Raw genomic sequence first — 48,213 nt, forward strand, 5'->3', positions numbered from 1 at the left:
AATTCATTACGCATGATGTGACCGGTCTGCTGGTGCCGTTTCTGGACCCTGAAAAAATTGCCGAAACCACCCTGACGCTTCTGGGGGATCGTAAAATGGCGCGCCGTCTGGGGCAGGATGCCAGACGTTACGCTGAGGCCGAGCTCTGTCTGAACGATTATCTGGAGCGCTATGACAATCTGGTCAGCCGGATTATCGAAACGTATCGCTCCTGAAACGGGTTGGCCCTCACTTGAATGGGACTTTCCACAAGACCAGCAAGGAACACAGGGATGGGTAGTGAAATAATGTCAGAACTTAAAACACTGCTGGGGCAGTGGATCTGCAAGAAGGATGCCTCTACCCATCCAGGCCTCCTCACAGACTCTGATATCCACAATATTGCTGTGGCCATACAGGAAGGGATTTCCGAGACGGTTTCTGCCGACGGGCATAGGGAATGGGGAAAGCTGAGAGATCTGACCAGAGGCTGGCTGGTCCAGCAGAAGCCTGGTACGGAGCCTGGGCCATTACAGACGCATGACTTCGAACGGCTGGGATCGCTCGTTGTAACGGAGACTCCCGAGCCAACGCCGTCTCATGATGTTTCCGAAGCTCCTGCTACGGTGCCTGACACGGAAAATGTTCCTCCACTCCAGGTAGATGCCAAAAATGATGCGGCACTCTTCTTTGCCCGGGAACACCTGGAACGCTGCCTCTGAAATGCACAACGCCCCGCAGAAGACCTGCGGGGCGTTGTATGACCTGTGTAGGTAAGAGCGGGTTATTAGCCCCGGCTACCCTTGTGATCACCATCACGCATCTGGCCGGTTGGTTCCTGCACATGTGCTTCCAGGAACCAAAGATGCTTGTCGAGACCACGGGAAACCTCCGTGAAGACATCAGCCGTATCATCATCCCCGGCTTCGTCCGTCACCTTGATGGACTCACGCATGTTGTTGGCAACCGTGGCGTAGCGGTCGATCAACGCGGCAATATGATCTGCAACGCGGTAGATATTGTTGGGATACGGGGTGCAGGCACTGTTTTTGGAGACGTCCTGCACAGTTCCCAAGGCCGTACCACCAAGCTGGACAGCGCGTTCTGCAACCGTATCTGAAAAACCATCGATGCTGGAGCGGAAGCCATCGAGCATTTCATGCACGCCGATGAACTGCGGTCCCTTGAGGTTCCAGTGGGCCTGCTTGGTGATGAGCGCCAGATCGATCAGATCGGAAAGTCGGGCGTTCAGTGTCTCGATGGAAACATTCTTGGTGTTGTCTGCAGTGTTGTTCTGCGTGACGTGGCGATCGGTTCTGGAAACCATGAGGATACTCCTGATCATCGGCATGCAACCCGAAGACGGAATTCAGGTCACTGAAATGTCTTGCTGCCCGCCTGTGATGCGGGGCTGTCACTCTCCCAAACGTGTTATTCGTGCCACGGTTCCTTTCTGAACCTTCATCATTTCCGACGCGTCCATGCTCTGGTCCGGAAGGACGCATCTGGCCTCTCTGATAAAGGATCAGGACGGCAGTTGACCGCCGTTCCGGGTGGGGATGACTTAAATCTTTCATCCAGTGTCGTTCCTGTTCCGGTTGTCCTTCCATGGCAGGACGGCTAATGCACTGATGTGGTGGCTGCGGCTGCCGGATAATGCCCGTTTTTCAAGTCAGAGCTTCTCACGCATGACCCTTGCCACAGCCACGCAGACCGAAAAGGCCCGCGACAAGGCCGGTGTTTCCCCGAACGGAAGCCGCCGCAGCGGGCCTGACACCGCATTCCATCTTCTGGTAGCCGCTTCGGCGCTTCTGGTTCTGGTGGTGCTTGGCGGTCTCGTGGTCCTGATGGGCGTCGGTGGCAGTCAGGCTTTCCGCACGTTCGGACTCGGATTTGCCTTTCACGATGTATGGAACCCTGTTGCAGACCTGTACGGAGCCTGGGCGCCGCTGTTCGGGACGATCGTCAGTACGCTGATCGGCGTGGCCATTGCGCTCCCGCTGGCCTTCGGAACGGCGTTCTGGCTGACGGCGATGGCGCCCCCCCGGATCGCAGCAATCGTTGGAACGGCCGTGCAGCTTCTGGCCGCGGTGCCGTCGATCATTTTCGGAATGTGGGGCTTTTTCACAATCGTCCCCTTCATGGCGCGAACAGTTCAGCCTTTCCTCACCCATCATTTCAAACACGTCCCCGGCATCAGATTCATTATTCATGGCGCGCCGTTTGGAACGGGCCTTATGACGGCGGGGCTGGTACTCGCCGTGATGATCGCCCCTTTCATGACCGCCGTGATGCGCGACGTGTTTGCTGCCATGCCCAACATGCTGCGTGAGAGTGCCTACGGTCTTGGCGCCACGCGTTGGGACGTGATGTGGAAAGTCGTGGTGCCCTGGTCCCGCTCGGGCATGATTGGCGCGATCGTTCTCGGCATGGGGCGCGCACTGGGCGAGACCATGGCCGTGACCTTTGTGATTGGTAACGTCACTGCTGTCGGCTGGTCGCTGTTTGCGCCGCGTAGCACGGTCGCGTCCCTGATCGCCCTTCAGTTTCCTGAAAGTCCGGCCGGCTCGCTGCGTCTGTCCGCGTTGCTGGCGCTGGGCTTTATCCTGATGCTGCTGTCCTTCGCCAGCCTTGCGCTTGCGCGGATGCTGCGGGGAGACACGAAATGAGCGATACAACCGTTCCCACAACCGGCTGGAAGCCCAATCCCCGCGCTGCCCGCCGTCGGAGTGCCGATCATGTGGCGACGGCGTTTGGCATGGTCATGGCGGGCATTCTTGTGCTGGTTCTGGCCTCGATTCTGTGGACGCTGCTCTCCAGAGGGCTCGCCGGTCTGTCGGCTGCCGCGATCATGAAGCCCATGGGGCCCCCCGGTTCATCCTCGGGGCTTGCCAATGCGATTGTCGGCAGTCTGATCCAGACCTTCATCGCCCTGCTGATGGCGACGCCCCTTGGGCTGGGATGCGGCATCTATCTTTCGGAATACGGTGCGGAAACCAACAGGTTCGCGTCATGCGTCCGCTTCGTGTCTGACGTGCTGATGTCGGTCCCCTCCATTCTGGTGGGTCTGTTTGTTTATCAGGTCATGGTTGCTCCCTTTGGGCATTTTTCGGCACTGGCCGGTTCTGTTGCGCTCGCGATCCTGGCCGTGCCGATCATCGTCCGCACGACGGAGGACATGCTTCGGCTTGTCCCGACATCCATGCGCGAGGCAGGTGCGGCTCTGGGTGCGACGCGCTGGCGGGTGACGCTGTCGCTGTGTCTGCGCTCCGCCAAGACAGGCGTGCTGACGGGCATTCTGCTCGCCCTGGCGCGTGTAAGCGGTGAGACGGCACCGCTGCTGTTCACATCGCTGGGCAATCAGAACTGGTCTTTCAGTCTCAACAAGCCGATGGCGAGCCTGCCGGTGACGATCTACCAGTATGCCGGCGCGTCCTATGAAGACTGGGTGCAGCTGGCCTGGGCCGGTGCGCTGCTGGTGACGATGGGTGTGCTGGCCATCAATATTGCCGTCCGCGTCTCGGCACGACGCGGATGACCCCGGGAACAATGCAGGGGATGATACAGGATTCCATGATGACCGAGACTGATCCGCAGGTGGCGAAAAGCCCTGAAGTGGCCCTGGCTGTCCGCAACCTGAATTTCTATTACGGCGAAAACCACGCCCTGCACGACATTTCGGTGGATTTCCCGGCACGTCGGGTCACGGCCATGATCGGGCCGAGCGGCTGCGGCAAATCGACGCTGCTGCGGGTCTTTAACCGCATGTATGATCTGTATCCCGGTCAGCGCGCCACGGGCGAAGTGATCTTCGACGGACGCAATGTTCTCGATCGTGACCTAGACCTGAATATTCTGCGCGCACGCGTTGGGATGGTGTTCCAGAAGCCGACGCCGTTTCCGATGTCCATTTATGACAACATCGCCTTTGGCGTGCGTCTGCATGAAAAGATGAACAAGGCCGACATGGACGCCCGTGTTCAGGACGTGCTGACGCGCGTGGCGCTTTGGAACGAAGTCCGCGACCGTCTGAATGCTCCAGCTTCTGGTCTTTCGGGTGGCCAGCAGCAGCGTCTGTGCATCGCTCGTTCGATTGCGACGCGGCCTGAAGTCCTGCTGCTCGATGAACCAACCTCGGCGCTGGATCCGATTTCTACGGCGCGTATCGAGGAGCTTCTCGACGAGCTCAAGGAAGAGTTCACGATCGCAATCGTGACGCATAACATGCAGCAGGCTGCGCGCTGTGCGGATCAGGTCGCCTTCTTTTACATGGGGCGTCTGATCGAAGTGGACAGCGCTGACCGGATGTTCACCAATCCGAAGCAGCAGCAGACCCAGGACTACATCACCGGCAGGTTTGGATAACGCGTCATGGCTGACAGATCCCACATCGTCAAAAGCTACGAGCAGGAGCTGGGTCAGCTCCGGTCCATGATGGCGCAGATGGGCGGCATTGTGGAAAACCAGGTGGCCCTCGCGCTGTCCGCCATCGCGGACCGCAACGAGGAAGCCGCCGATGCTGCCGCGCGGCAGGACCCGGAAGTGGACCAGCTCGAGCGTGAGGTCGAAAGCCTCGCAATCCGTCTTCTGGCGCTGCGAAGCCCCATGGCGGGCGATCTGCGCGAGATCGTGGCGGCCCTGAAAATTACGGGTGATCTGGAGCGGATTGGCGATTACGCGTCTTCCATCGCGCGGCGTTCGCTGCGGATCCGGATGCCGGAAAACCAGATCTCGCTCTCGGGTCTGCGGAGCATGGGCCGTCTGGTGCAGGAGAACCTGCGTCGTTCGATCGATGCGATCACGCAGCAGGATTCCAACCGCGCCATGGAAGTCTGGCATTCGGACCGTGCGGTGGACGAGTATTACACGGCCCTGTTCCGTGAACTCGTGACCTACATGATGGAAGACGCCCGCAATATCCGCGCCTGCACGGAACTGCTCTTCATCGCCAAGAATCTTGAACGGATCGGCGATCATGCGACCAACATTGCCGAGCGCGTTTTTTATGCCGTAACGGGCGATAACCTGCCGTCCCTGCGTCCGCGCGGTGGTCCCGCCTCCGCCCTGACAGTGGCAGAGACGATGCAGGAGCCCGACGTCCGGTGAAGGGCCCTTCACCGGCGCGTGCCAAGGGGCTCGTTCTTCTGGTCGAAGACGATCCCGCCCTTCTGCTGATGACCTGCTACAATCTCGAACAGCGGGGATACCGCGTCGAGACGGCCGAAACCGGAGAGGCAGCCCTGCTGGCTCTGGAAACGTCCCGCCCGGATGCAGTGGTTCTGGACTGGATGCTTCCCGAGCTCTCCGGCCTTGATGTCTGTCGCCGCATCCGCGCCAATCCCGCGCTGCGGGATGTTCCCGTACTTCTCCTGACGGCGCGTTCAGCAGAGCAGGACGCGATCCGGGGGCTGGATACGGGGGCGGATGACTATCTGATGAAGCCCTGCAGTATCGATACACTCGATGCACGTCTGCGGGCGCTTTTGCGGCGGCACCAGTCCTCCTACGATCGTCTGTCTTTCGCCGATATCACGCTGGACCCTGAAACGCATCGCGTGGAGCGGGGCGGGCGGATGCTGTCTCTCGGTCCAACAGAATATCGCCTTCTGGACCTGCTGATCCGCAATCCGCGCAAGGTATTCTCCCGTGAGGATCTGCTGCGGCGGATCTGGGGCCAGAACATCCATGTCGAGATCCGGACGATCGACGTCCATATCCGGCGTCTGCGCAAGGCCATTAACGGGCCGGGTGAGATCGATCTGGTGCGGACCGTGCGTGCAGCCGGTTATGCACTGGATGACGGCCCGACGACGGACGGCGCCTGACAGGTGCCGCCGGGGGGACTCTCGCCTGCAGCGGACACGCTGCCATTGCAGGTGGGCATGGTCCTCGTCTGCGTGGCATTGGCCGGCTGGGTGCTGGCGGTATGGCTTCTGCTCCGCCAGCCCCGTGTTCCGACATCTCCGCCGGATGATTATCTGAAACCCGTGTCTCCGGCCGATCTGCCGGTCGATCCGCTTCCTGCCTGCGCCGTGGTGCTCGATGGGCTCGGGGCGATCGTGCAGGTCAACGAGGAGGCTGCCTCCCAGTTCGGGGAAACAGTCGGGGCAATCCTGCGTCATCCGGCAGCCCGCTCGGCACTTTCCGCGGCCTTGCGAGTCCCGGTCCCAGGAAGTCATGCGGGAAGCAGTAACCGGGGAGACCTGCCGCCAGTCTGCTCTACGACATTCACACTTGATGTGCCGGTTCCGCGCACCCTTCATCTGATGCTGCGTCGGCTTCCGGGGGGAAAGGGGCAGGACAAGCGTGTTCTGGTTGTCCTGAACGATCGCAGTGAAGCGCAGGCTGCCGACCGGATGCGCATGGATTTCGTGGCTCATGCCAGTCACGAGCTGCGCACGCCGCTGGCGTCCCTGAGCGGGTTCATCGATGCGTTGCAAGGGGCAGCCGGAGAAAGCCCCGTCATGCGACAGCAGTTCCTCGACATCATGCGACAGCAGTCCGAGCGGCTGAAACGGCTGATCGACCGGTTACTCTATCTGTCGCGTGTTCAGGCGCATGAGCACCAGCGTCCGCGTGATCTGGTAGATGTGGCAGATCTCATGGCGGTGGTGCTTGGTGAAGTGGCGCCACGTTTTGAGCAGGAAGGGCGTACTCTCAAGCTTGAGATCGAGGACGATCTGATGGTCCGGGCGGATGAGGACGAGATGGTCCAGGTTCTGCTTAACCTGATCGAAAATGCCCTTCGTTATGGTGCCCGCGAAGGTGACCCGCTGACCATTACTCTTTCTGCACGCCGCGCAGTGACCCCGGATGATCGCTGGCCTGCCGATGGGGGTGTCATTCTTGGCATCGAGGACAATGGCTGCGGGATGGAAGCGCATCATCTGCCCCGCCTGACGGAGCGTTTCTATCGTGTCGGGGCGCCCACTGATGGTGCCGGTCAGGGGACGGGCCTTGGTCTGTCTATTGTCCGGCATATTCTGGACCGGCATGGCGGTCGGTTGCGGATTGCCAGTGCGCCGGGCAGAGGAACGACCTGCCTGGTCTGGCTTCCGGCCGCCGGGGCATCTCTTGCGGTTTCGCCACTGGAATGACAGGCTTTCCCTGAAATCATCAGGGGTCTTGCTACTGTGACAGTTTTCCGGAGTTTTCGCCGTGCCGGGCTGGCGGCCCTGCTGACGGGCAGCATATTCACACCGCTCCATGCCGCCGATGTGCCCGACACCATTCCGGCATGGCTGAGCGATATCAATGGCGCGCAGGCCATGGCGTGGGTGAAGGCGCAGAATGACCGGACCCTGCGTCTTCTGGGACATGGGCCGCTTTATCAGGACCTGTATGATAAATCCCTGAAGCTGCTTCAGACGCATGACCGTCTGGCATCGCCCATCCAGATTGACGGGATGATCTATAATTTCTGGCGTGATGACCGGCATCTGCGCGGCATCCTGCGCCGGACAACGCCGGATTCCTATGCGACTGATCACCCGGAATGGACGATCGCGCTGGATCTCGATGCGCTGGCGGCCAGGGAAAAGCGCAACTGGGTCTATGAGGGCGTGGACTGTCTGCACAGCCAGCAGAATCTCTGCCTGCTTCATCTTTCTGACGGGGGCGAGGACGCCAGAACCTTGCGGGAATTCGATCTGCGGACGGGGAAATTCGTCGAAGGTGGCTTCACCTTGCCTCACGCCAAGCAGGATTCGAGCTGGCTGGACCGTGACACGCTTCTGGTCAGCTACCCCTGGACAGATGCCGATCTGACGGAATCCTCCTACCCGTATATCGTGAAACTGCTCAAGCGCGGCCAGTCGCTGGCTGAGGCGCAGACGGTCTTTACCGGCAACCGCAAGGATGTCGAGGTCGGGCCGGAAGTCCTGCATGACGGGGCGGGGCATCAGGTCGCGCTGATCCGCGAAGGGCTGGATGCGTTTTCATCGAAGCTGTTCCTGTATCGCGACGGTCAGGTGACGCCGGTTGCCATTCCTCTGAAGGCGGACGTCGCGGGGCTGTTCAATGGCCGTCTGGTCGTTCAGCTGAAGGAAGACTGGAAGGTCGGAGCGCAGACCTTCCCGCAGGGCAGCGTGGTGCTGGTCGATCCGGCCGCCGCAACCATTGCGCCCCAGCTTCTGGTTGCGCCGACAGGGCGCCAGATGATCGAGGAAGTGTCCACGAGCCACAGCCATCTGATCGTCACGCTGTACGACAATGTGCGTGGCAAGATCTCGATCTACACGCCCACGGGATCGGCCTTCACGCATCACGATCTGCCCCTGCCGGAGAACATGTCGGTGGAACTGGCCAGCAACGATGAGGAAAACCCGGTCGCCTATGCGGTCTCAACCGGCTTCCTGAGCCCGACCACATTGTGGGAAATCAACAGTGACACGGCTTCAGTCCAGAAACTTCATACGCTGCCAGCCCAGTTCGATGCCTCGAACATGGCTGTGGAACAGCAGGAGGTTCGCTCGACGGACGGGACCAGCATTCCGTATTTCATCGTGCATCGCCGCGACATGAAGCTCGATGGCGCTAACCCGACGCTGCTTTATGCGTATGGCGGGTTTGAAGTGCCGCTTTTCCCGTTCTATTCGGCCGGGATCGGCAATAACTGGCTGTCGCGTGGTGGCGTCTATGTTCTGGCGAATATCCGCGGTGGCGGCGAGTTCGGGCCGGCCTGGCACGATGCGGGGCTGAAGACGCATCGCCAACGGATCTATGACGACTTTGCTTCCGTGGCGAAGGACCTGATGGACCGCAAGGTGACGTCCCCGCAGCATCTGGCGATCCAGGGGGGCTCCAATGGCGGTCTGCTGATGGGCGTCGAGTTCACGCAGCATCCGGATTTCTGGAAGGCCGTCGATATCGAAGTGCCGCTGCTGGATATGATGAATTACGAGCATATGTCGGCTGGTGCATCGTGGGTCGGCGAGTACGGAACGGTCTCCATTCCGGAGCAGAAGGCGTTCCTGCGCGGGATTTCCCCGCTTCAGAACCTGAAGCCGGATGTGAAATACCCCGTGCCGTTCATTGAGACGACCACCAAGGATGACCGGGTTGGTCCCGTTCATGCCCGTCGTTTTGCATGGCGCATGAGCGAGTTGAAGCTGCCGTATTATTACTGGGAGCAGGTGGCAGGCGGTCATGGCTTTGGGGCGAGCCAGAAGGAAATTGCCCAGACGCAGGCGCTCAGCTATGCCTATCTGTGGTCCGAACTGGGCCGGACGCATTGAGGCTTTGCGTCATGTGGACATAAAAAAGGGCGCTTTTCGGAGCGCCCTTTTTTTGTGCTGGAAAGGTCAGGATCAGCCGTGGCGGCGACGGCGGTCCAGCAGGCACCAGCCGCCGATCAGTACGGCGCCGATCAGGGGGATGGCGCCGATCGTGATCGTACCATCCGGGTAGTCGAAGGCCATCATGACCAGCACAAAGCCCAGAAAGCCGAGGGTTGCCCACGTCGTGTAGGGCGCGCCCGGCATGTTGAAGCCCGTCGGCATGATGTCCCCGCGGTTGATCGCAGCCCGCAGACGCAACTGGCACAGCAGGATGAAGCCCCAAGTACTGATGATGCCCAGCGCCGAAAAGTTGAGGACGATTTCGAACACGCGCGATGGGATGAGATAGTTCAGCATCACGCCAACCAGATAGACGGCCAGTGTGGTGAGAATGCCGACATAGGGAACGGAGCTCTTGTTCAGCTTGCTCAGTGCGCGCGGCCCGGAGCCACCAAGCGACAGGGCACGCAGGACGCGGCCAGTCGAATACAGGCCGGAATTCAGGCTGGAGAGGGCGGCTGTCAGGACCACGATGTTCATGACCGTGCCGATGCCCGGAATGCCCAGCGCCTGAAAGAATGTTACGAACGGGCTGGTGCCGGCGTGATACTCGGTCCAGGGCAGCAGGCAGACCAGCAGGATGACCGAGCCCACATAGAACAGGGCAATCCGCCAGATCACGCTGTTGATGGCGCGGGGAAGAATTTCGCGGGCGTCCTCGCACTCACCTGCCGCCGTGCCCAGAAGTTCGATGCCGGAATAGGCAAACACCACGCCTTGAAGCAGCATGAGCGCCGAAAACAGTCCGTGCGGGAAGATGCCGCCATTTTCTGTAATCAGGTGAAAGCCGGTTGTGTGACCGGCCACCGGCATGCGTGTGCCCAGAATGAGAGCGCCTGCAATGAGGAAAAGCGCCAGCGCCACGACCTTGATAAGAGAGAACCAGAACTCCATCTCGCCAAAATAGCGTACGCCGATCATGTTCATGGTGCCGACGATCGCCAGTGCTACCAGCGCGAAAGCCCATTGCGGAACCGGCAGGAAAACCGCCCAGTAATGCATGTAGAGGGCGACGGCCGTGATATCGACAATGCCGGTCATGGCCCAGTTCAGAAAGGACAGCCAGCCGGCCATGTAGGCGGCCCGTTCGCCGAGGAACTCGCGGGCGTAGGTCACGAAGCTGCCGCTGGTCGGGCGGTACATGACCAGTTCGCCCAGTGCCCGCAGGATCAGGAATGAGAAGACGCCGCAGATTGCATAGATGATCGCAAGGGACGGGCCGGCAACCTGAAGGCGCGAGCCTGCTCCCAGAAACAGTCCTGTACCGATGGCGCCACCGATGGCGATCATCTGCACATGACGGCGTCCAAGGTCCTTGTGATAGCCTTCCTCGCTGATGGCCCCTGCATGGGTGGGGGTGTGATCGGGAGCCGGGCTTGTCGTCATCTGCGCGTCCTGGGAAGTCGTCGGGAAGAAGGGTCGATAAAGCTGAAAGGGCATGACAAGGGTAAGGCCGTTACGGGCCTACACTTCATGCGCGTCAGCTATGTGTGGCATGCATGGGAACATAGGCGAAAGTGACCACATTGCCAACGCGGATTGCTTCTGACGCCGAAACTGTTCCCTGACTGTGCCTTCAATGTCCCGGCGGCACGGCCATGCAGGCCATTCCCTGCCCGGAAAGGGTTGAGCAGGCCTGCGCTGCTCCGATGCGGCTAATCCCCGTTAGCCGAGCGCGCCAGACCGTGGCGCCATGGCTTGGCGTGGGATGTACTTCGATTCGGGCAGACTGAAGCGACGTAAAGGCCGCCTGTCGCGCCATGGTGGCCGCGAACTTTGCCTGTCCGATGCTGCCAAAGGCGCCCACCTGTACGGCCCAGGGGCCGTAGCTTCCAGGACGGCGGTATCCAACCACCATGGTGGTTGATTCCGTCGGGGCTGCGTGCAGCGTATGGGGCGTCGGGATTGAGGGCGCAGAAGGGAGTGCCTGCTCAGAGACCGGTTGCTGAAAGGTGAGCGTATCGCCAGCAGGTCGGGAAACGAGGGGAGCGGCAGGAGCCGCGAGCTGTGGTGTGCTGACTGGTTGAACAGCACAGGGCACATCCGGGTCATAGGCATCGTCAGGGTTACACGGTACAGCGCTGGGCGCCGCAATTGGCATCTGCGCGGCAGCACTCGTGACATGGCGGCTGGCCCAGACCTGTCCGACACTGCGGGATGCGGTCATCACCGGTGCCGAAGCGGTCTGGATGGGAGTCAGGCGCCCCCCGGACTGCGAGGCATTCAGCTGATCGGCGCTGGCATAGGCGGCCAGTGGTCCTGTCATGGCGACCTGCGTGCCAAGATGGGGTGTGATGCTCGCAACGTAATTGACGGTTTCGTTAGGAAGCTGCCGTCCTTCTGAAAGATAGTCCTCAAGTCGCTGGGGACCCGCGTTGTACGCCGCCAGAAACGCGGGAGCACCATATTTGCGGGCAAGGATGCTGATATAGCCGGTGCCCGCCATGATGTTGTCATGCGGTTCATAGGGATCTGCCCGCAGACCGTAGCGCGAACGCATGTCGGCATAGGTCTGGGGCATGAGCTGCATCAGGCCCATGGCACCGGAATGGGAGGTAATGGGGCGCCCATCGAGAAACTGGTGCCCCCCCGATTCCTGATGGATAACGGCACGGATCCAGTCCTGTGGAATCGAGAATCGGCTGGCGGCCTGCAGGATGTAGGGCCCCCACGGATCGCTGGCTGAACCCGGAGCGCGATACGCCCCGCTTGAGGAATAATAGCGGTTGTATGGAGAACGCTGGGACGCGCAGCCCGCAAGCGCTGCAAGGCTCAGGATGATGGTTCCCGTCTGAAGGAAGACTCGCCTTTTCCTGCTCATCATAAACCCACTGTTAATCTTTTATGCCGATGATGAGCACTGTCCGAAAGAGAAGGCAGACGAACGGTGACGACGGAGACTCCGGAAAACGAAACCCCGGTCAAGAAGGGGGGTAAGCGCAAGATCATCATCCTTGCAGTGCTGGCATGCCTGCTTCTGGCCGGCGGTGGAGCCTTTGCATGGAAGCATTTTCATCATGCGGCAACCCCGGCCACCAGGACTGCCTCTGACAAGCCAGTCAAATGGACGACGATCACCATCCCGACCATTCTCTCCAATCTCGATTCAGGTACGGATCGCACACGGTATGTCCGGATTGGTGCGCGACTTGAAGTCGAGGATGGCAAAAATGCAGAAAACATTGCCGCCCTGATGCCGCAGATCCAGGACGCCTTCCAGACTTGTCTGCACGGGATGCAACCGTCGGAGCTTTCCGGCAGTGGCATCTACAGGCTGCGGGAAACGATGCTGGCCCAGATCACCAATATCGTGGCGCCCCTTCGCGTGAAGGATCTCTTTTTCGTAGAGGTGCTGGTGCAGTGAGCGACGATCGACAGGCCGACAATGCTTTCGCGGACCCTGACGATGGGATGCCGGCCGCGGCCTTTCCACTGGCTGGAAACGGCATGAACGGGTTTGAAGCTGGCAACGCTCAGGACCACGTTCTCAGTCAGGCCGAGATCGACAGCTTCTTTGGTAACGATTCTGCCGTCGCCGGGCCTTCGAACAGTAGCGGTATCGAGCGCGTGGTCAGTACCTCGGGCGTGTCCTCTGAACGGCTGCCCATGCTCGAAGTGGTCTTTGATCGTTTCACCCGAATTCTGACGACGAGCCTGCGTAATTTTACCAGCGATAATGTTGAAGCCTCAATGGATCGCCTTGGTTCGCAGCGCTTTGGAGACTACCTCGAGAACGTGCCGGGACAGGCCATGTTCGCAGTCTTCAAGGCAGAGGAATGGGATAACTACGGCATCGTCGTGCTGAGCTCCCCTCTGATCTACAGCATTGTCGATGCCCTGCTGGGAGGGCATGTTCGCAGCGATGGCCCGACCAGCCGTGAGACAGGGCGGCATCACACAGCCATTGAGCGTGCACTGATCGAACCAATGGTCAGGATCATTCTTGATGATTTGGAAACAAGCTTCAGTCCGCTGTGTGCCGTCAATTTTCATTTCGAACGGCTGGAAATGAATTCGCGTTTCGCGATGATCTGCCGTGCCGGAAACGGCGTGGTTACGGCCCGTTTCGGCATCGATATGGAAGGCCGGGGTGGGGATGTGGATATCGTGTTGCCGCATGCCACGCTTGAGCCTGTGAGAGACATCCTGCTTCAGCAGTTCATGGGCGAAAAATTCGGTCATGACGGCATGTGGGAAACCCACCTTGCCCAGGAGCTCTGGCAAACAGACCTGACGCTGGAGGCCGTTCTGGAAGAGCAAACTGTGAATCTGAAAGATATCATGAAGCTCGCTCCGGGCGATCAGCTGATCCTGCGTCGTAATTCGGACGCGCCCGTCAGTCTGCGCTGTGGGGAACACACCCTTTTCACGGGGCGTGTCGGTCGGAGGCAGGGGCAGGTGGCCGTCAAAATTGAAGAAGTCCTCAACCAGAAAACCGGCACAGACCGTGTCACATCCTATAGCTGAGCGGAGCATATTTCATGGACAGATTTCAGCTTGGGATCGAGATCGCGCTTTCAGTGCTGCTGCTGGTGACTATTTTCTACAGTCTCTATCTGGGGCGTGCCCTATCTGTCCTGAGGCGTGACCGCGGACAGCTCGATGCACTGATCGCCAGCCTCCAATCCAGCAGTGCACAGGCCCAGTCTGGCATCGACCACTTGCGTCAGACGACAGAACTCGTTGGCCGAGCCCTGGGGAAGACCGTCGAATCAGGCAAGAGCCTCAAACGGGATCTTGCGATGCTGTGTGACCGCTCCGAGACTCTGGCCCAGCAGCTGGAATCTCTTCTGCCAGCTGGTCGGGTTGCCACAGCGGGTGCGAAGGCTGCTCCCCGAGCGGAAGAGCGACCTGAAGAAACCACATTCCGTTCTGCGCTTCGGCTCAAGCCGGATGAAGTACGAACGATGAAACCCAGCGGTAGCAAGAGCGCCGCTGAGCGGGAGCTGCTGCGTGCACTCCGTCAGAAGCAGGGATAAGGAACATGTTTTTCCGCATTCTGCATCTGGCCTGTGGTCTCATGATCGTTCTTCTTGGGGTCAAGATTTACGCGATTGCTGGTGATCTGATGGGCGATACGGATCCGACAGCTTCGTCTCTGACAACAGTCGCCATGGCCCAGCCTCAGCCCCAGCCCGATGCAGCAGCAGGTCCCGTGCCGCCGGCGCAGGCTGCTGCCCCCCCCGAAACTCTGCCGGCGGCCAAAGTGGCTGTTCCCAAGACCGATGACCTCTGTGCCCGTGGTGGCTGCAAAGGGCCAGCGCCGATAGCGTCGACCTCCCCGCTCCAGCCCACGGACCCCGCGCTTGCTGAACAGCTTGCCAGTCGTGAAAAGGAACTGGATCGCAGAAATGCAGCGCTGAATGATCGTCAACGCCTTGTTGATGCGGCCGAAGAAGAGCTGCAGCGACGGATGACTGCGCTGGAGAATTCCCGAACAGCGCTCGAGACAAGTGAACAGCATACGGATGCGCTTCGGAATGATGATGCAGATCGGCTCGTCAAAATCTATCAGGCCATGAAACCTGAAGATGCAGCGGCGATTTTCAATATTCTAGACCTGCGTGTCGGTGTGGCGCTGCTCAACAGGATGAACCCGCGCAAAGCCTCGGCGATCATGGAGGCAATGTCCCCGCAACGGGCCATTCTCGCGACGCAACTCCTCGTAAATTCCCACGCCCGGCCTGCCACCCGGATTGGTGGCAACGGATGAGACAGGCGTTTCCGGCTACGGTGCTGTGCCTGTCGTTGCTTGGAACGGCTGCTGCTTCACCGTCTGAGGGCAAAGCTTCTGCGTCAAAATCCAGGATAGAGGCAGCTCCTCCCGGCAGGGAAGTGGATGGGAAGCTGTTACCGGCTGGATGGTCTTTTCTGAACGATCCGTCTCCGCTTTTTCCACATCCTGAAAAAGCCGTGCAGGAAAGGCAGCCTTCTAACGGAAAATCTTTGCCACTCGGAGGGCGGCCCCAGATTACGGTGTCTCCACCTGCCGTAGCGCCGGTCCAAATTCCGGCAGCGACGGGATTATGGTTGCCTCTGGGGGAATTAACACCTGTGGTGGCCTTCCGGGACGGGCAGAATATCGTGGTCGTGGCTGCGGGACAGCATGTTCTCGATACGGCGGGTCTGGCCGGGATTGGGCCTTTTACGTCGGTTTCCAGTCGTTTGCTGCCAGATGTCACGGTAATTACCATTGGTTTGTCTGATGGACGCGATCCTGTTCTGCGCCCGGTTGGAGCCGGCTGGACTGTGTCAGTCGCCGCAGACGTGAAGCCGCAGGCCGACATGCTTCTGGGACAGGACGGAAATGCACTGACCTTTATGCCCCCCCTCGAAGAGGGGCTGCCGCAGGTTGTCGCGCTTGACGATCCTGCCTCAGGTCGGCGGCTTCTGTTGGGAATGACACGTTCGGGACGCATCCAGCAGCCCATGCGCCGTACGGGAACCGGTTTTTCCGTTCGAAGCAGTCTGATAGGGGTCGTGGTTGCGGCTGATTCCGACACTCTGGAATTGCGTCAGACGGCAGGAAAACTGGTTCTGGATACAACGGGTCCGGACAGCTATCCGCTTATGGCCTCCAACCGGCTTCAGCCTTATGGCTCGTCCCTGAGCGGGGTCAGCCTGGGAACGGGAAAACCAGAAGAGCTGCGGGAGGCTCTTCGACGTAGCGTAAACTCTGCAGCGCTGGCCTCATCAGGCGACCGTTTCGATGCACGTATGCGCGTTGCACAGGCGGCGGCCCGGGCCGGAAACGGGCCACTTCTTGGCGAGGTCCTGCAGGTTGCCCTGCAGGACTGGCCGGAAGGTGTTGAAAAGCCGGATGCGCGTCGGCTGCAACAGATATCGGCGGTGCTGAACGCGCGGATCGGCTCTTCGAATCTGGCGGAAGACGGAGGAAATACTCCGGAAGACCAGCTCTGGCGTGGCATGATGCGGATGCTCACACCACCTGATACCCGGGTCGGGCAGGTGGCATCAGGGTCTGCGGAAAGTGATCGTCTTCATACTGCGGATCTGATCGCAACGGGCCTGCCTGTTCTGGAGGCTTATGCAAAGCCTTTGCGGGATCGGCTGTTGCCGTCTGCCGCCCAGTGGGTTGCCCGCTACGGAGATGAGGGCGCTACGAAAGTGCTTGATCAGTTTGCAGATGGCCCACAGGTCGCGCTGGCGAAGGCGCTTCTGGCGGCCCGTCGGAATGCACCGGATGCCGAAGCAATGCTTTCCATACTATCGCATGATCCATCGCCGTTAGTCTGGCCGGTGGCGAAGGAAGCCTCTCTCCGGCTGGCATTCAAGAAGAAGACGCTTAACCCGCAAGCCGTCGCTGAACAGATAGATGGTATTTTGCCTGCTCTACGGATTGCGAAACGGGAAAGCGAAGGTCGTCTTTTACAAATTGATGCCCTGATGGAAGGTAATAACCTCGAAGGTGCCGCTGCTGCCGTTCAGGAGTGGGAACGCCTGTATCCTGACGATGCGGCGGCAGTTGAACCGCAAAGAGCAGATATTATTCATCGTATGGCCCAGTCTGCCTCTCCCACTGGGCGGCAGAACATGAATGAAGTCGCATTTCTGAAGGATGCGTTGGCCAAGGCGCCGGTTGATGCTCTGCGGCGAGATATTCTTGATGCTCTGGCTCGCCGCTACGAGGCGTTGGGCCTGCCGGATCAGGAGCGGGAAGCTTTGCGCAACCTTCTTGGCTCCCAGAATGATGCGCAAGATATGAATGTCCGCATCCGACTGGCAAAACTTGAGCTTGATATGGGCGACCTGAAGGCAGCACGACAGGATCTCGCAGGGTTTGCCGAAGGATCGCCTGATGCCGCGCAGGCTCTTCCGGGAGGTAGCAGCAGTCAATCCGTAGAAGTGGCACTTTTGAAGGCGCGTATTGCCCTTGCGGATCATCATTCGGATGAGGCAGCGGGACAACTTGCGACCATCCGCGATCCCCGAGCATGGGATCTGCGGGCTCAGATGGCTGAAAAAGCTGGGGAATGGCCGCGCGCAGTCGAGGCGCTTTTACCGCTTCTGGACGGACTGCCAGCAGGTCAGGACGCCACGAAGGCAGTACTGTCGCCAGAGCAGCAGGCACTTGTTTTCCGAATTGGAGGGGATGCCTCCCGGGCTCAGGATCAGCAGACCCTTAAAAACCTGCAAACCCGATTCGGGGCACTGATGAAGGGTACGCCTTCAGAAAGTGTTTTCCATCTGCTTGTCGGAAGCCGTGAAGAGGCATCATCGCCAGTTTCTGCTGGCGGGTGATTGTGGGTCAGTCTTGAAGGGCCGGACGATGGCCCTCAAGGAAAACCCGGATACCATACGCCATGAACTCTTCGAGTTTTTCTTTTGAACGGTTTGGTTTGCAGTGAGTGAGCTGTCCCAGCATGGGGCCGCCGAGGGTCATGCCAAAGAGCAGGTCCGAAGCTTCGGTGATGTCAGGAATATCCAGCCTGCCGGCTTCGGACTGCGTCGCCAGCCAGTGCTGGATTGGCAGCACCCGGCCCGAAAGCTGAAAAAGATCTGCGACAAGCTGCCGGACTGCAGGGTTGCGGCTGGTTTCCGTGATGACGGAGCGCAGCAGACTCAGGCGTTCGTCACAGAACATGCACGCTGCGATACAGGTCATCAGGCCCAGGAGCTGTTTTTCCATGGGATCCGTGGGGACCGGCGTATAGGTGATGGGGGCGAACAGCCGCTCGAGGATCAGGGTTTCGAAAAGAATCTGTTTGGAGTCGAAAAACTGATAGAGGGTTTTCTTGGACATTCCCGAGCATGAAGCGATGCTGTCCATGGATGCGGCGTGATAGCCGTGTGTGGTCAGGACCGAGCTTGCGGCGTCCAGAATCCGGATTCGTCTTTCCGCTTCATCGAGCTGCGCGGGACGGCCACAGCAAGGCTGTTTCCGGTCTTCGGACTGGCTGCTCGACTGACTGTTCAAGATTAACTCCGATATTATTTCACAGACTGAATTGACGTCTGTCAAAGAAACCCGCTAGTTTCCGTCCTCGCAGGAAACTAGCGGGTTTCTGTATCACAGGATAGCGGCCGTATCATGCCTTCTTTTCAGAAAATGTCTTTGAATTCTTCTGCTGCCCTGTCTCCGGTCGGTCCGTGGGGCGGGAGGGGTGCGCTTCTGGTGCCGCTTCTGGCGCTCCCGCTGCTGGTGGCGGGGTGTCAGAAAAAAGCTCCCCCTCCGCAAATGCCGCCCCAGCCTGTCGATGTGGTGACACTGAAGACGCAGCCTGTCACGCTTGAGACGTCCCTTCCGGGGCGGACGGATGCCTATGAACAGGCACAGATCCGGCCACAGGTGAATGGTGTCATTGTCTCGCGTGACTTCGAGCAGGGAGCGGACGTCAAGGTCGGGCAGCAGCTCTTCCAGATCTATATCGCGCCCTATCAGGCCGCTTACGACCAGGCAAAGGCGCAGCTTCTGAACGCCCAGGCCGCAGCGTCACGGGCAGCAGGGCAGCTGAAGCGGTATCGTCCACTTGTGGCAGCCCATGCCGTGAGTTCACAGGACTACGACAACACTCTGGCGACGTCGCGTGAAGCTGAAGCCCAGGTTGCACAGGCGAAGGCAGCTGTTGAAGCCGCGGCCGTCAACCTGAACTATACGCATGTGCGTGCACCCATCAGCGGGCGCATTGGTCGTACACTGTATACACCGGGTGCGCTGCTGACAGCGGGCCAGACCCAGCCGATCGCGGTCGTGACGCGGCTTGATCCGATTTATGTGGACGTCAATCTGGCAGCCTCTGACATGCTGCGTCTGAAGCGCGAACTGGCGAATGGTCAGGTCGAGCGTAATGGGGCGGATGCGGCGGCAGTCAGCCTGAAGCTGGAAGACAGCTCCGATTATCCGGCACGCGGCAAGCTCCAGCTTTCCGAAGTCACGGTGGACCCGTCGACCGGAACGCTCGTCATGCGGGCCGTTTTCCCCAACCCCGATCACCTGCTGCTGCCGGGCATGTTCGTGCATGCGCATATTCAGGAAGGCATTGATCCGAACGGTCTGCTGGTGCCGCAGGTCGCGGTTGCCCGGGATGCCAAGGGCAATCCTTACGTCATGATCGTGGATGGTGAGAACAAGGTCGGCCAGCGTTCCATTCAGGTCTCGCGGACGGTCGGTGAGTCCTGGCTTGTTTCTGATGGTCTGAAGGTCGGCGACAGGGTGATCGTGAACGGTCTGCAGAAAGTCCAGCCAGGTGCGAAGGTGGTGCCTCATGATGTGCCCGCCGAAGTCCCCGCGGGAAAGGCGGAGTAACCCCGCATGTCATTGTCCCGCTTCTTTATTGACCGGCCCATCTTTGCATGGGTTATCGGTCTGATCGTTATGCTCGTCGGTGCTGTTGCGATTACGCGCATGCCGATCGCGCAGTATCCGAACATCGCGCCGCCCCAGATCGCCATTTCGGTCATGTATCCGGGTGCGTCTGCCGAGACGGTGAACAACACGGTTGTTCGGCCGATCCTTCAGCAGATGTATGGTCTGGATCATCTCGAATATCTGTCAGCCTCGTCCTATGCGAGCGGACAGATGGAGATCGACCTGACGTTCGAGCAGGGCACAAACCCTGACATCGCGCAGGTTCAGGTTCAGAACAAGCTCCAGCTGGCGCAGCCGCGTCTGCCGACGGAAGTGACGGCTCAGGGTCTGAGCATCACGAAGGCCACCAAGAACTTCATGATGGTTCTGGCCTTCATTTCCGAAGACGGCAGCATGTCCGGTCAGGACATTGCGGATTACGTGGCATCCAACATTTCCGATCCGCTGTCGCGTGTGTCGGGTGTGGGCGATCACACGCTGTTCGGCTCCGAATATGCGATGCGCGTCTGGCTGGATCCGTCGAAGCTGTACAATTTCGGCCTGACGGTCGGGGATGTGCAGGCGGCGATTTCCGCACAGAATATTCAGGTCTCGTCTGGTGAACTCGGCGGTCTGCCGGCCAAGAAGGGCATTGGTTTCGATGCCACGATCATTGGTCCGACGCGTCTGAGCACACCGGACCAGTTCAAGGAAATTCTGCTGAAAGTGCAGCAGGATGGCAGCCAGGTGCGTCTGAAGGACGTGGCACGGGTTGAACTTGGCGCGCAGAGCTATGCGCTGGGATCGTCCTATAACAACCACCCTGCCGCCGCGATGGCGCTCAAGCTGGCGCCCGGTGCGAACCAGTTGACGACCGAAGCTGCGGTCCGCACACGTCTGAACGAACTGAGCCGGTATTTCCCGCAGGGCTTGAAGCTCGTCTATCCGCTGGACACCGAGCCGTTCATTACGCTTTCCATCCATGAAGTGGTTGAAACGCTGATCGAGGCCATTGTCCTCGTGTTCATCGTGATGCTGATCTTCCTGCAGAACTTCCGCGCAACGCTGATCCCGACGATTGCGGTGCCGGTGGTGCTGCTGGGAACGTTCGGGCTGATGTCCCTTCTGGGCTACAGCATCAACACGCTGACTATGCTGGCCATGGTTCTGGCCGTCGGTCTGCTGGTCGATGACGCAATTGTCGTGGTTGAGAACGTCGAACGTGTGATGACGGACAAGGGGCTGTCACCGAAGGAAGCGGCCCGCGTCTCCATGGACGAGATTTCGGGTGCGCTTGTGGGCATCGTGCTGGTGCTGACGGCTGTGTTCCTGCCGATGGCAGCGTTCGGCGGCTCGACGGGCGTGATTTACCGCCAGTTCTCCATCACGATCGTTGCGGCCATGTGGCTGTCGGTTCTGGTGGCGATGGTCATGACGCCTGCACTTTGCGCCTCCATGCTCAAGCCGACGCATAAGGGCCATGAGCGTGGTCCTGCCGCCTGGTTCAACCGGACGTTTGATCGCCTGACGAACGGCTATATCGGCGGTGTAAAGTGGCTGATCCGCGTTCCGGTCATCAGCATGATCGGATTTGTCCTGCTGACGGCGCTGGTCGGGTTCCTGTTCATGCGGGTGCCTGGCGGGTTCCTGCCGGACGAGGATCAGGGGATCATCTTCGGTCAGGTCACGATGCGCAACGGTGCAACCGAAGCGCAGACGGCGGCCGTCAACCGCAAGATTACCGACTACGTTCTCAAGACCTATGGCCAGTATGTTGAATCCGTCTTCACCATGACGGGCTTCAGCTTCGCGGGTCAGGGACAGAGTGCGGGTGCGTTCTTCATCCGTATGAAGCCGTGGGATCAGCGTCCGGGCTCGAAACATACGACCATGACGGTGTCGCGCGAAATCATGATGCATTTCTGGATGGATCCGGAAGCACAGATCTTCGCCGTTAATCCGCCGGCCGTGATGGAACTGGGCAATGCGACCGGCTTCGATCTGGAACTGGAAGACACCGGACATCTGGGTCATGACGCCCTGCTGGCCGCGCGAAACCAGATCCTGCGTGAAGCGGCTCAGAATCCGGTTCTGATGGCCGTGCGACCGCTGGGCATGGAAGACGCGCCGCAGTTCAGTCTCGACATCAACCGTGAGCGCGCCAATGCGCTGGGGCTGACCAATACGGACATCAACACGACGCTCGAAGGCGCTCTGGGCTCCATCTATGTCAACCAGTTCATGCGCAATGACCGCGTCAAGCAGGTCTATATCCAGGGCGAGCCCTGGGCGCGTATGACGCCGGAGGATCTGAACCGCTGGTATGTCCGCAATGCGATCGGGACGATGGTGCCGTTCAATGCCTTCGCAACGGGGCACTGGGTCAATGGTCCGCAGAAGGTCGAGGACTATAACGGTCTGAACTCCTACGAAATTCAGGGTCAGCCGGCTGTGGGCGCAAGCTCGGGGCAGGCCATGGCGGAAATGGAGAAGCTTCTGGCCAAGTTGCCGCGCGGCATTGGTTATGAGTGGACGGGTCTGTCGTTCGAGCAGCTTGCTTCGGGTGGCTCGACCGCACCGCTTTATGGTCTGGCCGTTGTGGTCATCATGTTCTGTCTGGCCGCGCTTTATGAAAGCTGGGCCATTCCGTTCGCGGTGCTGCTGGTGCTGCCGCTGGGTGTGCTCGGTGCCATTGCCGCGACGCTGGGGCGTGGGTTGTCCAATGACGTCTACTTCCAGGTGGGTCTGCTGACGACGGTGGGGCTTTCGGTGAAGAACGCGATCCTGATCGTGGAATTTGCCAAGGCCTTCTTTGAAAGCGGCGAAAGTCTGGAAGACTCGGTTCTGGAAGCCGGGCGTGAGCGTCTGCGTCCAATCCTCATGACCTCGATCGCGTTCGTCTGCGGTGTGTTTCCGCTGGCGATTGCAACGGGTGCGGGATCGGCGGCGCGTGTAGCGATCGGCACCTGCGTGGTGGGCGGAATGGTCTCCGCCACGCTGCTGGCGATCTATTTCGTGCCGGTCTTCTTCGTGGTGGTGCTGCGCCTGTTCCGTGTCACGCGTGCCCGTGACCGCAAGGACCCGTACGCCCATCTGGACAACAAGGCGGCGCCTGTCGCCGAAGGGGAGCACGGCGCATGAAGGCCCGTCTCGGACTCACTCTGGGTTTTCCCGGACTGCTGCTGGTGTCGGGGTGCAATATGGCCCCGACCTATCATCAGCCGACCCAGGCCACACAGAACAGCTATCCTGCCGATACGGGCGCGAAGAACGTGGCGTCCGCGGCCAAGGTGGCCGATCTGGGCTGGGAGGATTTCTATACCGATCCGCGTCTGAAGGCGCTGGTACAGCTTGCCCTGCGCAACAACCGTGACCTCGCAGCGCAGGCTGCGGCCGTGACGGTGTCGCGCGGGCAGTATGAAATCCAGAACGCGTCCCTGTTCCCGATCATTTCGAGCGGCGGCCAGGGCATGTTCCTCGGCCCGTCTGACACGGCGGGTTTCTCGTTTGCACCAGGGCTGGGCACGAATATTTCGACACTGCGTCTGTATCAGACGTCGATCGGTTTTTCGTCCTACGAAGTCGATCTGTGGGGGCGTATCCGGAACCTGACGCAGCAGCAGAAAGAAACCGTCCTCAACAGTGTTGAGAATACGCGCAATGTTCTGCTCACAACGGTTTCGCAGATCGGCACGACCTACATCCAGTGGCTCGCGGACCGTGAAGAACTTCGGGTGACGCGTGACACGCTGAAATCCGAAAACGACACGCTGCGCCTGACCCAGCTTGCGTATGACAACGGCGAAACGGATGCGCTGACGCTGGCGCAGGTCAAGACGCAGGTCGAGCAGGCTTCCGCTTACGAAGCGCAGTATCTGCGCGCAGTCGCGGATGACGAGCATGGGTTGCAGCTTCTGGTCGGCACGCCACTGCCTGCAACGCTGCCCGATCCAGCCCCGTTCGGCGCGCAGACCATGATCAGCGATCTGCCTGAGGGCCTGCCGTCCGATCTTCTGGCGCAGCGTCCCGACATCCGGGCCGCCGAGCATACGCTGATCGGTGCGAATGCGAATGTCGGCGCGGCGCGTGCGGCGTTCTTCCCGAAAGTCACGCTGACGGCGTCAGAAGGCACGAGCTCGCTCCAGTTCCGCAAGCTCTTCACGCCGGGAGCCGAAACCTGGACGGTCTCGCCGTCGATCAGCCTGCCGATTTTCACCTGGGGCCAGAGCGAGGGTAACCTCCTGATGGCGAAGGGGCAGAAACTCCAATACGCCGCGCAGTACGAAAAAGCCGTGCAGACGGCGTTCCGCGAGGTGTCCGACGCCCTGACGGCGCGGGAGACCTATACAGCACAGGACCGCCATATGGTGGCGCTGGTCGAGCAGTCCCAGAAGGCGTTCGATCTGGCCAACATGCGGTATCGGGCTGGAATCGACAGCTATCTGACGACCCTGACACAGCAGCGCACGCTGTTTCAGGCGCAGCAGAACGCCATCACGGTCAAGGCAGCGCGGTTCCAGAATCTTGTGACATTGTATCGCGCGCTCGGTGGTGGGTGGAGCCAGAAGACGGTTTCGCCTAAGGTGCCCCCACAAACGCACTGACCGGAGAGCATCATGCGCAGGTTGATTGTCCCAGTACTGGCCGTCCTTGCCGTTTCAGGCGCGGTCCTCGGCACGGCTGTGGCGCAGGATGCGGGCGACGAAGGCGGCCCGAAAAAGCCCAGTATGCATGACCTGTATCACAACTCGTCGCTACCCAAGAGCCATGCCGATTTCAGCCGTTACCGGTATCGGCCGCCAGGGGACAAGGTGATTGAGCAGCCGGATGCGTTCCGGCTGCTGTTCCAGACCAGGGACGGCCAGCCGGACGGCTATGCCGAGCGGCGCGGAACGTCGGTCTTCTATTATGACCGCTATGGCAAGCTGCGCCAGATCCAGCCTCTGCCGGAAGACGCCAGCGTCAACTGATCTTTGTTGCTCGAAAAAGACAAAACCCGCCCGGATTAATCCGGGCGGGTTTTTTGTATGGGTCGGGATTAACTGTTTTTGCGGGCCAATCAGGATTACTATTCTGCTTCGATGACGTTCTGAAAATGAAATATATTTTGGGAATAGAAATACTGAAAAGAGTTAAAGGCACGAATACTACATAAAATTTTCGGATATATCATTTAATATTGGATTAATATTTAATAAAATTCCAAATAAGGAATTTTGTTTCTTCGGGTATTGGTATTTTTGTTGCTGATTGGATATCAAATTTTATTTTTCAGCACTCGATTTTGGTGAAGGTAGAGTATTATTTGAGGCAGGCATCTGAATTTTTGAGAAGGTGTCGATATGTAACCTCTTATGTCTCACAGTTATGGAGCGTGAGAAAAAATAATATGTTAATCTAAAGTTAATTCATAATTGACTATATAACGATCTAAGCATAGAACAAAAAACTCACTCCATATCTATGGAGTGAGTATTGGTTTTATCGGAACGATTCAGGCGTAATGTCTGCATAGATTCCGTAATTGAAGGGAATACTGCAGTGTCGTCTCTGACTTCCAGTTCGTTGACTTGGGAACAGGTTATCGAAAATGGTGATGAATCCCACAGCACAGTTACGCTTGATTCAAGTAACAACGCGATTTCGGTAAGCGGAACTGTTCAGGGGCAATGGGGAAGTTCCGATAATTCCATTAGCGGACTGACCATTACAGGCAGCAATGCCGTGAGCCTTGCTGGCTCCGGAAGTCTGACGGTAACCGGCGCAGTGACATTCAATGCCGCAACGACCATCAGCGGCATGACGATCAATGCAAATTCCAGTGTCACTGGCGGCACCGTCACTATCGCGGATGGCGGCACACTGATTGCCCAGAGCGTAAGCTCCACCATCAATTTTGGCAGTACGTCCCCGACCGTTACCAATACGGTCCAGTTGAACACGAGCAGCGCCTCGCTGACGACTATTACCAATCTGGCTCCTGGCGATGTCATCGAGTTTGTTGGAAATACCTGGGATAAAACTTTCACCTGGGTTGAGAACAGCGACGGCACTTACAAGGTGGAAGGCAGCACAGGCGATACGCTGATCTCCTCTGTAAGCTTCGCAAAGAAGGCAGATGGTTCCTCCTATACGCCGGCGGATTTCACATCGTCTCAGACCACAGTGAACTATAATGGCAGCTCAAGCGCTCTGACCCTGAGCTGTTTCCTGCCGGGCACCCTGATCCGGACCCCGTCCGGTGACTGTGCTGTCGAAGATCTGGAAATCGGTGACGAGGTTGTCGCTTATCAGGACGGCGTCGAGGAAATCCGCGCCATCACCTGGGCTGGCAGAAAATCCATCACTGTTCTGCAGAACATTTACGATGATGAAGCAGGCTATCTGGTCCGAATCCTGAAGAATGCCATCAGCGAGAATGTTCCGTTCAAGGATCTGCTCGTAACCCCCGAGCACTGTCTGTTCCTTGACGGAAAATTTGTGCCTGCCCGTATGCTGGTCAATGGACGCTCAATTTTCTACGACCGTTCGATCACCACTTACGAATATTACCACATCGAGACCTTTCCTCACTCAGTCATCATGGCCGATGGCATGCTGACTGAGAGCTATCTGGATACGGGTAATAGCCAGACATTCCAGCAGGACGGAAAGGTGGTCCGTATTGGCTGCCGTTACGTCCGGACCTGGGAACAGGATGTTGCAGCGCCTCTGTCTGTCGCTTCCGAAACCGTTGCACCGATGTTCCAGCGTCTGCTGAGCCGTGCAGAAGTTCTTGACCTGCCTGTCATGACGCCTCTGTGCCCGACCACGCATGATGCGGATCTGCATCTGGTCTCTGCTGACGGTCAGATCATTCGCAAACTCCGGGAGACCGAGGGACACACGATGTTCATGATCCCGCCCGGGATTGAGACGGTCTATGTGATGTCCAACACGTTCCGCCCATGTGATGAAGCCGGATCTTGTGTTGATGACCGTCGCCATCTCGGTGTTCTCGTTCAGGAACTCAGGTTCTTTGACGCAGGCAAGACGCAGTCCATCGACGGCTTTCTGACGCAGCATGGTCTTGAAGGATGGGCAGAGCCCGAAGCATCTCCGGTCTGCCGCTGGACAACAGGGCGGGCCCGTCTCGACCTTGGAGCGCGTTATCCGGATGAATTCGGAATGCTGGCTGTCCAGTCCAAAGCTGCCAGTGCCTATCCTGTGGCTGCAACACAGGCAGAAACCATCCGCCACGTCGGCTGAGTTCTGTCATCCCCGTTCCGGTTATTCCGGAACGGGGTGCACCCCCCCCTTATCAAGCCCCGGGTTTCGGCCAGGGGCATGGACTTAAGAACCGGTCGAAGTGTCCGGCTTCCAGAGCCGATATCCATTGGCGGCCAACAGAACGAAGCCGGCATATAATATTGCGGTTGGATAAAGGCCGCGGCTGATGAGCAGACCGACATAGGCGCTGTCCACCACGATCCACAGAAGCCATGTCTCGCGATAGCGCATGGTATCCCAGCACTGGGCGAGGATGCTGTAAGCCGTGAGAGTGGCGTCTGTTATGGGCGTAGGGTCGTTGGTAAAGCGGGCAAGGACGAAAGCCCAGACTGCGCTTCCCACTGCGCCACAGACGAGCCCGCTCAGAAGGCTGCGCAAAGCCGGTCTACGGACACGGATCCGACCGTCGGGCTTTTCCATCTGGCGCCAGTGCTGCCACCCGTAGATGACGTACAGGCAGAATGCGATCTGAAGCCCGGCATCGGCGTAGAGCCGGGCTTTAAAGAAAACCCAGCAGTAAAGCGCTGCGGCGGTCAGAGAAACGGGCCAGCAGATCATGCTGCGCCGTGATGTCAGCCAGACGGAGAGCGCGCTCAGGACTGCGCCCAGGATCTCAATCAGGGACATGATGGCGCCTGAAGGATCTGTGTCAGCCAGCGCAGGAACTGTTGTCCGGCGGGCGCGGCGAACCAGTGCGCATGGCCCAGAAGATAGTCCGTATAGGCCGCTTTCATGCCAGCCCTGTCATGAACCAGAGTCTCGTAATAGGCGACTTCGGACAGGGCGTATTCCACATGTACGAGCGGCAGGAAGAGCGGCACCAGGCGGCGTTCTGCGACCGAAAGGACATATTGCGCCAGATAACCCGACAGGAAGGCTTCAAGGCGCTCATGAATGACGGGGCAGTCGTTTTCGGGGTCCAGCCACGCGATGGACGTGCGTTCGATAGCAACCGCGAGGTCATAGGCGGCGCAGGTCCGGTCCGACATGCCGAAATCGAGAATGCCACAGGCCTGCGCATCGGCTCCCGTCCCTGTCCAGAACAGGTTGGAGGGGTGCCAGTCGCCATGGCCCCAGCGGGGCTGAATGGTGTCGAGATGGGGCTTCAGCCGTTCATGAAACGGTAGCAGGGCGGCGGGGATATCCTCGCGCCAGGGGTGAAGAGTCAGGGCGTCTGCCAGTCCGGCCTGCTGCGGGATCCAACGCTCCAGCCCGGCCATCAGGTCCGGGGATGTGATGGCTTCGAATGTGGAGAGCAGCGGGCGACATGACGGGCGGGCAGGGGCGTCGAAACTTCTGGCTGCATCATGAAGCCGTCCCAGATGCAGTCCGCCGGAAAAGGCGTGTTTGACGTTGTGAAACGGCTCCCAGGACTGCACGGTTTCGTACAAGTCGTGGCCGGGCATGATGGAAAAGACCTCATACGCTGATCCATTCAGATCGAGTGCGGCCTGACCGGTTTTCGTGCGCCATGTCTGGCCAACCGGAACGCCCCGTTCAGCCAGATGCGTGATGAAGCGGTGTTCTTCTGCAAGGGCCGTGGCATCGCGCAGGCAATGATCGTGACGTTTGAGGAAAACCCGGCTTCCGTCTTCCAGCAAAACTACGCCTGTGGAGGAAAAAGGGCGGCGTCCGTGCCAGACCACGTGTCGGGCAGGGGCCGGGAGCGGAAAGTGGGACAGGACCTCGCAGGCTTCGGCATCCGACAGTTCTGGCCAGTCCCGCCTGTTTTCGGGACCGTTGACGCCGAACTGTCCGGAAGTCTCCGCCATGCTCAGAACCCCGTTGAAGCGGTGAACAGGGCTGCAAAGCCGCCGCCGATGAAGTAGCTCGGGGCACTTCCGGCGATGGTTGTGCCATAGACGCCGGTCGTATCCTTCGCATTCAGGGTGGGGCTCGCCACGCCGGAAAGATAGTGCTCGTTCGTGATGTTGATGAAGTTCATCCGCAGGGTCGGCTGATGCAGATGGATGTGATCCGAAAAGCGGTAGCCGATGGCGAGATCGCCCGTCGTATGATCCGAGACGCGCTCGTCATTCATGAACGTGGCGTACTGGTGGCCGGTGTAATGCACGGTGGCGACGCCAAAGAGATGTCCGTCATCATAACTCAGCCCGGCTGCGGCCTGAAGGGTCGGGCTGCGGACGGCGATCTTGCCACGGGTGCGCAGAAGGTCCCCGCCGGACATCAGATCGTTGTCGATGGTGGCGTGCAGATACTCACCCGACACATAGGGGCTGAAATGATGCCAGGGGCGCAGGCCAATTTCCACGTCCACACCGCGTGAGGTCTGGCCACCTGCATTCATGGTCGTGGTGACGATGGACCCGTTCTGCACGGCCTGCGTGGAGATCTGGCGGTTGGTGAAGTTGTAGTTGAACAGTGTCAGGCTGCCGATGATCCAGCGTCCCGTGCGGCGATATCCCAGTTCTTCGGAAATGGAATATTCGTTGCGGACATCCGTCGAGCCCGTGCCGTACATTTCGCCCGAAGACGGATCGTAAGTATTGTAAAGCGCGGTCTGATCGGGTGCGCGGAAATTGGTCGTGGCGTTGAAGAAAAGCTGGTTTTCACCGTCAATCCGCCAGCGCACGCCAAGACGGGGCAGGGGCTCCATGCTGTTGGAGGCCACACGATATTGTGGGCCGGGCAGGTTGTTCGTTCCATCGCGGCTCATCATGACGGCCTTGAAGCCGAGATCAATCGCCAGATGGTCATGCAGCAACGACATGTGATCGCCGATGAACAGAGCGTTGGTCTGCGAGATCGTATGGAAGCTGCCGCCCAGCAGTTTCTGCCCGTTCGACAGGCGGATCAGGTCCTTGCCGTTTTCGGCCCAGATATCGGCGGCAGACCCGTTGGTCTGGACTGCCGTGAAGGGCTGCTGCTCGTTGTCGTCGCCGTAATCGTACCAGTAGCCAAAAACGAAATCGTTCCAGTTCGTCTTGTAATGCAGGGCGCTCGTAAAGCCGGACCGGTAGCTACGCTGGGTGTAATCCGCGCGGACCACGCCAACGCCATCCTGCGCGCCGGGCAGGTTCAGCGTGTCGGACAGGGCCTGCGTGCCCTGATAGAGCCCGCTTGTGGACATGGGGCTGCCACCGGGCCAGTTGCCATAAGCGAACTGCGCATAGGGCGTAACGTCCAGACTGAGGCGGTCCGTCAGGCTTAGATGGACGGGGGCGCCGCCATACAGCGTGCGTTCCGCATCGCGCCACAGCCGCCAGTAATTGGCGCCGTTATCGGGATTGGTGCTGTCATAGCGAGCGAGAAGGTTGTTCTGACCTTTGATCCCATCCGACTTCCATGTGTCCATGGTGGGTTCGGGATACCAGCTTGTGATGGTCGTATTAAAAGAGCCCACGAGGCTGGCGCGGTTGCCCTGTCCCCACTCCTTGAGGAACTTGAAATCGACGTGCTGCTTCTCGTCGCGTCCGGGGCCGCGCCAGTTGTCGGTGGCGCCATGGGAATAGGAAATGAAGCCGCGAATGCCGGTATGGGCGATATCGCCGGTATCGAGGCGGATGAATTCGCGGTTGGTGTTGTAGGAGCCGTAAGACACGCTGGCATCCCCGCCGGCTTTTTTGGCCGGGTCACGGAATGTCAGGTTCATCAGGCCACCCGCAGCGTTCAGGACCGGGCTGTCGAGATCGGCTGATCCCTGCGCCAGGGCGATTTCCTGATAGTTTTCGCTGTCCGCGAACTGGCTGGGTGTGCCTGAATAATAAGCCACGTCATTCAGCGGCATGCCTTCGAGCACATAGCCGATGGCACTGTTATCGAGACCACGGACGGTAATGTTCGTATTGGGGGAAAATCCCATCGGATCGGACGAGGCAACATTGGCGCCGGGCAGCACGGAGGCCAGCTGGAAGGCCGTTGCCATCGGGGCCTGTTTGGAAATGAAATCCTGACTGACCGTACTGACGGATTTCACTCCGTCCTGCAGATGGATCAATCCGCCACCGGGCTGGCTGCCCGGCGCGCTGTCCGAAAGTCGATGCACGATGATGTGCTCGGCCTTGGGGGGCTGTGCAGCATGCGTCTGCGGAGCGGTCTGCTGGACGGCTGGCTTGTTTGTGGCCGGTGTGTCGGCGGCACGCGCAACCGAAAAGCACACTGTTGTGCCGATCAGGACGGGCAGAAGGCTGTGGTACCGCGAACGGCAGACAGGAGGCGTGGGCGCCTCCCGGTGTGTAGGGCCATAGGGTCTGACAGGCGCTGGGGCCCGGTCGTGTCTGTGTGCCATGATGAGAGACTCCTCGCCTGCAAGCAACGAGATCTCAGCTCTGACAGGAAAGGTTCAAGCTGCTGGCTGCAATGTGCATGAACATGCGTCGGGCAGACAGCGACCACCATCCCTCCGCCAGTATGAACTGGATCAGGTTCAATGGGTCACTGCGCCGCATGGCTTTTGAGTGCCACACCAGCAGAGTCTCAGCCCCATGCCAGGGCCCCCCACGGTGAAGCGCCACCAATCCTCCGTGTACGAAAGATTGTCAATATGACGTGGCCATCACATGTGCTGACGGAAATGTGTTGCAAACAATTTCGAGAGCAGTCTTCATTTTTTATTAATAACGACATGTATAATTTCACAAAATCTCACGTACGCTCATGAACATGACGTGAGGCCAGAGGTCAAAAGGCGCTCATGTTGAACTGGATTGAAAAAACCGCCTACGTCCGTCAGAAGATTAAGGCGCTCTTTGCTGCTCTTGTTGTTATTTCTGTGGTCCAGTTTTTGGTTGAGCAGTTTTGTGAGCACCTTTTTATTAAATACAGCCATGAACAGATCCTGTCTCAGGGCATAGGTCTGTTTTTCCAGATTGGCCTGACACTGCTGATCGGCCGGTTTGCCATTCATGTCATTGCCGTTCCATTCGAACAGATCACGATGGCGACTGAAAAGGTCGCGGGTGGGGCCCTCAATATTACCATCCCCTGCCTCCATCATCAGGACTGTGCGGGGCGTCTGGCACGGTCGCTTCAGATGTTCCGGGAAACCAGCCAGAATCAGTTGAAGATGCAGGAAAACTCTGCGGAAGAAGCGCGTGAGGCTGCGCGGATCCAGAAGGACCTTTCCGGCAGGAGTGAGCGGATCCGCCAGTTGCAGGACGATACGATCGGGACGATCTGTGCGGGAATGGAAATCGTGAAGGAAGGAGATCTGACCTTCACGTTCCGCGAGGATTTTCAGGACAGGTTCGAAGAATTCCGCCAGAACTTCAATACGCTGATCCAGATCTACCGCACCGCAATCGCCAAGATTTCTGACGCGACCTCCGTCATTGCCAATGGCACGTCCGAAATCGCATCGGCTTCCGGAGAGCTGAGCGAGCGTACGGAGCGGCAGGCGGTCAATCTTGCCCAGTCCGCCGTGTCCATCAACAGCATCACCCAGACTGTCGGAAAAACTGCGCGTTCCGCAGTTAAAGCGCGTGAGACGGTTTTGGAAACGCGGGGGCAGACGGTTGTGATCTCGGAGATCATGCACTCCGCCAACGCGGCCATGGGCGAAATCCGGACATCCTCGCGGCAGGTGGAGAGCATTCTGGGCCTGATCGAGGAAATCGCCTTCCAGACCAATCTTCTCTCGCTCAATGCAGGAATTGAAGCCGCGCGGGCCGGTGAGGCAGGGCGGGGTTTTGACGTGGTGGCCAAGGAAATTCGCGCTCTTGCGCAGCGTTCGGCCAAGTCGGCCCAGGACATCCGCAATATCATCACGTCTTCGGGGCGGCAGGTGGAAGAAGGCGTCCAGCTTGTTGGCGAAGCAGACCGGTCGATGAAGGTCATCAGCCAGCATGTGGACGGGATCACATCGCTGCTTGAAGATATTTCCCTTTCCACGACCGGGGAGGCCGAAAGCCTTGAGACGATCAACAAAGCCATCAACGAAATGGACCAGATGACCCAGCGGAATGCCGCGATGGTGGAAGAGGTCAATGTGGCATGCCGGAACCTGAGCAATGAGGCGAAAGACCTTTTTGCCGAACTGTCCAGATTCCGTTTTGATGCGCCACAATCCACTGGCAGACGCCTGGCGCCTGCGCCACGGGGGCTGGCATCGGCTGATCTCTGAGAGGGAGCTGATTTCCCATAAAGTTCTTAGGAAAGTGAAAGGGGCATTTTCCAGACATGTCTCGACATCGGGCTGGATATTCCCGACACTGCGCCCATGTCCGTCGGTCCGTTCTGTTTCCCTGTCCTGAATGAAGGACGCTGCCCATGATGGGGCATGCCTTCCGGTCTCTGGGAAGGCGCAACTACCGCGTCTGGGCGATGGGGGCTCTGGTTTCGAACATCGGAACCTGGATGCAGATGACGACGCAGGACTGGCTGGTCCTGACGGAACTGACGCGGCATGATGCAACCGCCGTGGGGATCGTCACGGCGCTTCAGCTTGCGCCGCCGCTTCTGCTGATTTTCTGGACCGGGAAAATTGCCGACCGGGTGGAAAAACATCGCTTTCTGCTCCTGACGCAGGCCGCGCTTGGAACCCTGGCCATCGGGCTTGGCGCTCTGGTTGTGACGGGTATGGTCCGGCTGTGGGAGGTAGACCTGTTCGCGTTCCTGAGTGGATGCGTGGCAGCGTTCGACAGTCCCGTGCGGCAGATTTTTGCGGGTGAACTCGTTGGTGAAGCGGATCTCGCCAATGCCGTGGCGCTTAATTCCGTGTCCTACAATGCTGGTCGCATGATTGGGCCGGCCGTGGCGGGATTCTGTATTGCGGAACTGGGTTCGGGCTGGTCGTTCATTCTGAACGGATTGTCTTTTTATGGCGTTCTAATGTCGCTCCTGTCCCTGCGGGCGCAGGAACTGCATCGTCTTGCACCAGCAAAACCGGAGAACGCGCATCAGGAGAAACAGGATCTGCTGACAGGTGTGCGATATGTCTGGAAGCGCGATGATCTGCGGACCATCCTGTTCATGCTGTTTCTGCTCGGGGCCTTCGGGCTCAATTTCCCGATTTATATTTCAACCATGGCCGTCAGCGTTTTCCATGTCGGGGCGCATGGTTATGGTGTCCTGAACTCAGCCATGGCGGTCGGGACGATTGCGGGCGCGCTTTTTGCCGCCAGTCGCAAAACCATGCAATTTTCGGCCCTGCCGCAGGGCGCCGTGGTGTTCAGCCTTGCCTGTCTGCTGGGGGCTCTGGCCCCGGGATACTGGGCTTTTGCGGTGACGCTGGTCATGGCGGGTATGGCGTCGCTGACCTTCACGGCGGTGAGCAACAGCTACATGCAACTCGCGACGGATCCAGGGATGCGGGGGCGTGTGGTGTCGATCCGTTTTGCAGTCTTTGCCGGATCATCGCCGCTTGGCGCGCCACTGGTAGGGATGGTTGCTAATTCCCTGGGGCCACGCTGGGCGCTGGGTGTGGGGTCGCTCTCTGGAATTCTGGCGGCCGGGGTTGCGCTGCTCTACCTTCAGCGATCGCGGGCAGGAAAGGAAACCTGTTCCTGATGCGGCATGAGTTCTGGCAGCACGGGATCATTAAAGTGCTGGGCACGGGGGCAATCCTGATTGCAGTATTACTGTTCTGGATGGGTTTCGTGGGCTTCAGAGGCGTCTCGGCTGTGCCGGTCCGTTCAGAAATGGCGGTGATTTTTGGCACGGCGGTGACGAGCACGGGGCGGCCCCGTCCCGCACTGGAGGAACGGCTGGAAGAAGGACTGCGTCTGTGGCGCGCAGGCCTCGTCCGGACGCTCATGGTGAGCGGGGCGATTGAAAGCGGAAATCATCAGGATGAGGCCCGGATCATGGCGGACTGGCTGATGGGTCGGGGTGTCCCGGCCTCATCAATCGTCGTGGACTCACATGGGAACAACACCTGGTTAACGGCCCTGCATGTCGCAAGCCTGCATCCGGGAGGGGCAGTGGTCGTAACGCAGTGGTTTCATGTCCTGCGGTCGGAATGGGCGCTGCGCCGGGCGGGAGTGACGCAGGTCTCGGGGGCTGCGCCGTCCCGGTTTCGGGCGACGGAACTCTGGTATCTGTTTCGGGATTCTGTGGCGCTTCCGGTCTATGTGATGACGAAAGCGCCATAAGGCTTAGCGATCAGTACGGGACGCCGATCTGTTCAATGGCGGTGGCAAGGGACGGGGCCAGCGGCATCATGGGAGCAAGCGTGGACTGATAGGCGTGATACAGGTCGCCTTTTCCTTTGTAGATCGTCTCGGTTGGCTCGCCTTCGGGGCTGACTTCATTGAACCAGCTGCCGAAATCGCGGTCGATCAGGGTCGTATCGATGTAATCCCAGATCATGCGGTACCAGTGTTCGTAATGGGAATTGCCGGTCCGCTTGTACAGATTGATGGCGGCCGTCAGGGCTTCGGCCTGCGCCCAGTGGATGCGGCTACGGTTGTGCGGGCCGTGCTCCCAGTTGATCGTATAGAGCATGCCCGGGCGACCATCGGCGTTCCACCCGGTGTTCATCCCGGTCTCGAACAGGGCCTGCGCGTCGTGCAGCATCCATTCCGGCGTTGCGAGGCCGTGACGCAGCAGGGCGGCTTCAAGCTTCAGGGTCAGATGGGCCCATTCCACGAAATGCCCGGGCGTCATACCATAGGGCCGCAGGTCATCATTGGGTTTGTCTGCGTGGTAGTCGCGCATAAGAGTCCAGTTGCGGTTGAAATGCTCCGGCATTGCGAATCCTTCCGCGGCGGCCAGTTCATGCACGAAGCGTGTCACAATGCGCCGGGCGCGATGCAGCCATTTCACGTCTCCGGTGACGTCCGCCAGTGCCATGAAGGCCTCGGTGGAGTGCATGTTGCTGTTGGCGCCGCGATAGTCTTCCTCGTCTGACCAGTCCGGCGCGAAGCTCTCGCGCATGACGCCTTCGTCTTCGCTCCAGAAATGGGTTTCGATCTGGTGGATGGCGTCCTTGAGCAGATCACCCGCGCCCTCAGCGCCAATCAGGACGGCTGAAGACGCCGCAAGAGCTACGAAGGCATGCAGATAAGCCTGTTTGCGGTCGTTGTCCTTGTCCGCAAAATGCTGCCAGCCGCCATGAGCGTCATCGCGGAAGTTCGTGCGCAGGGCGTGGATTCCGTGCGCAACGAGGGGTGCGCTTCCGGGCAGCCCCTGAAGTTCGGCCACGGCATAGGCGTGGACGCAGCGCGCCGTCAGCGTGGCTTCGGGTTTTGCGTTTTCGGGGAGTGTGCCTTCCAGGTCCAGTCCGGTAAAACCACCGTCAACGCATCCGCCCTTGCTGAAATCGAGAAGACGCCGACCCTGCATTTCCAGCCAGGCCCGGTGGGAGGGGCGGCGGATCCAGCTGTCGCGGCTGAGAAGGGTCGGGGAAAGGCGATCAGTCATGAGGCACTCCGGGCAGGTCGACAGATGTGGCTATCAGGACGTTTCAGGAGCAGCGGGGTTCCTGTGGGGACTGCGCGCAGACATGAACCTCACGAAGATGCGCACGGATGCGGATGTGGCTTGCGTCACGCGATGTGTTTGCCGATACATGACAGTATGACTGACCGTCCTTCGATCATCGTCGCTCCCAGCCTTCTGGCTGCTGATTTTTCCCGCCTTGGGGAAGATATTGCCTCCATTGCGCGTGCGCCCTGGCTTCATCTTGATGTGATGGACGGGCATTTCGTGCCGAACATTTCCTTCGGGCCTCCGGTGATTGCCGCACTTCGCAAACATACGGATGCGAAGTTCGATGTGCATCTGATGATTGATCCGGTGGACCCGTATCTGGAGGCAACTGCAAAGGCAGGGGCCGATCACATTACGGTGCATGTCGAGAATGCGCCCCATCTGCACCGTTCGCTTCAGACAATCCGCGCCCTGGGCTGTCGTCCGGGTGTTGCGATCTGTCCGGCAACGCCTGCCGGAGCGCTGTCAGAAGTCATGGATCTGGTGGACATCATCCTTGTCATGACCGTTAATCCGGGATTTGGCGGCCAGAGCTTCCTCGACAGCCAGCTTTCCAAGATCAGGACGCTGGCGGAAATGATTCGTGAGAGCGGCCGTGACATCATCCTCGCGGTGGATGGCGGGATCGATCCCCGGACGGCGCCGCTTGTCGTGGACGCAGGCGCGACCATGCTGGTGGCAGGGTCGGCAGTCTTCGGCAAAGAAGACCGGGACGCTGCGATCCGGGCGCTTGAAGGACCGTTCGTGGAACAGATGACCTGATGACAGGCAGTCGCTGGCTTCGCGGTCTCCGTCTTTCCCTTGCCCGTTTGCCATTTGGTGGGTCCACCTCCGAAGGACCCGTGCATGCGTTTCGTGATCCCTGGAAGGGTGATCCGGAGCAGGGTGCGCGCCTGATTGGCGGGCATTTCCGCTTCGACCGACAGGACTATCCGTTACCGAGCGGGAACTGGGAGCGGGGTCCCTGGCCGGAGCCGGCGCGGGAATGGCTGCATGGGTTCAGCTGGCTGCGGGACCTGCGGACACTCGGTAGCGACAGGGCCCGTCTGACCGCGCGGGGACTTGTGAGTGACTGGCTGTCGCATCCGCCGACGGACCCGCTGGTTCGGGATGCCTGCGTTACGGGGTCGCGTCTGGCATCATGGCTGTCGAATCATGAGTTCTGCCTGGCATCTGCCGATCCGCGGCTGCAGCAGCGCCTGATGGAGCGGATGCTTGTAGAGGCCCGCACAATTGCAGCTCTTCTGCCTCTCTCTCCACAGGGTGTGCGCAGCCTGATGGCGTTCCGGGGGCTGTTGGCCGCTGCGATGGCAATGCCGGAGCATACCGGGTTCATGTCCCGCTTCCTGCGGTATTTTCCGGGGGAACTTGAGCGTCTGATCCTTGCGGATGGCACCGTGACTGAGCACAGCCCTGAAGCGCAGTTTCTGGCGGCGCGTGAGCTGGCGGAGATGTCCGTCATGTTCCGCACAGCCCATGCCAGTGTTCCGCCTTTCATCGATCGGGCCCTGGATAAGGTCTGTCCCGTCCTGCGCGCGATGCGGCATGGAGATGGTGGGCTTGCGGTCTTCAACGGGGCGAATGAGCGGCACAGTGCAGCGGTGGAAGACGTTCTGGCGCAGGGATCGCGGCAAAAGCTGATTGCACCGGCCATGCCGCAGGGGAAATTTACGCGGCTCGTACTGGGAAAATCATTGCTGATCGTGGATAGCGGACCGCCCGCTCCGGCAGGTTTTGACGCCACCGCACACGCCGGAACGCTGTCTTTCGAGTTCTCGCACCAGCGTCACAGGCTGTTCGTCAATTGCGGGAGCGCAGTGGTTGGGGCCTGGCGGGATGCCATGCGGAGCAGTGCCGCCCATACGGTTCTGGTGGCGGATGGTCTGTCTTCCGCTGATTTCGGGGCGGATGGTGGCATGACGCGTCGCCCCGTCACCGTGTCCTGCGATCATCAGACGGATGGTGCCGCGCACTGGCTGGAACTGGCGCATGACGGCTACCATGCGCCGCTTGGGGCGAAATGGACGCGCCGTCTGTATTTCGGCTCTGATGGTGAGGATCTGCGCGGTCAGGAACTCATCGACGGAGAGCGCAATATTGATTTTGCCATCCGGTTTCATATCCATCCGGATGTGAAGGTGACGCAGGATGATGAAGACATCATTCTTCAGGTTGGCGGGACGATCTGGCGTTTCAGGCAGCGTGACGGCGTTGTGCGGCTTGAGAACGACGTTTATCTGGGGCGTGGAAAACGCGAAGTCTGCAAACAGATTATCATTACGCCGCTGGCGATGCCGGAACCGGCCGCGCCTGACACAGAAAGCCCTGCCGAGGACGGTAAACCTGCTGCAGAGAAACCGGTCAGGCGTACCCATCAGAGTGTGACCTGGCTGCTCGAACGCATTCCGGAATAGGCACGCTTCGTGCCTGGGGTCATGCCATGAAGATACTTGAAATCACGAATGTGGATTTTGCGCTCAGGCAGTTCCTTTTGCCGCTGATGCGGGAACTGCGTGAGGCAGGGCATGACGTGCACGGGGCATGTGCCGAAGGCGCGCATCTGAAAGCTGTGCGGGACGAAGGCTTTACCGTGCACGCCGTTCCTATGGCGCGATCGCTGTCTCCGGTGGCACAGTATCGGGCCTTCATGGCTCTGGTACGGCTGATCCGGCGGGAAAAGCCTGATCTGGTGCATGGGCATATGCCGATCAGTGGCGTTCTGGCGCGCTTTGCTGCACGGCTCTGCGGGGTGCGGGTTGTGGCCTATACCTGTCACGGTTTCCTGTTCAACCAGCCCGGGTCATGGCGTCGTCGACTACTTTCCGTAGCTTTGGAATGGGCGGCGGGACGGATCACCGATCTGTACATGACAGTCTCTCGCGAGGAGGCACGGGATGCGCGTCGACTGCATCTGAACCGTAATCCAGTTGCAGTGGGCAACGGGCGTGATCCGGCACGCTATCATCCTGATCCGGCAACACGCGCGCGATTGCGTCACGAACTGGGTGTGCCGGAAGACCGGCCGGTCGTGATCGTGGTGTCGCGTCTTGTACGGCACAAAGGCCATCCCGAGCTGCTGCGTGCCATGGAAGATGTGCCTGATGCCGAGCTCTGGGTGGTCGGGGAACGCCTGCCTTCAGATCACGGCGCGGACCTGACTGAGGCGTTCGAGCGCGCACGGGAGCGCCTTGGCCCGCGTCTGCGGATGCTTGGTTATCGGGAAGATGTGGCTGAACTTCTGATGGCAGCGGATGTGTTTGCGCTTCCCAGTCATTTTGAGGGCCTGCCCATGTCAGTCATCGAAGCGATGCTGACGGGCCTGCCGGTTGTGGCGACAGACGTTCGCGGGCCGAGAGAACAGGTTCTGGATGGGAAGACGGGCTTTCTGGTTCCACCGGGTCTGTCCGCCCCGCTTGCGCGGGCCTTGCGCGCTTTGACGCAGGATGCGGTGTTACGACGGGAGATGGGTGCGGCTGGAAGACAGGTTGCACTTGAGGAATACGACGAGCGGCATATCCTGACGCATGTCGTAGGGCTTATGGAGAAAGCCTGCCCTCACCAGACTGTCAGCCCTGGAAAAGTTTGAGGATCATTGAGGACTGGCCGTTCATGATCGAGAGGGACTGTACGGCGAGCTGCTGTTTGGTCTGAGCCGACAGAAGCAGAACGCTCTGCTGCGCCAGATCGGCATCGGTCAGGGCGGAAATGCCGGTTATGATGGCATCCTGCTGTGCGGCCGTGGTCTTCGTAAGCTGCGAAATGAGATCGGTGCTGGTTCCAAGGGATGCGTTAATGGACGACATTTTTGAAACGGCAGCAGTGACGGCGCCGATCGCGACCTGATAGCCACTGACCTGTTGACCGGAGACCGTATTGCCCGAAAAATTTCTGCTGTTTGCAACAAGCAGAAAGCTGTTGGCCGGAACAGATTCATAGACCGGGAGACGGGTATACATCGTGCTGTCAGAGGGGTGCTGGATATTGTTGAAGACAGACGGTATTCCCGGTGTTGCCCATACAGGTGTTCCATCATCGGCTGTGACCGTGCCGGGAGGAATGGATCCCGCGATGTTTGAACCACTTGCAACGATCGAGAGCGTCGTGGCGCCGATGCTGCTGGTCGCCGTATTGATGCCCAGAGAGTCCAGCGTGGCGATGATCGGGGTATAAAGACTGTTTTGATAGGTGCTCTGTGATGTCATATCGGCTGTAACGTTTACGGCTACGATATTCTGTGTCTCTCCCTGCGGAAAGTCGGAGGATGCCGAGACGGCATAGGTCAGGTTTCCGGTGTCGGCGTCTTTTTCAAGGCTGACATACATGGGGGTACCGGATGCGGTTGTGGAAATCTTAAAGACCGTTTTGCCATTGCCCTGCGAAATGACCTGTGACGGCGCAGGAGTACCAGTGCTGGAATCAATGCTGATTTCTGGTGTGCTGTCGACCAAAGTCTGGACGCTGCTGGCGATTGTTTTTGAGCTGGAGAGTGTTCCGTCGCTGGTCGTCTGGTTCAGGATAAGCTGATAGCCATCCTTTCCGGCTGCGGCGCCGTTCGTATTGAAATCCATACGGGTTGCTATGGGGTCAGAAAGGCTTGCATTGGCAGTCGTCAGGCTGATCTGCTGGCCATATGAGGAGATGAAGCTGTCCGTAGTGGGAACGGTTTCGATGTTTCCGTTATCGTCATACGCCAGGCTTCCGTCGTCATTTCTCTTGGCTACGGGAACAGTTTTGGTATCACTCGACACGGCAACAAAGGAGCCGGAAAACGGGGCGGTATTGATGACGTTCGTAAGAGCGGAAACATCCGGGCTGGAAGAAGAAGGCGGGGCATAGATGTTTCCGCCGCTGATGGTCAGTGTGCCGTCAGTGCTGCTGCGGTCGACATGAAATCCCTGTCCGGAGATAGCCGCCATGAACGTATCGGAAATGCCCTGGTCGTCCATTTTTCCGGAACCAGCCGCATTGATCGTGACAGGCGTAATCACGCTTTGTGCGGTAGGGTTTCCCAGTGCATCGAATGCCGAGCTCACCGTATAGACAGGGCTGTCGTTGGCGCCCTGAGAAACCTGAATGGCCTCGCCGGAATTCAGCGTATAGAATTTTACACCGTTTGGATCAGTGTACTGGGACGTAATGACCGTACTGGCGCCGGATGTCAGATCGCCGGTGCTCGGGTCCCACTGGAGATCAGAACCCGTCCCCACGGCGGCATTGATTGTGGAGAGGGTGGAATTGCCCGGATTATTGGTCCCGGTGTTGGCTTCCTCGGCGACAAACTGATACTGGACGGCCGGATTCTGGGCTGTGCCGGTGTTCATGGCCTGTGCGATGTTGTGTAAGGTCAAGACGGTGGTTTGGGGCCCGGCAATGACCAGGTTTTCCGGGTCGAGTGGAATGGTCACACCTGCCTGATCAACGGTAAGGCCCGACAGGCCGAGCCCGCTGGACGTGGCGTTGCTTCCGGCAATTTTGAGTGTGCCGCCATAAGTGTCCAGAGCCGTTAATGCAGTATTGTAGTTGACGCCGCTGACAAGCGCGCCAGCCAGCAGATTGACGCCATTGAATGTGGCAGACGACGCCATGGAGTCGATCTGGCTCAATGTCTTGGAGATCTGGGTATTGATGGTGCTGCTGTCGATGCCGTTGTTCTGTCCCTCGCTGATGTTTGCGGCGAGGGACGTCAGGGTGTCGTTGATGAGTGTGCCCTGACTGCTGGCAGTCTGAACGACCTGTCCAAGAATATTCAGGCCCTGCGAGACACCGCTCAGGGCCGAAGACTGGGCCTGCATTGAGTTGGCGATGGAATAGATCGCGGGATTATCCGAGGCGGTGGAAACAGCTTTTCCTGTTGAGACGGCCGTTTCCGCCTTGTTCAGTGCCGTGGTGGCTTGGGAGAGGACCTGAAGACCGGATAAAATGGAAGAATTGTTCACACTCAACACGGACCTGCACTTCTCAGAAAGCGTAAGAGGCTGTCAGAATGTCAGTCGCTATATAATTTTTCGTTAATGACAGAAAAGCCTATTTTCCTGATCGGGAATATTTCTTCCAGATATGATGCCAGGAACGGAGAAAGTGTTGCAGCAGGAATTTTAATTCTGCGTTTTGAGAACATATTTTCAATAATTATGAGTAAAATTAAAATGATTCACGTATGTATACATCATAATTCACTATTATAATCCGGTGTTATTATCAGGACTAGAATACTCTTATTATTTTGACTTTAATTATCCCGTAAACTTGTCTTTCGTTTTTGCGTTATTTTCATAAGATTGTTTCTACACGCGATGACTGAAGACAAAGGTATTCCCCATGAAGGTCGGTCTGTTTGTTCCCTGTTATGTGGACATGTTTCACCCCGAGACGGGGATCGCGACTCTGGAACTGCTGGAGCGTTTCGGGCTGTCCGTTGAGTATCCCGTTGACCAGACATGCTGCGGGCAGCCCATGACCAATACGGGCTGTGAGCGGGAAGCGGCCAAGACGGAAGAGTTGTTCGTCCGCAATTTCGAAAAATACGATTACGTCGTCACGCCGTCCGGAAGCTGCACCAATCAGGTGCGCAACAATATGACGGCCATTGATCAGACTGACGCGGTAAAACACGTTCGCAGCCGCACCTATGAACTGGTCGAGTTCCTGCACGACGTTCTCAAGATCGATGCATTCCCCTGGGCCGAGTTTCCGCATCGTGTTGCGCTTCACAATAACTGCAACACGCTGCGGAACCTGCGGATTGCCAGCATGAGCGAACGTCGGGAAGAGTCGTTTTCCAAGCCGAAAGCATTGCTGAAAATGGTCAGGGGCATCGAATTCGCTGATCTGACGCGGCCTGATGAATGCTGCGGGTTTGGCGGAACGTTTTCGGTATTCGAGGAAGGTGTTTCGGCCAAGATGGGGCAGGACAAGGTCACGGACCAGCTTAAATCCGGGGCGGAATACGTCACGTCTTCCGACAGTTCCTGCATGATGCATCAGGAAGGCTGTGCCCGGCGGATGGGCGCCAATCTCAAGTACATCCACATCGCCCAGATCCTGAATGGAGCACGCGCATGACTGCTGAACTGCATGAAGAACTGACCGATCCGCATGCCGATCCGCATGCCGATCAGCTGGATCATGGGGCGGCGTCCTCCCGGCCGCTGAAATCCCGCATTTCAGAACCGCAACCCCGTGGCGCGAAGATCCGTGGGAACCGGCCCGTTGACCAGTCCGAAGCCGCGAACCGCTTCATGGCCGCGACCGAACACGAAGCCATGCATGACGCGCGTCTGTGGGACCTGCGTCAGAAGCGCGACAAGGAAATGCATGGGATTGAGGAATGGGAAGAGCTCCGGAACCTCGCCTCGGGCATCAAGGAACACACGCTTTCGAAGCTCGATTACTATCTTGAATTGTTCGAAAAAAACGCGACGGCCAACGGGATCAAGGTCCATTGGGCGAAGGACGGAGCCGAGCATAACGCCATCGTGCTGGAAATCCTGCGCAGCAAGGGCGTCGAACGGCTGATCAAGAGCAAGTCCATGCTCACGGAAGAATGTGGCTTCCGGGAGTTCATGGCCCACAACAATGTCGAGGTCATCGAAACGGATCTTGGCGAGCGTATCCAGCAGCTTGACGACGAGGCGCCCAGCCATGTTGTCGTGCCCGCCGTGCATAAACTGCGGACCGATGTTGCCAGCGTTTTTGCCAAAACGATTGGTTCCGACCCTGACAATGCGGATGCCCATTACCTCACGGAATGTCAGCGCGAGGCCACGCGCCCGCTGATCCTGTCGGCGCAGGCGGGCATGACGGGGGGGAACTTCGTGGTCGCGGAGACGGGAACGTTTGTTGTCTGCACCAATGAGGGCAACGCTGATCTCTCCGCCAATACGCCGCCGCTGCATATTGCGTCCATCGGGATCGAGAAGCTGATCCCCGGGCTGGACGATCTGGCGGTCTTTATCCGCCTGCTGTCACGCAGTGCGCTGGGGTCACCGATCACGCAGTATACGTCCCATTTCCGTGGCCCGCGTGAGGGAGGCGAGATGCATGTCGTGCTCGTGGATAACGGACGCTCCGAGCGGCTCGGGATGGAAAAATTCTGGCCGGGGCTGAAATGCATCCGTTGTGGCGCTTGCATGAACACCTGCCCGGTTTTCCGGCGCAGTGGTGGCCTGAGTTATGGGGCGACCTATGCTGGCCCGATCGGGCTGATCATCGATCCGACCTTCAACGTCCATAAATACCGCAACCTGCCGTATTCCTCGACGATGAATGGCAGTTGCACCAATGTCTGTCCGGTGAAGATCAATATTCACGAACAGATCGCCGACTGGCGTAAAACGTTGGCGGGCGACGGGGAAATTTCCCCGGTCAAGAAAGTCATGATGAAAGCGGCTGGCGAGGTTCTGGCGTCGCCGGTGGTTTATCGCGCAAGCCTACCTCTGGGCCGCAGCGCGCTGCGGCATCTTCCGCATTTCATGCTCTACAACAAGCTCAATACCTGGGGCCGCAAGCGCGACATCCCCGAGACGCCCAAACAGACGTTCAATGAATGGTATCGCAAGAACCGCAAGCAGCAGGGCGAAGGGGAAAAATCATGAGCGGCTCACGCGAAGCCATTCTGGGGGCGATCCGGAAAAACCATGTGCAGAGCGAGCGTGCCCGTCCGCCCGTGCCGCTGTTCGATCAGGCGGCACCGTCCGATCTGAGGGAAATGTTCCAGAAGTCCCTGGAGCGCATGGGTGGGAAAATGCTGACCCCGGATGCGGTTGATCCGATGGCCCCTGTGCGGCAGGCCATCGTCAAGCCGGGGCCTGTCGTGTCCTGCGTGCCGGAATTTCAGGGGGACATGCAGATCACGCCCCAGACGAAGCCGACGGATATTGCGCCGGTTGAATATGCTGTTCTGCGCGCGGCGTTCGGGGTGGCGGAGACCGGATCGCTCTGCTTCACGGAAAAGCAGTTGCATGTAAACACGACGGGTTTTCTGCCGCAGCATCTGGTGATCCTGCTGGACCCGGCGCAGATCGTCTACAATCTGCATAATGCCTATCAGCGTCCGGAATGGACGCAGGCGCATTATGCCGTGTTCCAGAGCGGTCCGTCAGCGACAGCGGATATTGAAGGCGTGCTCGTGCATGGTGCGCAGGGTGTGCGGTCTCTGAGCGTATTGTTTCACCCGGTGTCCTGAGATCCGGGGTGAACGTAGCGGCGGAGGAACGGGGCTGTGACGCTGTGTTCCGAAGCCGCGACGGTCTCGGGTGTTCCTGCTGCCACGATCCGGCCGCCCTTGCGTCCCGCACCGGGGCCGAGATCGACGATCCAGTCGCTCGCGGCGGCTACGCGCATGTCATGCTCGGCCAGAACGACGGTGTTGCCCTGATCGACCAGCGCCTGAAGCTGGAGCATCAGCCGGTCTACGTCGGCCGGGTGCAGGCCCGTTGTGGGTTCGTCCAGAACATAGAGGATGTGTCCGTTACGCTGCTTCTGAAGTTCGGTCGCAAGTTTGATGCGCTGCGCTTCGCCGCCTGAGAGTTCGGTGGCGGGCTGTCCGAGACGGAGATAGCCCAGTCCGCCGCGACGCAGGGTGTCGAAGCCGTGCGCCAGAACGGGCACATCCGCGAAGACGTCACAGGCATCGTCAATGCTCAGTCCCAGCACATCCGCGATGCTGTGCCCGTTCCACTGGACTTCCAGAACCTCGGGTTTGTAGCGGCTGCCGTGACAGACGGGGCAGGGCGTCTGCACGGTTGGCAGGAACAGAAGCTCTACATCGACCGTCCCTACGCCTTCGCAGCGCGGGCAGCGTCCCTTGGCGACATTGAAAGAGAACCAGCCCGCATCGAAATGGCGCGTTTTTGCGTCCGGCGTTTCCGCGAACAGGCGGCGGATCGTGTCGAACAGGCCGGTATAGGTGGCGGGGTTGGAGCGCGGGGTGCGTCCGATCGGTTTCTGGTCGATCATGACCATGCGTTTGATCGGGCCGGTTCCGCCCGAAACGTTCCCCTTGGGCTCGCGATGTTCGGGGGGCGGGGCCTCATCCGTGCTGTCGTCGTCGGGGTCGATGTCCACTTTCTGGCCCAGAGCACGGGCCATGATGGAGACGAGGGCCTGCCCGACGAGGCTGGATTTCCCGGAGCCTGACACGCCTGTCACCGAAACCAGCACCCCGAGCGGGAGCGTCAGGGCCAGATGGTCCAGATTGTTCCAGCAGATATCGGTCAGCTCCAGCGTGCCGGTTGGTTTGCGGACCGGGGTCGTGCGGGGCTGGACTGCGCCAAACAGATAGGGGCGTGTGCGGGAGTCCTTTACGTCCCGCAGTCTGTCAGGCAGGCCGCTGTAGAGAATGCGGCCGCCCCGTTCGCCGGCATCCGGACCGACATCCACCAGCCATTCGGCGCGGCGGATCACGTCCGGGTTATGCTCGACGACGATCAGCGAATTGCCCGCGTCGCGCAGCCCGGAACTGGGTTCGTCCAGCACATAGACCACGCCGAACAGGTTCGAGCGGATTTGTGTGCCGAGCTTCAGGCGCTGGTATTCGCCGGGCGAGAGTGTCTGCACGCTTCGGTCGAGCTGGAGATAGCCCAGCCCCAGATCCAGCAGCACGTCGATGCGCTCGATCATGGCGTCGACCATGCCACGCGCGGCTACGGCCGTGGCGTCCTTGCCGTTCGCAAGGGTTTTGGCGGATGTGCGGAGTGAGGCGGCGATGTCTTCGAGGGTGCGCTTCGAGAAGTCGGCGATGTTCAGTCCGTCGAATGTCACGCGCAGAGCATCGGGGTTCAGGCGCTGTCCGTGGCAGACCGGGCAGGGGGCGGAGACCATGAAGGAGGCTGCCCGCTTGCGCATTTTCTCGCTCTGCGACTGCGTGAAGGTGTGCAGGACATAGCGCCGTGCGCCGCTGAAGGTGCCGTTGTAATCAGACGGAATGCCGCGCTTGATGGCGTCCATGACCTGAGCGTGGGTGCGGCCGGGATAGACGGGCTCGGTCGGTGTTTCTTCCGTGTAGAGGATCCAGTCGCGGGTCTTTTTCGGCAGGTCGCGCCAGGGGCAGTCCACATCCACGCCACGGGTGATGAGAATGTCCCGGAAGTTCTGTCCCTGCCAGGCCGTGGGCCAGGCCGCGACGGCGCGGTCACGGATGCTCAGGCTGTCATCGGGAACGAGCGTCTGTTCCGTCACGTCATAGATGCGGCCCAGTCCGTGACATTTCGGGCAGGCGCCCATGGGGGTGTTGGGCGAAAAGGACTCTGCCTCCAGCCGTGAGAGGCCGGGGGGATAGGTGCCTGCGCGGGAATAGAGCATCCGCAGCAGGTTCGAGAGTGTCGTCAGGCTGCCGACGCTGGAGCGGCTGCTGCTTCCGCCGCGCTGCTGCTGAAGGGCGACTGCTGGCGGCAGTCCGTCGATGGAGGCCACGACCGGGACCGGCATCTGGTCGAACAGGCGTCTGGCATAGGGGGAGACGGAATCCAGATAGCGCCGCTGCGCCTCGGCATAGATGGTCCCGAAGGCCAGCGAGGACTTGCCGGACCCGGAAACCCCTGTGACGACGACGAGCCGGTCACGCGGCAGGTCCACATCCACGTTTTCCAGATTGTGTTCCCGCGCCCCTCTGACGCGGATCATCTCATGGGGCGAGGGCGTCTGGGACATGGGGCACTCCTGATGATGTCCGCAGGAGTGTAGACCCGCCAGACATCAGAGTACACAAACCACGCCTCAGAAGCGGCGGCTGAGGCGGGCTTCCTGAAAGGCGGCGTTGATGATCTGTGTTTCGCGCATCGCCAGTTCGCGGATTTTTTCTCCCATCGCGCTGACCTTGTCCGGGTGGTACTGCCGGATCAGATCACGATAGGCGCGCTTGATGTCGTCGGGTGATGCGAACTCGCTGACGCCGAGGACTTCGAACCACGTCCGGTCCGCGGGGGGGGG

The 48,213-nt window shown here is 59.3% G+C and carries 40 protein-coding genes and 1 riboswitch (1 of these 41 only partly in view); of the genes, 28 read left to right on the top strand and 12 right to left on the bottom strand.

What is annotated here, in order from left to right; genetic code table 11:
• Window positions 1–215: the end of a glycosyltransferase family 4 protein gene (locus JK202_RS05785; protein ID WP_211559208.1), read on the top strand. It extends 1,018 nt beyond the left edge of the window; only the last 215 of its 1,233 coding nucleotides appear in the window; its start codon lies off the left edge, out of view; its stop codon occupies window positions 213–215.
• 72 nt (window positions 216–287) lie between these two features.
• Window positions 288–701, top strand: a complete 414-nt coding sequence (locus JK202_RS05790) for a hypothetical protein (protein ID WP_211559079.1) — start codon at window positions 288–290, stop codon at window positions 699–701.
• A gap of 65 nt (window positions 702–766) precedes the next feature.
• Here JK202_RS05790 and dps read toward each other — a convergent pair whose 3' ends face one another.
• Window positions 767–1,306 (bottom strand): DNA starvation/stationary phase protection protein Dps, encoded by a 540-nt coding sequence (dps, locus tag JK202_RS05795; RefSeq protein ID WP_211559081.1) that lies wholly within the window; start codon window positions 1,304–1,306, stop codon window positions 767–769.
• A 361-nt stretch (window positions 1,307–1,667) separates the two neighbouring features.
• Here dps and pstC point away from each other — a divergent pair, with 361 nt between their 5' ends.
• From pstC to JK202_RS05830, 7 genes are read left to right on the top strand one after another with little or no spacing between them, the layout of a single operon-like run.
• Window positions 1,668–2,648 carry a phosphate ABC transporter permease subunit PstC gene (gene pstC / locus JK202_RS05800; RefSeq protein ID WP_211559083.1) on the top strand — a complete coding sequence of 327 codons (981 nt, stop codon included), beginning with the start codon at window positions 1,668–1,670 and terminating at the stop codon, window positions 2,646–2,648.
• The gene (gene pstA, locus JK202_RS05805; RefSeq protein ID WP_211559085.1) at window positions 2,645–3,517 is read left to right on the top strand and encodes a phosphate ABC transporter permease PstA; all 873 of its coding nucleotides are present in this window, start codon (window positions 2,645–2,647) and stop codon (window positions 3,515–3,517) included. Before pstC ends, pstA begins: the two co-directional genes overlap by 4 nt.
• 38 nt (window positions 3,518–3,555) lie before the next feature.
• On the top strand, window positions 3,556–4,344 hold the full coding sequence (gene pstB, locus JK202_RS05810) for a phosphate ABC transporter ATP-binding protein PstB (protein ID WP_211559210.1): 789 nt from the start codon (window positions 3,556–3,558) through the stop codon (window positions 4,342–4,344).
• A gap of 6 nt (window positions 4,345–4,350) precedes the next feature.
• Window positions 4,351–5,085 carry a phosphate signaling complex protein PhoU gene (gene phoU / locus JK202_RS05815; RefSeq protein WP_062026988.1) on the top strand — a complete coding sequence of 245 codons (735 nt, stop codon included), beginning with the start codon at window positions 4,351–4,353 and terminating at the stop codon, window positions 5,083–5,085.
• On the top strand, window positions 5,082–5,804 hold the full coding sequence (locus JK202_RS05820; protein WP_211559087.1) for a response regulator: 723 nt from the start codon (window positions 5,082–5,084) through the stop codon (window positions 5,802–5,804). The genes phoU and JK202_RS05820 overlap by 4 nt, the downstream gene beginning before the upstream one ends.
• A 3-nt stretch (window positions 5,805–5,807) precedes the next feature.
• Window positions 5,808–7,076, top strand: coding sequence for an ATP-binding protein (locus JK202_RS05825; RefSeq protein ID WP_349291829.1), 1,269 nt, complete (start codon window positions 5,808–5,810; stop codon window positions 7,074–7,076).
• Window positions 7,077–7,112: 36 nt separating this feature from the next.
• Window positions 7,113–9,215 (top strand): prolyl oligopeptidase family serine peptidase, encoded by a 2,103-nt coding sequence (locus JK202_RS05830; RefSeq protein ID WP_349291830.1) that lies wholly within the window; start codon window positions 7,113–7,115, stop codon window positions 9,213–9,215.
• A 72-nt stretch (window positions 9,216–9,287) separates the two neighbouring features.
• Here JK202_RS05830 and JK202_RS05835 read toward each other — a convergent pair whose 3' ends face one another.
• Window positions 9,288–10,703, bottom strand: coding sequence for an amino acid permease (locus JK202_RS05835; protein WP_211559089.1), 1,416 nt, complete (start codon window positions 10,701–10,703; stop codon window positions 9,288–9,290).
• A gap of 190 nt (window positions 10,704–10,893) precedes the next feature.
• A complete protein-coding gene (locus JK202_RS05840; protein ID WP_211559090.1) occupies window positions 10,894–12,141 on the bottom strand; it encodes a lytic transglycosylase domain-containing protein in 1,248 nt (415 codons plus the stop codon).
• A gap of 63 nt (window positions 12,142–12,204) precedes the next feature.
• On the opposite strand from JK202_RS05840, the gene JK202_RS05845 reads away from it, so the two are divergent.
• From JK202_RS05845 to JK202_RS05865, 5 genes are all read left to right on the top strand, one after another.
• Window positions 12,205–12,681: a flagellar basal body-associated FliL family protein gene (locus JK202_RS05845; RefSeq protein ID WP_211559092.1), complete on the top strand. Its 477-nt coding sequence runs from the start codon at window positions 12,205–12,207 to the stop codon at window positions 12,679–12,681.
• Window positions 12,678–13,784: a flagellar motor switch protein FliM gene (fliM, locus tag JK202_RS05850; protein ID WP_349291831.1), complete on the top strand. Its 1,107-nt coding sequence runs from the start codon at window positions 12,678–12,680 to the stop codon at window positions 13,782–13,784. The genes JK202_RS05845 and fliM overlap by 4 nt, the downstream gene beginning before the upstream one ends.
• A 14-nt stretch (window positions 13,785–13,798) precedes the next feature.
• Window positions 13,799–14,296, top strand: a complete 498-nt coding sequence (locus JK202_RS05855; protein WP_211559094.1) for a DUF6468 domain-containing protein — start codon at window positions 13,799–13,801, stop codon at window positions 14,294–14,296.
• A 5-nt stretch (window positions 14,297–14,301) separates the two neighbouring features.
• The gene (locus tag JK202_RS05860) at window positions 14,302–15,030 is read left to right on the top strand and encodes a MotE family protein (protein ID WP_211559095.1); all 729 of its coding nucleotides are present in this window, start codon (window positions 14,302–14,304) and stop codon (window positions 15,028–15,030) included.
• A gap of 341 nt (window positions 15,031–15,371) precedes the next feature.
• Window positions 15,372–17,579 (top strand): lipopolysaccharide assembly protein LapB, encoded by a 2,208-nt coding sequence (locus tag JK202_RS05865; protein ID WP_211559097.1) that lies wholly within the window; start codon window positions 15,372–15,374, stop codon window positions 17,577–17,579.
• Window positions 17,580–17,586: 7 nt separating this feature from the next.
• Here the strand turns inward: JK202_RS05865 and JK202_RS05870 are convergent, their stop codons facing one another.
• Window positions 17,587–18,255, bottom strand: coding sequence for a TetR/AcrR family transcriptional regulator (locus JK202_RS05870; RefSeq protein WP_249199699.1), 669 nt, complete (start codon window positions 18,253–18,255; stop codon window positions 17,587–17,589).
• 114 nt (window positions 18,256–18,369) lie between these two features.
• Between JK202_RS05870 and JK202_RS05875 the strand changes: the two genes are divergently transcribed.
• The 5 genes from JK202_RS05875 (at window position 18,370) to JK202_RS05895 (ending at window position 26,874) form a co-directional block, all read left to right on the top strand.
• On the top strand, window positions 18,370–19,584 hold the full coding sequence (locus tag JK202_RS05875) for an efflux RND transporter periplasmic adaptor subunit (protein WP_249199700.1): 1,215 nt from the start codon (window positions 18,370–18,372) through the stop codon (window positions 19,582–19,584).
• Window positions 19,585–19,590: 6 nt separating this feature from the next.
• Window positions 19,591–22,767: an efflux RND transporter permease subunit gene (locus JK202_RS05880; protein ID WP_283091781.1), complete on the top strand. Its 3,177-nt coding sequence runs from the start codon at window positions 19,591–19,593 to the stop codon at window positions 22,765–22,767.
• Complete coding sequence (locus JK202_RS05885) at window positions 22,764–24,230, top strand: efflux transporter outer membrane subunit (protein ID WP_211559101.1); 1,467 nt, start codon at window positions 22,764–22,766, stop codon at window positions 24,228–24,230. Before JK202_RS05880 ends, JK202_RS05885 begins: the two co-directional genes overlap by 4 nt.
• Before the next feature lie 12 nt (window positions 24,231–24,242).
• A complete protein-coding gene (locus JK202_RS05890) occupies window positions 24,243–24,596 on the top strand; it encodes a hypothetical protein (RefSeq protein ID WP_211559103.1) in 354 nt (117 codons plus the stop codon).
• Window positions 24,597–25,167: 571 nt separating this feature from the next.
• Window positions 25,168–26,874 (top strand): Hint domain-containing protein, encoded by a 1,707-nt coding sequence (locus JK202_RS05895; RefSeq protein ID WP_211559104.1) that lies wholly within the window; start codon window positions 25,168–25,170, stop codon window positions 26,872–26,874.
• Window positions 26,875–26,958: 84 nt separating this feature from the next.
• Here the strand turns inward: JK202_RS05895 and pnuC are convergent, their stop codons facing one another.
• From pnuC to JK202_RS16215, 4 genes are all read right to left on the bottom strand, one after another.
• On the bottom strand, window positions 26,959–27,522 hold the full coding sequence (gene pnuC, locus JK202_RS05900) for a nicotinamide riboside transporter PnuC (protein WP_211559107.1): 564 nt from the start codon (window positions 27,520–27,522) through the stop codon (window positions 26,959–26,961).
• A complete protein-coding gene (locus JK202_RS05905) occupies window positions 27,513–28,667 on the bottom strand; it encodes a phosphotransferase enzyme family protein (RefSeq protein WP_211559109.1) in 1,155 nt (384 codons plus the stop codon). The genes pnuC and JK202_RS05905 overlap by 10 nt, the downstream gene beginning before the upstream one ends.
• 2 nt (window positions 28,668–28,669) lie before the next feature.
• Window positions 28,670–31,144 (bottom strand): TonB-dependent receptor, encoded by a 2,475-nt coding sequence (locus tag JK202_RS05910; protein ID WP_249199701.1) that lies wholly within the window; start codon window positions 31,142–31,144, stop codon window positions 28,670–28,672.
• A gap of 92 nt (window positions 31,145–31,236) precedes the next feature.
• Window positions 31,237–31,366, bottom strand: a riboswitch (TPP riboswitch).
• 144 nt (window positions 31,367–31,510) lie between these two features.
• Window positions 31,511–31,762, bottom strand: coding sequence for a hypothetical protein (locus tag JK202_RS16215; RefSeq protein ID WP_249199702.1), 252 nt, complete (start codon window positions 31,760–31,762; stop codon window positions 31,511–31,513).
• 30 nt (window positions 31,763–31,792) lie between these two features.
• Between JK202_RS16215 and JK202_RS05915 the strand changes: the two genes are divergently transcribed.
• From JK202_RS05915 to JK202_RS05925, 3 genes are all read left to right on the top strand, one after another.
• Window positions 31,793–32,977: a methyl-accepting chemotaxis protein gene (locus JK202_RS05915; protein WP_249199703.1), complete on the top strand. Its 1,185-nt coding sequence runs from the start codon at window positions 31,793–31,795 to the stop codon at window positions 32,975–32,977.
• Between the two features lie 146 nt (window positions 32,978–33,123).
• On the top strand, window positions 33,124–34,362 hold the full coding sequence (locus tag JK202_RS05920; RefSeq protein ID WP_211559113.1) for an MFS transporter: 1,239 nt from the start codon (window positions 33,124–33,126) through the stop codon (window positions 34,360–34,362).
• On the top strand, window positions 34,362–34,946 hold the full coding sequence (locus tag JK202_RS05925; protein ID WP_211559115.1) for a YdcF family protein: 585 nt from the start codon (window positions 34,362–34,364) through the stop codon (window positions 34,944–34,946). The genes JK202_RS05920 and JK202_RS05925 overlap by 1 nt, the downstream gene beginning before the upstream one ends.
• Before the next feature lie 10 nt (window positions 34,947–34,956).
• On the opposite strand, the gene JK202_RS05930 is transcribed toward JK202_RS05925, so the two are convergent.
• Window positions 34,957–36,216, bottom strand: coding sequence for an AGE family epimerase/isomerase (locus JK202_RS05930; protein ID WP_211559117.1), 1,260 nt, complete (start codon window positions 36,214–36,216; stop codon window positions 34,957–34,959).
• A gap of 156 nt (window positions 36,217–36,372) precedes the next feature.
• Between JK202_RS05930 and rpe the strand changes: the two genes are divergently transcribed.
• Genes rpe through JK202_RS05945 form a run of 3 tightly spaced genes read left to right on the top strand, consistent with a single transcriptional unit; the run spans window position 36,373 to window position 39,871 of the window.
• Window positions 36,373–37,047: a ribulose-phosphate 3-epimerase gene (gene rpe / locus JK202_RS05935; RefSeq protein WP_211559120.1), complete on the top strand. Its 675-nt coding sequence runs from the start codon at window positions 36,373–36,375 to the stop codon at window positions 37,045–37,047.
• The gene (locus JK202_RS05940; RefSeq protein ID WP_211559122.1) at window positions 37,047–38,699 is read left to right on the top strand and encodes a heparinase II/III family protein; all 1,653 of its coding nucleotides are present in this window, start codon (window positions 37,047–37,049) and stop codon (window positions 38,697–38,699) included. Before rpe ends, JK202_RS05940 begins: the two co-directional genes overlap by 1 nt.
• Before the next feature lie 26 nt (window positions 38,700–38,725).
• The gene (locus JK202_RS05945) at window positions 38,726–39,871 is read left to right on the top strand and encodes a glycosyltransferase family 4 protein (RefSeq protein ID WP_211559124.1); all 1,146 of its coding nucleotides are present in this window, start codon (window positions 38,726–38,728) and stop codon (window positions 39,869–39,871) included.
• Here JK202_RS05945 and JK202_RS05950 read toward each other — a convergent pair.
• On the bottom strand, window positions 39,852–42,221 hold the full coding sequence (locus JK202_RS05950; RefSeq protein ID WP_211559126.1) for a flagellin: 2,370 nt from the start codon (window positions 42,219–42,221) through the stop codon (window positions 39,852–39,854). The genes JK202_RS05945 and JK202_RS05950 overlap by 20 nt on opposite strands.
• Before the next feature lie 382 nt (window positions 42,222–42,603).
• Between JK202_RS05950 and JK202_RS05955 the strand changes: the two genes are divergently transcribed.
• The 3 genes from JK202_RS05955 to JK202_RS05965 are packed head-to-tail and all read left to right on the top strand — an operon-like array spanning window position 42,604 to window position 45,469.
• The gene (locus JK202_RS05955; RefSeq protein WP_211559128.1) at window positions 42,604–43,347 is read left to right on the top strand and encodes a (Fe-S)-binding protein; all 744 of its coding nucleotides are present in this window, start codon (window positions 42,604–42,606) and stop codon (window positions 43,345–43,347) included.
• On the top strand, window positions 43,344–44,879 hold the full coding sequence (locus JK202_RS05960; RefSeq protein ID WP_211559130.1) for a lactate utilization protein B: 1,536 nt from the start codon (window positions 43,344–43,346) through the stop codon (window positions 44,877–44,879). The genes JK202_RS05955 and JK202_RS05960 overlap by 4 nt, the downstream gene beginning before the upstream one ends.
• Entirely contained in the window at window positions 44,876–45,469 is a 594-nt protein-coding gene (locus JK202_RS05965) for an LUD domain-containing protein (protein ID WP_211559132.1), read from the top strand. The genes JK202_RS05960 and JK202_RS05965 overlap by 4 nt, the downstream gene beginning before the upstream one ends.
• Here the strand turns inward: JK202_RS05965 and JK202_RS05970 are convergent.
• Together JK202_RS05970 and JK202_RS05975 are read right to left on the bottom strand one after the other, a co-directional pair.
• Window positions 45,454–47,934, bottom strand: coding sequence for an excinuclease ABC subunit UvrA (locus tag JK202_RS05970; RefSeq protein WP_211559134.1), 2,481 nt, complete (start codon window positions 47,932–47,934; stop codon window positions 45,454–45,456). The genes JK202_RS05965 and JK202_RS05970 overlap by 16 nt on opposite strands.
• A gap of 66 nt (window positions 47,935–48,000) precedes the next feature.
• Window positions 48,001–48,213: DnaJ family molecular chaperone (locus JK202_RS05975; protein WP_211559136.1), on the bottom strand; the 213-nt coding region annotated here is incomplete at its 5' end.

The sequence above is a fragment of the Gluconobacter sp. Dm-62 genome (assembly GCF_018256155.1).
Lineage (GTDB): Bacteria > Pseudomonadota > Alphaproteobacteria > Acetobacterales > Acetobacteraceae > Gluconobacter.

What these genes read in the sequence shown, in the direction of transcription:
- JK202_RS05790 (WP_211559079.1), top strand. Translation starts at nt 288, where the DNA reads ATGTCAGAACTTAAAACACTGCTGGGGCAGTGGATCTGCAAGAAGGAT.
- dps (WP_211559081.1), bottom strand. Translation starts at nt 1,306, where the DNA reads ATGGTTTCCAGAACCGATCGCCACGTCACGCAGAACAACACTGCAGAC.
- pstC (WP_211559083.1), top strand. Translation starts at nt 1,668, where the DNA reads ATGACCCTTGCCACAGCCACGCAGACCGAAAAGGCCCGCGACAAGGCC.
- pstA (WP_211559085.1), top strand. Translation starts at nt 2,645, where the DNA reads ATGAGCGATACAACCGTTCCCACAACCGGCTGGAAGCCCAATCCCCGC.
- pstB (WP_211559210.1), top strand. Translation starts at nt 3,556, where the DNA reads ATGACCGAGACTGATCCGCAGGTGGCGAAAAGCCCTGAAGTGGCCCTG.
- phoU (WP_062026988.1), top strand. Translation starts at nt 4,351, where the DNA reads ATGGCTGACAGATCCCACATCGTCAAAAGCTACGAGCAGGAGCTGGGT.
- JK202_RS05835 (WP_211559089.1), bottom strand. Translation starts at nt 10,703, where the DNA reads ATGACGACAAGCCCGGCTCCCGATCACACCCCCACCCATGCAGGGGCC.
- JK202_RS05840 (WP_211559090.1), bottom strand. Translation starts at nt 12,141, where the DNA reads ATGATGAGCAGGAAAAGGCGAGTCTTCCTTCAGACGGGAACCATCATC.
- JK202_RS05855 (WP_211559094.1), top strand. Translation starts at nt 13,799, where the DNA reads ATGGACAGATTTCAGCTTGGGATCGAGATCGCGCTTTCAGTGCTGCTG.
- JK202_RS05860 (WP_211559095.1), top strand. Translation starts at nt 14,302, where the DNA reads ATGTTTTTCCGCATTCTGCATCTGGCCTGTGGTCTCATGATCGTTCTT.
- JK202_RS05875 (WP_249199700.1), top strand. Translation starts at nt 18,370, where the DNA reads ATGCCTTCTTTTCAGAAAATGTCTTTGAATTCTTCTGCTGCCCTGTCT.
- JK202_RS05880 (WP_283091781.1), top strand. Translation starts at nt 19,591, where the DNA reads ATGTCATTGTCCCGCTTCTTTATTGACCGGCCCATCTTTGCATGGGTT.
- JK202_RS05885 (WP_211559101.1), top strand. Translation starts at nt 22,764, where the DNA reads ATGAAGGCCCGTCTCGGACTCACTCTGGGTTTTCCCGGACTGCTGCTG.
- JK202_RS05890 (WP_211559103.1), top strand. Translation starts at nt 24,243, where the DNA reads ATGCGCAGGTTGATTGTCCCAGTACTGGCCGTCCTTGCCGTTTCAGGC.
- pnuC (WP_211559107.1), bottom strand. Translation starts at nt 27,522, where the DNA reads ATGTCCCTGATTGAGATCCTGGGCGCAGTCCTGAGCGCGCTCTCCGTC.
- JK202_RS05905 (WP_211559109.1), bottom strand. Translation starts at nt 28,667, where the DNA reads ATGGCGGAGACTTCCGGACAGTTCGGCGTCAACGGTCCCGAAAACAGG.
- JK202_RS05910 (WP_249199701.1), bottom strand. Translation starts at nt 31,144, where the DNA reads ATGGCACACAGACACGACCGGGCCCCAGCGCCTGTCAGACCCTATGGC.
- JK202_RS16215 (WP_249199702.1), bottom strand. Translation starts at nt 31,762, where the DNA reads ATGAATGGCAAACCGGCCGATCAGCAGTGTCAGGCCAATCTGGAAAAA.
- JK202_RS05915 (WP_249199703.1), top strand. Translation starts at nt 31,793, where the DNA reads ATGGCGACTGAAAAGGTCGCGGGTGGGGCCCTCAATATTACCATCCCC.
- JK202_RS05920 (WP_211559113.1), top strand. Translation starts at nt 33,124, where the DNA reads ATGATGGGGCATGCCTTCCGGTCTCTGGGAAGGCGCAACTACCGCGTC.
- JK202_RS05925 (WP_211559115.1), top strand. Translation starts at nt 34,362, where the DNA reads ATGCGGCATGAGTTCTGGCAGCACGGGATCATTAAAGTGCTGGGCACG.
- JK202_RS05930 (WP_211559117.1), bottom strand. Translation starts at nt 36,216, where the DNA reads ATGACTGATCGCCTTTCCCCGACCCTTCTCAGCCGCGACAGCTGGATC.
- rpe (WP_211559120.1), top strand. Translation starts at nt 36,373, where the DNA reads ATGACTGACCGTCCTTCGATCATCGTCGCTCCCAGCCTTCTGGCTGCT.
- JK202_RS05940 (WP_211559122.1), top strand. Translation starts at nt 37,047, where the DNA reads ATGACAGGCAGTCGCTGGCTTCGCGGTCTCCGTCTTTCCCTTGCCCGT.
- JK202_RS05945 (WP_211559124.1), top strand. Translation starts at nt 38,726, where the DNA reads ATGAAGATACTTGAAATCACGAATGTGGATTTTGCGCTCAGGCAGTTC.
- JK202_RS05955 (WP_211559128.1), top strand. Translation starts at nt 42,604, where the DNA reads ATGAAGGTCGGTCTGTTTGTTCCCTGTTATGTGGACATGTTTCACCCC.
- JK202_RS05960 (WP_211559130.1), top strand. Translation starts at nt 43,344, where the DNA reads ATGACTGCTGAACTGCATGAAGAACTGACCGATCCGCATGCCGATCCG.
- JK202_RS05965 (WP_211559132.1), top strand. Translation starts at nt 44,876, where the DNA reads ATGAGCGGCTCACGCGAAGCCATTCTGGGGGCGATCCGGAAAAACCAT.
- JK202_RS05970 (WP_211559134.1), bottom strand. Translation starts at nt 47,934, where the DNA reads ATGTCCCAGACGCCCTCGCCCCATGAGATGATCCGCGTCAGAGGGGCG.